The organism is Pedobacter terrae, assembly GCF_900100705.1.
Taxonomy (GTDB): Bacteria; Bacteroidota; Bacteroidia; order Sphingobacteriales; family Sphingobacteriaceae; genus Pedobacter; species Pedobacter terrae.
This window is the reverse complement of sequence record NZ_FNCH01000009.1, coordinates 57,672-115,342: the sequence shown is the minus strand read 5'-3', so window position 1 is coordinate 115,342 and position 57,671 is coordinate 57,672. Positions and strand designations below refer to the sequence as shown.

Below are 57,671 nucleotides of genomic sequence, written 5' to 3'. Positions count from 1 at the left end.
TTCTGATTTTCTCCTTATCAAATTCAGGAAAATCGCCAGGCCAGTCGTTTTCGTTACCCAACCCCCAAATGATAATAGAAGGATGGTTGTAGTGTTGCTCTACCATATTGGTGAGCATCCTTTTAGCCTGTTGTTTATACATATCGCCACCCAGACCACCACGGCACCAGGGAATCTCTTCCCAAACCAAAATGCCCAAACTATCGCAAAGGTTTAACACGATGCGCGATTGCTGATAATGCCCTAAACGGATAAAGTTAATGCCCATATCTTTCATCATCTGCATTTCCTGGCGGATCATCTCTTCGGTCATCGCTGCCGCTACACCTGCATGATCTTCGTGACGATGGGTACCCCGTAACAATAAACGTTTACCATTGAGGTTAAAAGGTCCTTTTTCTACAAATTCGATGTTACGAAAACCGATTTTTTCTTCACCTTTATAATTACCGCTTGAGGCGATTAATTCATATTGCAAGGTGTACTGTAGTGGTTTATCGGTACTCCATAAAACCGGCTTTTTAATTTCGATGTCCCATAATTTTAAATCACCATTCGAAATTTCTATTTTTTTATACGTTTCATTTACGATTTTACCGTTTGGATCAACCAATTTATATTTAATGCCTGCACCTCCAATCTGGTCGGGATGATAAAACCTGGCCTTAACACTTACTTTACCCAATTTACTCTGTGTATCTACTTCGGCTTTGGCAAATAGTTTATCAATTGAAAGCGATGGAACATAAACCAGGTTGAGGTAACGGTAAATTCCACCATAAATATTAAAATCAGATAAATCGGATGGGATCATTTCGAGATCTCTTGAATTATCTGTTCGTACAGAAACCGGAACTTTACCTTTAAACTGTTTTTGATAAATATCTGTTTTTTTAAAAGCAGCCACCGCATCGGTAATGTCGACCTTCCATTCATCATAACCGCCTACATGTGTAGCCACTTTGGTGGTATAAACATAAACTTCTGTTTTTTGCCCTGCACCTTCAAAATGCAAAATTGTTCTGCCCTTTTGATATGGATTGGAGATGTTAAGCTGTGTACGGTACCAGGCCGGTCCCTGATAATAATTCATATCAGGATCAACCGCATCCTCCGCATTTACGCAATGTGGCAGGCTTACGTTTTGCCAAAGGGGTAACGCTTCGGGATTGCCCAGTCCAACAGGACGAACAGCTTCCCAGATGCCACCCAAATCCTGCTTTAAAAACTCCCAGTTATTGTTTAAACGAACCGATTGTTGGGAAAACAATAACTGACTGGTAAAGAGTGTAATGGATAACGTTATATAGATAATTTGCTTTAACATATGGATTAATATATTTTTCTAAGCTGAATGGCATTCAACACCGGTTTACCCTGGATGGCATTAAAATCAATTGAGATACCTTTACTATTTTGTACAGTAATCCGGATGGTTTTCTTTACAGCGGTAGTATAACCAAAATCAGCAGCCAGGTTCAGTTTAGGCAAAAATGCGGTTCCATTAATCAAGACATCGAAAATACGCTGCTCCGCCACCTCTTTTTTATGGTTATTATCTAAATTGTAAGCCAAGGCCTCTTTGGTTTCGCCACCAACCAACTCGGCAAAGTAAAGTGCAAGGTCGTATTCCCCATCAGGCACATCAAATCTAAACTGTTTAATGTCTACCTGCTGCGTTTGATAAATCGGGTCGTTATCAGTACCCAAAATATTTTTGTCGCTGCCGTAGGTAATCCGGTTGTTGGTTCCTTTGTAGGGATCACCACCTATCCAACCCCACGAACCAGCTCGATAAGGTTGAGCGGGCATCCAAAGCTGGTGTTCCTTTTCGTCGATATAAAAGCGTTTGGAACCCAAAAGGATATTGATGTTTTTGAACGGAATTTGATCATCGTTAAATTTAAAAGGCTGCAACTGAAAGTTAATATCAGCCTGATCGGTCTGACTGCCGGAAACCACGCGCAACTGGTTTTTTCCATTCACAAAAGGCACCTGCCAATCGATGATATGATCTACGGCATCTTTTACACCCAAACTTTTACCATTGAGAACAAGTTCTGCAGATTTTAAGTTGGTGGCAATTTGCACAGGTTGTGTACTGGTTAAAGCAGCAGAATCTGCCGTTCCCGTTCTGTCTTTCCAGTGGGCAGAAGTAATTTTAAGGTAAGGTTTGCCCAATAAGTAAGCCTGATAAAGGAAATAAGTATCTTTGGGCTCACGGCCAATGGTTAATAAACCTTTATTGTTGATGTGTGGCATTGTTTCCTCACGCGTTTCGGAGTTGAAATCGGCTAAATTCCAGGCTTCACCGCCTGCTACAAAAGGCCTGCTTAACATGGCATTTAAATAAACCTGATTGAATTTGATGCCGTACTCTACACTTTTATCAAAACGGATGGGTGAAAAAGAACGGATCCTCGGATCGGCATCCGCACCATATTCGGTAACCATGAAAGGCGTATTGGGCAATTCTTTATGGTGACGGTCTAAAAATTTGCCGAAATCTTCCGGAACGCCGGAATACCAGCCAGAATACAAGTTCCAGCCTACAAGCATCGGGATTTTGGTTAAACCCACTTTATTATAGATATCCCAGGCACCGTGGTTAACCAAAAGGGTGTATCGGGATGGATCTAGTTTACGGGTTAAACTATCCAGTTTTTGTGCCAGCTCGCGTACATGATCAAAATATACCTGCTGACGGGGTTTATCGTTCGAAAACTTTAAGCGGAGCAAAATTTCGTTCATATAAGCCCAGATGATGATGCTGGGGTGATTGAAATTTTGTTTAACCATCTCTGTTTGCATATTTAAACAGTTATTGGTAAAAGCATCTGTTTCGGTAATGGTATTCACCACCGGAATTTCAACGGAGGCTAAAATGCCCAAACGATCGCAGGCTTCTAAAATCTGTGGATCCTGAGGATAGTGCGCTACCCGTAAAAAATTACCACCCATGGCTTTTAGTAGTTCAACATCTCTGATCTGCAAGGCATCTGGTGTAGCATTGCCCCTATTTTCATAATCCTGGTGACGGCTTGCACCAATGATTTTCAATGGCTTATCGTTCAGGAAAAATCCTTTATCGGCATCAAATTTAAACCATCGAAAACCCAGTGGATTGGAAACCTGATCGATTACCGATTTAGTTTTAACATCGATAATTTTAGTAACCACACGGTATAAATAAGGATTCTCCGTCGACCATAATTCGGGTTTTGGAATCGATCTGATATCCTGGGTGATTGTTTTGTGCTCGTTTTTATTAATATTTAACGCAGTAGTATGCCTGGTAACCGAATTGCCTTTTGCATCAAAAATGGTACTTTCAACCTGTACTTTACGGGCATTTGCAGAAGCGTTATCGATAGCACTTTTTATCTGTACACTTGCAGATGAAGCCGAAACCTGTGGAGTAGTAATAAACACGCCACCGCTACCATTATCAGTTTGTAAAAAATGAACCGGATGGGTAATCAATAAGCTTACATTTCGGTACAAACCGCCAAAAAAAGTAAAATCGGCGGTTAAAGGCGGAATATCTTCATTGAAACGGTTATTGGCTTTTACTTCGATTACATCGTTTTTATAGTTGAGATAGGCAGAAATGGGTACGATGAAACGGGTATAACTGCCAATATGTTTAGCCGCTGATCTGCCATTAACCAGGACTTCTGCTTCCTGGGCAACACCGTTAAAAACCAAAAATATTTCTTTGCTTTTCAGGCTTTCATCGAGTTTTAATTTACGCTTGTAAATACCCAAACCACGGTAATAACCAGGCGCATCATCCAGTACATCTTTATCGTTCCAGGTGTGCGGGATATTTACCTGCTCTACCTGCCCGCCCTCTTTGCTAAACTGCCACTGATCGTTTAAACTAATGGTTTTCCGACCGGTATCCTGGGCAAAACTGGTTAAGCCTATAGTTGCTGCAATAAATAATAATAAAAGTGATTTCGCTTTTAACATTCGTTTGGTTTTGTCAATTCAGTTCATCTGGTCAGTGTTGCTACCTGTCTTGGCCAAAAAGGCACAAAGACATCAGTTGCCATGGTCTGTGTTACCCCCAGGCCATTTTTTATCGTAAATTTCCTCTACTGGTTGGTGTCACACCGAAACAGCCACAGAATCCGTTCTCCTATCTGCTTTCCTTATTTAACCCCATCCAAGATGCCCTGATAGGCTGCCTTTCGCTTGTACGATGCATCAAAAGGTAATGGCCAATCCGGTCGGTTGTAAAAAGATTGAATCCAGCTATCGGCATCGGTTACATTCCATTGCGTAATGCCATATTGCTGGCTTTTGGGTATAGCGTTATAGGCTTTAACAATGGCTTTATATTTTGCGGCTTGCTGCTCGCCCAATGTTGTGGTATAGGTGATCGACTGCACATTATCAGGATTTAAGGAAATATCAATCTCTGAAATATGAATTTTTAAACCGGTAGCTGCAGCGGTAGTTATAGCGGCACTTAAATTGGCATCGCTCTGCGTAACGCGCGTATGCATCTGGATCCCGATTCCATCAATGGGGATACCCTTATTTTTCAAACCCATAACCAGGTTCAGGATAGCGGTACGTTTGGTCGGGCTAAATTCATGGCCATAATCATTGTAAAACAATAAAGCAGCTGGATCTGCTTCGTGCGCGTACTGAAATGCCCTACCGATATAATCAGCGCCTAATTTTTGTAACCAAATGCTTGGACGCAGCGTACCGTCTTCGTTAATGGCCTCGTTTACCACATCCCAGGAGCTTACTTTACCTTTAAAATGCCCAACAACGGTTTGAATATGCGTTTTAAAGAGGTTCTCCCAGTCGGCAGTGGTACCCTGGAAATTATTTACCCAATCGGGTAATGATTTATACCAGTTCAGCGTATGCCCATGCACTCTTTTCCGGTTGGCTAAAGCGAAGTCGACCAGGTAATCGGCATCGCTCCAGGTATACGTATCCTTTGCCGGATGTACAGATGAAAATTTCATGGCATTTTCTGCCGTAATACTGTTAAATTCTTTGATAACCAGATTTCGGTAGCTGGAATTGCTTTTTAGCAGATTTACATTGATGGCCGCCCCCATTGGAAAAGGCATGCTTTTTAATGTTATTTCTGCTGTAGGCTGTAATGTTCCGGGATCAATACTGGTGCTTTCGTATTTAGCACAAGAGATGAACAACAGCGACGTCGAAATCATGATTTTCGAAGCGAAACTAACTTTCCATAATCTGTTCATGTTATTTGTATTTAGCCTGCATTTGATCGTAAAAGTTTTTCAGCACATAAAAGGCTTTCTTTTTCTTACCTGTTTCGCTAATCAACCCTTTACGGTTCCAAAAATTCTGATAAATAGGATGCTGTCTTCTAGGCGACCTAAAATCGGTTAAGATCCATGGTGTCATGCCGCGTAGCGCACCAATTTTTGTGAGCATGGTAATCTGATTTTTATATAAAGCTTCCTGGTACTCTTCACTCCAACGGGTATTTTCGTCGGCATGGAAACCGCCCAAGGCATCGCCACCAAACTCGGTAATCACCACTGGCTTTTTATATTTGATATCGAAATTATACTTGGTGATTTCGGATGGATTGCCACCCCAGTACCAGCCGGCGTATTCGTTAAAACTAACCAGGTCTATTTTCTCGCCCAATGGATCATTTAAAATGATGTTATTTCCTTCACGGTGTACCTCTAAAGCTGCAGCTACCAAACGGCTATCATCTAGAGAACGGGCAGTTTCTGCCAGATTGCTCATAAAACTCAAACGGGCATCGCTCAGCGGGGTTTCATTGCCTATCGACCATACAATTACACTTGCCCTGTTTTTATCGCGTACAATTAAATCGGTTAACTGTTTTTTCGCATTGGCATAGGTAGAAGGGTTGGTCCAGCTAATGGTCCAGTAAACGGGTACTTCTGCCCAAACCAATAGGCCCATTTCATCGGCAAGGCGGATCATTTCCTCGTTGTGCGGGTAATGCGCCAGGCGGACGTAGTTACAGTTCATATCTTTTGCCCACTGCAACATCATGCGCATATCGCCCTCGCTGCGTAAACGTCCGGCTAAAAGCGGGTTCTCATCATGGAGTGATATGCCCCTTAAAAAAACAGATTTACCATTTAACAGGATGCTATCACCGTCAACACGAATGGTCCTGAAACCAATTTTATCGTCAATGTTTTCTTTATCGGTTTTAATATTTACCGCATATAATTTTGGGGTTTCCGGCGACCACAAACTCAGGTTGTTCCAGGTAAACTCATCTGCAATTTTACCCTCAGCATCTGTTTTGTATTTCTTTTCCAGCTTCAGTTCAGGGATAGAAAGTGTAATTTCCTGTCCGGCAGTAGCATCAGCCAGTTTTACCGAAAAGTTTAACAGGTTGTTGTTGCCTTTAACCAGTTGAAGTTTATAATCACTGATGAAATGCTCAGGGAATTCAGCCAGAAAAACGTCGCGGGTAATGCCGCCGTAATTCCACCAATCAGTATTTACGGTTGGAATTTCATCCTGTTTGCGGATATTATCCACTTTAAGCACGATGGAGTTTTCTCCTGCTTTTAAGTTACCGGTAACATCAAACTGGAAAGGTGTAAAACCACCTTTGTGTATACCTAGTTTTTTACCGTTAAGGTAAACATGGGCTTCGTAGTTTACTGCACCGAAGTACACAAAATACCGCTTCCCTTTTTCGGGTTTTGCATCAAACTTTCTGCGGAGCCAGACATTACCTTCATAAAGTTCTAATTTTTCGGATTGTGAGTTCCAATCGCCAGGAACATTCATTTGCGGTGAATGATCAAAATCATACTCAATCAGTTCTGATTTATCTTTCTGCACTCTATCATCATAAAAACCTCCTGATCCCGATTTCGACTGATCAAATGGATCATGGCGGTAATCATAGTAACCGTTTTCGTAGGGATCTATAATGTAATTCCATTTACCATTAAGGCTCTGGATTTTCCGGCCCTGAATGTTCTGTATAGCCGTAACCTGACCGTAACTGATTGAAGAAAGAAGAGAAAAGCAGATTAAAAATACGCTATAGGTTGTTTTTAGCATAACTTAAATTTTTAATATTAATTAATTGATCGTTCCCAAAATTAACGATTAATTAACGGACGATGTTGCCACCGCCCCCTAAATTTGAGCAAAATTTGGTTTTTATTGATATCCTGGATTTTGTCCCAGGCTAGGTGCCTTATTTAATTCTGTTTGCGAAATTGGATAAAGATAATTTTTTGCTGCAAATACCCTGTTTTCTACCGTAAATGGGGTATAGCTAAAAGTTGTTGGCGTTAACTGTACAATACGCATTCCGGTAACCGGTTTATTAAATGTCGTTTCCCCTTCTTTCCACCTGCGCACATCATAAAAGCGGTGTTCTTCGAAACATAATTCTACCCTACGCTCATTACGGATTCTTTTGCGGAGTTCGTCTTTAGTTGGGGCCACATAACCATTGCCGGCAGCATTCGTGGTCTGTAATGCGGGCATGGCCACCCCTGTTCTGTTGCGGATGATGTTCAAAACCCTTAAAACTTCGGCCTGTCCGGCTGTGCCTTGTACTTCGTTAACGGCTTCGGCATAGTTTAACAATATTTCAGCATACCTGAACAAAACCCATGGACGGCGGATATTGGTGGCTGTGCCTGCCCAAACGGCACTTTCACTTAAATACTTGCGCATATAATAACCTGTTTTAGTGGCATTCACATTTAAGCCTAAACCATCCTTACCGCCAACAAATGTTTCAACGGGCTTACTTTTGAAGGTAGAACCATTGTACATAATGGCAAAATTTAAGCGTGGGTCGCGGTTGGCGTAAGGATTCGTAGCTACATAACCAGAGCTGGCGTCGCTGATAGGCCTGCCTGTAGTTTTCATTTCAAAGGCATCTACCATTTCTTGCGTCGGGTTGGTACGTCCGGTTGCACCATCATAACTTACAGGTGCATTGGTACTTTCGATAGCATTGGTATTTAGCGTTTGGGTAGCAAAGATGACTTCAGTGTTGTAAGCTGCTCCAGATACATTCCACAACCAAATATTAGGATAAGAGGTGTAAATATTGTGCTTACCGGTATCCATCAGTCTTTTAGCCGCATCAAGCGCAGCCTGCCATTTGGTTACATCGTTTGTTGGGTTATATTGCGGACTCGCTGCATAAAGCAACATACGCGATTTAAGGGCCATTGCCGAAGTTTGTGTAGCCCTGCCCCTGTTGGTGGTATTCCATTCTAATGGCGAAAGCGGTAACCGGGATATGGCTGCTTCACAGTCAGCAGCTATTTGTGCCACACATTGATCAAAAGTATTTCTCGGTAAATCTAAATTATCGTTAACAGTTAAGGTTTTGGTTACGATGGCAAAACTGCCATATCGTTTTAAGAGTTCGAATTCGAAAAATGCCCTTAAAAAATAAGCCTGACCCTTTAAACGCTCTATTTGTGCAGCATAAGTCTGGTTTTCTGCAACGTTGGCCGGTAATACCTCATCAATTGGTACAATGGCGCTGCCATCTACTTTTTCGAGAAACATATTGGCTTTTCTGATGCCCACATACATATCTACATATACATCATCAAAGGTTCTTACCGGGCTCCAGGTACCATTATTTAGCGTAGAGATGGATGCATTTAAGTTTGAGTTTACCGCCTCATCTGTACCTGATGCCAAAAGGGCACCATCACCCAAATTATAACGGTCAGAAACAACAGCGTAAACATTGTTTAGAAAGTTCCTGGCGTAATCAGGATTCGCCCACAACTGCGCTTCGGTAATATCATTGGTTCCACTGAAAGACCCATCCTGAAGAAAGTCTGATTTTTTACACCCTGCTACCTGTAAAATAATGAAGGCCAGGATTGGGTAAAATATATTTTTTTTCATTGTCTTATCTTTTAAAATTTCAGGTTTAATCCAAGTGAATAAATTTTCATATAGGGATATGAAGCATTATATCCTGATTCAGGTAATTCCGGATCGATGGGTAAATCGCCAAGTTGATCGAAAGTTAACAGGTTTAATCCACCCACATAAAAACGGAGTTGTGATATTTTTAGCCTCTTGATCAATGCCGGAGCCAGCGAATAACCCAGTTCAATGTTTTTTAACCTGATGTAATCACCTGAACGGATCCAAAAATCGGAGTTTGCGGTATTGTTACCCCTATCGCTCAGCAATAATCTTGGATAAGGTGCATTTGGATTACCTGGTGTCCACCTGTTAACGCTAAACTGACTTAAGTAACCATTGTTGGCGTTACCTGAGTTAACCAGGTTCTGAATGGTTATGGAACGACCGCTAGTACCCTGGAACAGGAAGTTAAGATCGAAATTTTTAACAGCAATTGATGCACCAAAACCAAAGAAAGCTTTTGGCACGAAATTGAAATCTGTTCTCACCCGGTCGAGGTCGTTAATCAAGCCGTCGCCATTCTGATCAACATATTTAATGTCGCCTGGTTTTACCGATCCGGATAACATCTGTTTTGCCGAAGCATCAATTTCTGCCTGCGATTGGAAAATACCATTAGAGATCAACATGGTTGAAATATAACCTGCTGAAGTGGTTGCCGTTGCGGCCGGTGAAATGACGCTTGAAATTGGATGCCCCAGTTGTTTCTGATAGGCTGGCAAACCTGCACCTTCATTTATTGCCAGGATTTTACTTACATTATAAGTGAAATTACCAAATACATTCAAATTTACTGCGCCTATTTTTTTATTGTAGTTTATACCGGCTTCAAAACCTTTGTATTCAGCCTCTCCTTCGTTAACGTAAATTAAACTCTGTCCCAATAAACTTGGCAATAACGAAGATGTGGCTAAATCTTTCCGATCTTCATAAAAATAATCGGCACTGATGGATAAGGCTTGTTTAAATAATCTGGCATCAAAACCGATACTGGTTTTATATACCTTTTCCCAGGTTAAATCTGGATTGGCCAATGCCAATTGCCCGGTGCCACTTACCCCTGAAAATGCCGTACCGAAATTATAACCGGTTGTACTTCTGCTAAAAAAATCGTTAAAAGCAAATCTTCTGGCCGAACCGATAGCATCATTACCCACTAAGCCGTATGATCCCCGGATTTTTAACAGATCGAGAAAACTGCCTGATCCTTTCATGAAGTTCTCATCAGAAATGATCCATCCGGCCGATGCGGCAGGGAAAAATCCATAACGTTTACCCGGTGCAAAATTTTCTGATCCTGAATAGTTAGCGGTTACATCAACAAAATAGCGTTGGATAAAATTGTAGGATAACCGGTTAGACCAACCTTCCCTGCGTACATCAAGATTTCCGAATGAAGATAAATTTGCCCTCGAAACCCTTGTGGAGAACTTAATGTCGTGTTTACCGAAAGTACGGTTATAATCCAAACCAGCCCAAAACTCGCTCTTTTTAACATTGCCTGAAAAGGCATTGCCCTGGTAATTCACCTTACTTGCCGTGCCAAATGGTGAATAAGTTCCATCTGCATTCAGCACTGCGGTTGCATAAGTTTCGGCAAAACCCGAGCGGTAAAGCCCTGCAATATCATAAGCATAAAAAACTTCTCCTGATAACCCTTTTAAAATGCCGTCCATTTTTTGACGTGCACTGATGGTTGCAATCATATTCCGCATTAAATCGGTACTTGCACCCCTTGATTGTAACATGGCCAAAGGATTACTTTGCTGATAGACCGATGTTCCGCCATACGATCCGTTAGGATTTAAAATGGGGAAAGCATTTGCTGGTGTTGAATATACTGCTGTTAAAAAGGCACCTGTACCTGCATTTGGAAAGTTAAGCGTCGTAATTCTACCGCCAATATCTAAAGCCACATCTAAGTTTTTGTTTACATGGAGATCTAAATTGGTGCGGAGGTTATAACGGCTGAAATCTGTATTGGCATCATAGGTTTCGCTATGGCCGCCTTTATAAAAACCACCTTGCTGATAAGCACTTAACACGGTGTAATATTTGATAAATGCATTACCCCCGGTTACCGATGCCACATAACGCTGTGTTGGCGCAACTTTTTTGGTAAAGTCTCTTACAAAGTTATTATTCGGATATTTTATGGGATCTGAACCATCCTGGTAAGCCTGTAAAGCCGCAGGGGCATAAACTGCCGCACCGCCACTGTTAACAGATGCCTCATTATAAAGTGTGGCATAGGAATAAGCATCTAAAGGCGCGGTAATCTGTAAAGGAGCCTGTAAGCCAGCCTGTGCATCGAAACTTACCTTGGTAGATGTTGCGCTGCCACGGCGGGTTTTCACATAAATTACACCATTGCCACCATACATACCGTACCAGGCCAATGTCCCGGCATCTTTTAAAACGCTTACACTCTCAATTTCATTCAAATCCATTGAAGTAAAATCCCTTTCAATACCATCAACCAATACTAAAGGTTCCTGATTGCTGTTGTAAGATGAACGCCCCCTTACCAAAAAGCTCGACGCATCGTAGCCTGGTTGCTGAGAGCCACTAGGATATACCGCTAAACCGGCCAATCGCCCTGTAAAAACATTCGTTAATGAAGAGGACGGAATCTGAGGGAGATCTTCAGCCCGGATTGTGCTAATGGTTGACGTAACTTCTCTTCTTTTCCTTACCCCAAACGGGATATAAACATTATCGTCATCGCCCCCATCAACCAGCGATTTGGTTAATATGATATCTCCTCTACTTACTTCAGCTGCCGGCTTTAACATGGTTCCAAAGCCAACAAATTTAAAAATTAATACATCACTGCTTGTTGCATCTATCGAAAACGTTCCATCGGTACCGGTTGAAACGGCTTTATTGCTTTTGTCTTCCTGAATGGTAACCGTTACCCCCGGTAATGGTTTTTTATCCTGATCGACCACCCTACCTGCGATGGTTAATTTTTCATCAGGTTTTTGCCCATATACATCTGACATGCCTGCCATGATGAATAAAAGACAAATAATATATTTTGATTTTATAAATTTCATTTTGAAAAATCTTTTAGCGTTATACGTTTCAATCAACTATTCCCAGCCTGGATTTTGTGTTAAAGCACCTTTACTTTTATAAATCTCTGCTCTTGGGATTGGGTAAAGATTTTGTGCTTCTGTCCAGCTTTTTTGAAAGGTTGGACCAAGTACAATCGGTTTGTAGGTAAAAGTTCCATTGGTATTTTTTACTACATCCATACCTTTCATGGGCACTGCTATGGTTTGTGCACCAATTTTCCAACGCATGATATCATACCAGCGATGATCTTCGAAAGACAACTCTATGGCGCGTTCGTGTCTGATAGCAATACGCATCTCATCTTGAGTCATATTATCTTTAAGTCCATAACCATATGTACCTGCACCTTGGGTAATCCCGGCGCGTTTACGAAGGGCAACGAGCTGTGCATAAACGCTCGCATCAGGACCAACAGCTTCGTTTTGGGCTTCGGCATAGTTTAACAGAATTTCGCCGTAACGGAAGTATAGATAGTTTAATAAAGTTGTACCTCCACCCACAGTGCGGTAAACCTCCAGCCAGTATTTTTTGCAGTAATAACGTGTTGCGGTATAGGTAATAGTGGTGCTGTAATCCTTTCCAAACAACATTTTCCCAGAAGCATCAGTAGTGGTCCACATTTCGATTTTCCGGCCTTGCCAGGCTAAATCGTTGTAAATAATATTGTTGTAAAAACGCGGTTCGCGACCTTGATAAGGCTTTTGCGGATCGTAACCAGATGTAGGGTCGGTAATGGCCTTGCCATTGGCCATTTCATACATATCTACGTGATTTTGCGTGGGGTTCATTTGTCCCTGTGCACCACCAGAACCGGGCGACATCGAAAAATCCTGCATCATTTCACCTGCTAAAGGTGTTGGTCCCTTTATCCTCATCATGATATATTCTGGGGAGTTTGGAAGATTTAACAGGTCGCCATAAGTGGCCTGCAGGGAGTAAGTTTGTTTGGCCAAACCATCAGCACCTTTCATTACTTCGGCGGCAGCATTGGCAGCATCCTGCCATTTGGTTTTATCGTTGTTTGGGTTATTTAACGGACTTGCAGCGTACAATAAAACGCGTGCTTTTAGTGCAAGTGCCGCGCCAAGGGTCGGCCGGCCATAGTTAGAAGCACCATAATCGGTATCGGTACCGAGTTTGGTAAGGGCTACGTCTATATCTTTCAAGATAAAATCTGTTACCTGGGCGAATGAGCTTCTGGGGATACTGTTCATATCATCGGTAACCGCATACACTTTATCAATAATGGGCACACCACCAAATCTTTTGGTCAATTCGAAATAAGACAAGGCACGTAGGAAACGCATTTCTCCCTCTACCCGCCTGGCATCGAAAATTGGAACTGAAGCATTTGGAGATGGCGGTACTTCACCAATTCTGGCCAGCATTTTATTTTGTATGGCAATACCGGCGTACATGAGTTTCCATACGCCATAAATATCGTTTAACGATGGTCCGTTCGAATGATCATGATATAAACCCCTGTTTAATGAAGTTACAGAACCTTCAGAATTTCCGGAAACGGCCTCATCAGCGGCTTGTGCTGTACAGCCGCGGTGATCGTTAAAACGTACATATTTGGTAATAACGTAATTGTAAGCATTATCTGCAAACCTGGCGGCCAATGCCGGATCTGCAAAAATATCATCCTCACTAATGGCAACCCCTGGTGTACGTTCTAAATAATCTTTCTTACAAGAAACTGAGAAAAGCGTTAATAAAAGAATGGCTGTAAATATTTTATAATTTTTCATTTCTATATATTAGTTTTTTAGCGGCGATGAAGCTACCATGAGCATATTCATTATTGTTTGCGAACGGTCTGCCCATGATGGTTTCATTGTCTTTAGAATTGAACGTTTAAACCAAAATTGTACACCTTTGAAGTTGGATAAATAGACTGCAGCGGAAACGCAGTATTAATGGTATTTACATTTTCCGGATCGGTATAAAATTTATACTTGGTCCAGGTGTAAAGATTCTGCCCCTGTACAAAAACCCGCACGTTGCTCAATTTTAATGCAGTAGCCCACTCTTTGGGTAAGTTCCATGCAAATTCTACGTTTCTGATTTTTAAATAAGCTGAATTCTGTAAAGTAAAATCATTTAGTGCATAGTTTAAAGATGCTGTTCCCCTGGCATGTATTACTGGCCAGGTTGCAGTTGCCGCAGTTGCCGGTGTCCATGAATCGAGCATAAATGGATACATCTGCTGTCCGTTGTTTTGTTCGTTCAGAATAACATTCGAACTAACATTGGCAACGCCCTGGAATAATACAGAAAGCGAAAATCCTTTATATAAAATACGTGGACTAAAGCTGTACACATATTCTGGTGTATTGGTGTGGCCAATTGCTTGCTGATCTAAGCTGGTAATAATGCCATTGCCGTCTAAATCTTTAAATTTTAAATCTCCAGGAATCGGCGAATAACCTTGTAATTTTGGAGAAGCAGCAATATCAGCTGCAGATTGGAAGAAGCCATCGGTTACATATCCGAAAAACTGTCCAACACTGGTTCCTTTTCGGACCAACGATGGCGGTAAACCATCTGGTTCATCATTTTCTACAATTCTGTTTTTAGCATAACTTACCTGGGCATTAAGGCCAAGGGTTACACTTCCAATCTGTTTCTGGTAATCGAGTTCAACTTCGTAACCTTTATTGTAAACTATCCCCTTATTAAAATTCGGATAAGTGTGGCCATAAAGCGCAGAACCGCTCAAAGACGGCGTTAAAATATCCTTTCTGGTTTCATCAAAAAGATCAAATGTTACTTTAAGGTTATCTTTAAATAAACGCGCTTCAAAACCCATGTTACGTTTGGTACCGGTTTCCCAGGTTACGATCGGGTTTCCAAGGTCATTTCCGGTAGCGCCAAAAAACTGAGGATCCCTGATCAGAATGGTTGGATAATTGGTAATTGAATTTGGGTTACCAAATGGGGCAACCTGACCGCCTGCCGAGTTCGCCGTATAAGTAGAATAACTGGTTAAAAATAAGAAACGGCTATCCGAAATCCGGTCATTACCCACTAAACCATAACTACCCCTGATTTTGAAATAAGACAGGATATCGTTCTTTTTCCAGAAAGATTCGTTAGTTAACGTCCATCCTGCAGAAATCGCCGGGAAAAAACCATAACGTAAACCCGCTGCGAAGTTTTCTGATCCATTATATGACGCATTAAATTCAGCGAAATAGCGTTCGTCATAATTATAGGCCACACGGCTGGCAATACCCTGTGAAGCTCTTGGAGGAGCAGTAAAGGCTGTAGTACCAGTTGATTTGATTAACTGCCTTGTTCCCAATAACAGTCCGCTTACATTATGTTTGCCAAAATCACGGTTATAATCAAATCCGGCCTGTAAGTTCATATTTGTACTGCCTTCCGTAACGCCACCATCCTGTACAGCACCCAATGGCTCATCGCGGTTACGGGTATCGGTTGATAAAGTAGCCTCGCCAGTTACTGGATTGTACACGTAAGCTGCCCAGTTAGCGTTTCTTCTTTCGATGTTGTTATAATAAGAATCGTAACCAAAAACCGTTTTAAAGCCCAGTCCTTTTGTAATAAAGCCTAATTTGTAATTTAAGTTGAAAGTGCTCTCTATGGTATTGTTATCATCATTACGTGTACCGAAACGGGTTAAAACAGCATACGGATTCCAGATATTGGTACCCACGTTTGGGTTGGCTGTTATTCTGCCATCGGGTAAAGTAACCGGATAAGCATAAGCCGGAACCTGCAAAATACGCGAAATCATTCCTTCAATGGTGTCATAAGAGAAAGCAGACGAAGATCTTAAACCTGCTGGCTGATAACGGTTGGCAAAACGGCCGCCCAATTTAATACCAACCGTAAAATCCTTATTCAAGGTTAAATCTACGTTCGAACGGAAGTTGTATCTGTTGTAGTTGGGAACGGTATTGATTCCATAAGGAGAATCGAATTTTTTGAAAATACCATCCTGAAAGGCATAACCTGCAGAAACAAAATATTTGGCTACTTTGGTGCCTCCGTTAATATTGATGTTATGCTGCGTTTGTGAATAATATTTTTTGGTTAAAAAATCAAACCATTGTACATCGGGATAACCGATCGGATCAGATTTATCTCTGAATTTCTGGATTTCTGCATCAGAGAAAAATGGAGATTTACCATCGTTTACATAAGATTGATTGAGCAAAGTGGCACTTTCTAATGCTGGTAGCCCTACTGCCAGACCGGTATAGGTTTGCAAAGCATAATTACCGGTATAGGTAACCTTTGGTGCACCGATTTTACCTTGCTTTGTTGTAATTACGATAATACCATTTGCTCCCCTGATTCCGTATATTGCTGTTGAAGCGGCATCTTTTAATACGGTAATGGTTTCGATCTCACTGGCATCTACATCAGAAAAACTCGGACGTTCAACCCCATCTACCACTACAATTGCAGCGTTATTGGCACCATAAGTGGCTACTCCACGCACCTTTAGTTGTGCACCATCTGCGCCTGGCTGGCCGCTTGTTTGCACTGCCAATAAACCCGGCAAACGCCCTATCAAACTATTGGTTGGATTGGGCGTCGGCGATTTCATGATCTCCTCAGAATTAATCTGCGCAATGGCCCCGGTTAAGGTAGATTTTTTCTGTGCGCCATAACCAACCACTACCACTTCATCCAAGCCCTGAGAATTATCTTCGAGTACTACGGTTAATGTATTTTTATTGTTTACCGCTACCTCTTTATTGACATAACCAACGTAAGTAAAAGTTAAGGTTGCATTTTCCGGAGCCTTAATGGAGAACTTACCATCGTTATCGGTAACCGCACCGATCGGTGTTCCTTTTACCCTAACACTTACCCCCGGTAAAGTAACACCTTTGTTATCTTTTACCGTACCGGTTAACGTGGTTTGTGCGTATGCGTTAAAGGAGCAGCTGATTAACAAAAGAAAAGTGAATATATAAAGCATTTTTAAGCGTTGAATTTTTTCAAATCCAATAGCAGTCAAAGTGCTTTTCAAATTGTAAAGTCTATCCATAATTGTAATAAATATGAGTTGTTTGTGAAAATTCAATGCGTAGATGGTCCCCCTTTAAATAGACCTGTATGGTACAAATCCAGTTAAGTTAGTCCAAAAAACCGCCTGTAAGTTGTTAGATGAGCGATCGAGAAAATGTTTGAGCTCGATAGTTAAGCACCTTAAGCTTGATACGATTCAGCGTTTAAAGTGTAATCCTGTCGGGAAGAAATGAATTTAGTTTTTGTAACGATCCCTGTTACTCCGGTAAAAGCCCTATTAAAACCGAAGTGAGTAAGTAATGATTTCATCATATTTATTTATTTGGTTAGTTGGTATTGGTATAACGAATGTAGAAAAGCTTAAAGCAATAAAACGTTTTAAACAGACCAAAAACACACAAAATACGCTGCTATCACATTTCAAACGTTTGAAATAATTAAGTTTTTTTTCTTAACTATGTATTGAGATTGGAAAAGATGATGAACAATACCCCCGTAACCCTGAAATTTCTGGCTGAAAAGTTAAAGATGTCAGTTTCTACCGTATCAAAAGCCCTTAATAATTACCCTACCATAAATGCATATACTAAGCAGCGCGTTCAGGAAATGGCCCGCGAGCTGCATTTTACGCCCAATAAATCGGCTATTAATTTAAAGGAAAAAAGATCGCGCATTATTGGCGTGATCCTACCTAACCTCTTAGACCACTTTTTTACCAGAAGTATTTATGGCGTGGAGCAGTTTGCCACACAAAATGGCTACAATGTGATCATCAGTCAATCGCATGATGACCTGGAAAAGGAAATCCAATCGGCAAATATGTTGCTAAGGAGCCGTGTTGACGGTTTAATTGTTGCCATTTCGAAACAAACACAGGATTTTGCTCACCTTGATCAGTTTGAGCAGATGGGTACTCCTGTAGTTTATTACACACGAAACCCGAGTTTTAATTTAAGCTGCCATAAGGTACTGGGCAATACTTTTCAGGGTTGCTACGAAGCCACTAAGTTTCTGATCGGCAGAGGACATAAAAAAATTGCTTACCTGGGTGGCCCTAAAATGACCAATTTTACGCACGACCGTTTCAATGGGTATATTAATGCCTTAAAAGATAATGGAGTACCTTTTTCAGCAAAATTTGTCGCTTACACTGATTTTGATAAGGAAAATACGATTGCTGCAATCAAGAATTTATTCGCTGATTCAGACCACATGCCTACTGCGCTGGTGGCTTTTAAAGAGCCTATCCTTTTTGATGCGATCAAATACCTGAAATCGACAAATCATCCCAACTTTAATAAAATTGAAAGTATAGGATTTGGAAACAATGCTTTTATCAGTTACCTCGATTCGCCCCCTATTGCATCTATTGAAGAAAATCCCGAATCGGTGGGTGAAAATGCCATCAAACTTCTGCTTCAGTTAATCAATAAAGAAATCGATATGGAAAACTATCAGAAAGTGATGGTTGATTGCAAGTTGGTGGTGCATGGGTAAGCGTTTGGTGACAGGCGTTTGGCGTTTTGTACACAATGTTGTATCCACGCGATCGTCATGCTGATCCGATAGCTATCGGATCAGGGTGACGGCCACTCACAAAAAAAACGGACGAAAGGAAACACTAATTCAAGGACATCGCCCTGGTGTTCAATTGGTTTCTATGTTTCTCATGATACACAAAGGCTGCTACAATTAATAATCCAGCAATTCCCTCAAAAGCGACCACAACCTGTGTACCGAAAAGATGCGCCAAATATCCCATTAACAAACTTCCAATCGGTAATACCCCCTGGTAAGCCATAATATAATAGCTCATGGTCCTGCCCCTCATCAAATCATCGGCATGGGTCTGCAAATAAGTGTTAATAGATGAGTTTTGTGCCATTAAACCTAAAGCAGCTAAACTGGTACAAACTAACGCCAGAATGAGTGATGGTGATATGGCCAGCGCCACAACCGAAATGGCCAATAAAATACCAGACATCATGACGATTTTTTGTAAATTCTGACTTCCTTTTAAGGTAGCCATATAAATCGCCCCGAAAAAAGCTCCAAATCCTGCAGCACTTTCAAACCAGCCAAATGTAGTGGCATTTCCATTAAAAATATCCTTTGCAAAAACAGGCAATAAAGTGGTAAAAGGAATAACCAATAAACTCGATGCCGCCATCATTAATACCATAGAAGCCAAATCTGGCGATGATTTGAGATAATCATACCCTTTTTTCAGATCAACCCAGATATTTTCTGCCGATTTTTGATGCGCCGTGATTTTAAGTTTCATCATCACCATACAACCTAACACCGCAATAAAACTTACAAAATTTATAATAAAACAAATATCTTCACCCAGGGTACTTAAAATTACACCTGCCAGCGCCGGACCAATTAACCTAGCCGCATTAAACATTGAAGAGTTGAGTGCGATGGCATTCGGTAAATCTTCCTTATCATCAATTAAATTTACCATTAAAGATTGGCGGGCAGTAACATCAAAAGCGTTTACCAAACCCTGAACCAGCGAAAGTGCTGCGATCCAGAACATATCGTACACTTTAAACCAGATCATTAATGCCAGCGCACCAGCCTGCAGCATCAGAATTACCTGGGTAATTACCAATACTTTATATTTATTATGCCTGTCTACATAACTACCCGCGTAGGGCGCAAGCACCAGCGAAGGGATTAAACTTAAAAAGGTAATCAGTCCCAATAAAAAAGCTGACCCTGTTAAACGGTAAACCAACCAGCTAATGGCAACACGCTGCATCCATGTACCAATTAATGAAATCGCCTGACCTGTAAAAAATAGTCTGTAATTATAATGTCTTAATGAACGAAAAATACTCATGATTAAAATAGTAAAGTAACTTTACAAAGTTATAAAAAATTAAAACACCATTAAAGCCAAAAAAGCAACCTTTTATCATTCTAAAATCAAAAATCACATATTATAAAAATATCTGTTCCGTTAAGTATATAAATAAAACATTATATTTGTAAAGTTTATTTACCAATAAGATGCCTACTCAAACACAAGAGATTGCCGCAAAGTTAAGAAGCACGGTTACCCGCTTAACGAGAGCTTTACGCAAGCAGCATGTAAGTTCAGAATTTAGTAACGCTGAATTATTGACCATGTCGCTATTGGAACAGCACGGCAAAATGCTATCTACAGAGCTGGCCGACATGGAACGGGTATCTAAACAAGCAATTTCGCAGATCATTAACCGCCTTTTCGATGCCAAATGTGTAGAGCGCTTCCCAAGTGAGGAAGATAAGAGAAAGATTTTTATCGGCTTAACCAAACTTGGTGAAAAACATATTATCGCCACTCGAAAGATAAAAGAAGAATGGCTGGCACAAACCATGGAAAAAATCTTTTCTGCTGAAGAAATCAATTTGATTCAGGCTTTTCTGCCCCTGCTTTCGCGTTTGGTTGAACACAATGGTACCAGAGTATAGTTTTCTTTTTTCCTTCGCTAAATAAGCCGTATCTTGCCACCTCAAAATGGCACTATATTTCACCTCAATCAATTCGGGCAGTAATGGCAATTGTTACTATATAGGTAATGATGATGATGCGGTATTGGTTGACATAGGCTTAACCTGTAAAGAGGTTGAAATCCGCATGAACCGTTTAGGTTTACCTTTAAGCAGGGTAAAAGCCATCTTTATCTCGCACGAGCATAGCGATCATATTAAAGGATTAGCCGTTTTTGCTAAAAAATATAAACTTCCTGTGTACATCAGTGCGCCAACCTTAAAAAGCAGCAAGCTTCTTTTGGATACCCAAAATACCTTCACCCTAAGTCATCAACAGCAGGTTCAGATTGGCAGCTTAAAGATTGCTGCTTTTTCTAAATTCCACGATGCAGCTGATCCTTATAGTTTTACCATTGAATGCAACGAGGTAAGAGTTGGGGTCTTTACCGATATAGGCTCAGTATGCGATCGTTTGATTACACATTTTAAAAATTGTCATGCGGCTTTTTTGGAGGCTAATTACGATGCACAGATGCTAGAGAATGGTAAATACCCTTATTTTCTGAAGAGGAGGATTACCAGTGGCCATGGCCACCTGAGCAACACACAGGCGTTGGAGCTTTTCATTAACCATAAAGCACCATACATGAGTCATCTGTTATTAAGCCATTTATCAAAAGACAATAACGACGCTACCCTTGTTGAAAATCTTTTTAAAAATGTGGCTGGTGATACTTTTATTAAAGTAGCATCCAGACATGAAGAAACGGAGCTTTATTATGTCAGCAATAATCAAAATATACCTGAAACTTATTGCTTCGACCCTAACCTATACCAACCAGCACAACTTAACCTGTTTTAACATCTAAAAGTCAAAAACGGCTGGCCTTTTTCCATCAATCTGGTTACACTATGGCTTATTTTTTAATATAGCTCCCGATTGAACCACAAAGGTTAAACAGATGGCAGAATAATTTATTTTTTCCAAAAACTATTTACCTGAACAAGCGTTATATATTTACTTCATAAATAGTTTGTTTGGTTTATTTGGGGCTTATGGATTTAAGCCCCTTTCTTTTATTTAAATCCCTTGATACTTCGTATATAATATCTGAAATCGATTAAGTAATCCTATTTTATTGTGATTGAGGGATATTTACATAAACGGGGTTAATAAATAAAAAAAGGTAAAATGGCTATTCACCACATTACCTTTTAATTTATTTAAAGAAGCGAAAGATTAATACATCTTCCCGCTTACATTGTCCATTTTACATCCCTTCTACAGGTTTTTAATAATCGCTTCGTCAGTAGGCTTCGTTTTTGAACGGAAACGGTGTACCAGTTGTCCTTTTTCGTTGATTAAGAATTTCTCAAAATTCCATTTAATATCACCTTGCTCTTCGGTATTGGTTTGCGAAGTTAAATACTTAAATAAAGGACTGATATCATCACCTTTAACACTGCTTTTCTCTGCAAGCAAAAATGAAACATTGTACTTTCCGGTACAAAACTCTTTAATTTCTGCATTGGTAGAAAATTCCTGTCCGCCAAAGTTACCTGCCGGAAAACCGATTAATACTACCTTTTTACCATATTGTTTCTGAAGTTTCTCTAAATCTTCGTACTGCGGTGTAAAACCACATTTAGATGCTGTATTAACAATCAAGATTTTTTTGCCTTTAAATTTGGAAAGCTTAATTTCCTTACCGTCAATGGTTTTAAAGCTGAAATCGTAAACATTTTTTGGAGGCGATACCAATAAGTTTAATAGGATTAGAATTGTGCTGATCATCGTTTTTTTTTATTTTATATACGAATATAGGTACAAATTGGTTGTCTTGATGTAATGTGGCTGTAAATTATGTGATATCCATAATTAAAGTACAAGTTATTGCCATTGAGGCAGCTATTTATCATAAATCATTATTTCTTTTTGATCAGGAAAGGAAAGGTAGTAGTTCTTCGCAGTTGTAGCCCTGCTATCGCTTATAGTCCAGCGCTGTGGGCTATTCCGCTCATCCGGTTTAGTTAACAGCGCCCTGTTCTTTTTTGTTCGTTCAGCACCGCACAACGCCATTAAAACTTAAATAGTAACACTAAACATGCCACCTAAACCCGACTGAAGCGGAAAACCCGCAGACCGAGGAACGAGGTTGAGGATTTGTAGCAAAGGCGGGACAAAGTCTTACCTATTAACCACTGAAGTTGCTTTCCAAAAAAGCAAAAAGATTAAAACCCCATTAAAATCGGCCTGTAAACCAACATATTTATCACTTACTTAATAAAAAAAAATGTATTAAATTCACCTCAGGTTTGGATTTATGCTTTAATTATAGCTTTATTTGCACAAAAACGTATTTCATGGCCAAAAATTTATTGATCGTCGAGTCACCCGCAAAAGCTAAAACTATAGAAGGCTATTTAGGCAAAGATTTCCTGGTGAAATCTAGCTATGGCCACATCCGTGATTTAGTTAAGGGAGATATGGCGATTGATATCAAGAATGATTTTGCCCAAACCTACGAGGTACCCGCCGACAAGAAAAATGTTGTCGCCGAATTAAAAAAACTAGCTAAAGAGGCCGAAATGGTATGGCTAGCATCCGATGAGGACCGCGAGGGAGAAGCCATCTCGTGGCACTTATTCGAAACTTTGGGCCTGAAAGTGGAGAAAACAAAACGCATCGTTTTTCATGAAATTACCAAACCAGCTATTTTAAAAGCAATTGATAGTCCACGTGGAATTGATTATAACCTCGTAAATGCCCAACAGGCACGCCGTGTATTAGACCGTTTGGTGGGTTTCGAACTTTCTCCGGTGTTATGGAAAAAAGTGAAGCCGTCACTTTCTGCCGGCCGTGTACAATCGGTGGCTGTACGTTTAATTGTAGACAGAGAGCGCGAAGTTTTAAACTTTAATGCCAGTGCTGCCTATAAAATCACGGCTCAGTTCTCTACCGGTAAGGGAAAAGAAATGGTTAAGGCAGAATTGCCACAACGTTTCGAAAATGAGGCTGATGCTGAAAAATTTCTTCAGGACTGTGCAAATGCTAAATTCGACATTACCAGTTTAGAAACCAGGCCTGCCAAACGTAATCCTGCCGCTCCGTTTACCACCTCTACCCTACAGCAGGAGGCTTCCAGAAAATTAGGTTTTTCGGTGGCGAGAACCATGCAGGTTGCGCAGAGACTCTACGAAGCCGGTAAGATTACCTACATGAGGACAGACTCTGTAAATTTATCAGAAACGGCTGTAAATGCTGCTGCTGCCGAAATTAAATCGGCTTATGGCGAAAAATATCACCTGCCAAGGGTTTATAAAACCAAATCTGCAGGCGCACAAGAGGCTCACGAAGCCATCCGTCCTACTTATTTCGACAGACATACGGTAGATGGTGATATTTCGGAGAGGCGTTTGTACGAGTTGATCTGGAAACGTTCTATTGCTTCACAAATGAGCGAGGCGTTATTCGAAAAAACCACCGCACAGATTACCGCATCGACCAGAAAAGAACATTTAGTTGCTGAAGGTGAAGTATTAAAATTCGATGGTTTTTTAAAGGTTTACCTGGAATCTACCGACGATGATGAAAATGAAGAAAAAGAAGGTGGTGCCATTTTACCCCCTTTAGCGAAAGGACAGGAACTATTTTTAAAAGAAATGCAGGCTACGGAGCGTTATTCACGCCCGCCAGCCAGATATACAGAAGCCAGTTTGGTTAAAAAACTGGAAGAATTGGGCATTGGACGTCCATCTACCTATGCGCCTACTATTTCGACGGTACAAAACCGTGGTTATGTGGTAAAAGAAGATAGAGATGGTAAACAGCGTAAGTTTACTTCCATTGTTTTAGCAAATGGACAGGTAAAAAAAGAAATCAAATCTGAAATTACCGGTGCTGAGAAATCAAAACTCTTCCCAACTGATATTGGCGAGGTAGTAAACGACTTTTTGGTAGAACATTTTAAAGGCATCGTGGACTTTAACTTCACCGCAAAAGTGGAGAAAGAATTTGATGAGATTGCGCAGGGTTTGCAGGAATGGACCAAAATGTTGCATTCGTTTTATAACCCATTTCATACTGAAGTAGAAACAACACTGGAAAATGCAGAGCGCGCCACTGGCGAGCGCTTGTTAGGTGTTGATCCGGCAACAGGTAAAAATGTATATACCAAAGTTGGGAAATTTGGTCCTCTGGTGCAGATCGGAGAATTGGATGAAGAGGAAAAACCGCGGTATGCCAGCTTAATGCGTACACAATCTGTTGCCACGATAACTTTAGATGAGGCGCTTGAACTGTTTAAACTTCCTTTCCAGCTTCCTGATTTTGAAGGCAAAGAAGTAATGGTTGGCGTTGGTCGTTTTGGCCCATATGTTAAATGGGGCGAAAGTTTTATTTCCCTTCCTAAAAACGAGGAGCCGTTATCGGTAACTTATGAGCGGGCAGTTGAAATTATCAGGGAGAAAATGGATGCGGATGCGCCTATTGCTTTTTACGAAGGTTTAGGGGTAACAAAGGGGAAAGGCCGTTTTGGTCCGTTTATTAAATGGAACGATCTCTTTATCAATATTCCTGCAAAAGGATACGATTTCGACAATTTAACACGAGAGGATATTAATACCTTAATTGGCAAAAAAGTAGAAAAAGAGGCTAACCGATACATCAAAACCTGGGACGCCGAAAAAATTTCAATTGAAAATGGCCGTTGGGGACCGTTTATCCGTTTTGGCAAACTGATGCTTAAATTACGCAATAACGAGGCGACCAAGCAAAAATATACACCAGAAGAACTGGCCGATATTGAACTGGAAACCGTCAAAAAAATGATTGTGGAACAAGTGCCAAATGCTTTCGAAACCAAGAAAAAAGCACCGGCAAAGAAAAAAGCGGCACCAGCAAAAAAGGTTGTAGCGAAAAAGAAGTAAAATTAAATTCGTCATGCTGAACTCGTTTCAGCATCTTTTAACATAAGCTACTGATGTAAATGCGATAGCTATCGGATCAGTGTGACGCAAACAATGGTTATGAAAGCAGATTTACCAGAAAATACAGTTGAAGATATCGCCATGGCCGTTGTATTAATGGGCGAAACACCTGAAGTAAAAAGCTGGACGGTTTATCTTGTTAATCTCAAAAGCGAGTCCATAACCAATGTGCTGATCAGTTCTAAAGGTTATGGTGAGAAAGACGGAAAACAGGTAAAAACTTCTGTATTGAGACACTTTGTTGGCGATATGGAAGCAAATTCTTTTGCTGGAGTAGAAGCCATTGACCCTGAAGTGTTTGGCTTAACGAATGAATACTGGTTAAGCTATTACATTGGCAGTACCATTTACGACAAAAAATTTATTTTCCTGCCCGAAAGCATTATTGATTCTAATCTGATTAAAGTTCCATTGGTAAACAAACCTGGAGTGATGATAAAGTAGTTGAGAGTTTGGATTCGTGAGTTTGGAGTCCCTATCAATATTTTTAAAATAAAGTTGCCATTTCGGAGCTATTATCCACTTTATGGTATGGGGATGAAATTGGATACATCGATGTTTCAACCAAAACTGAAAGCTCACCACTACAAACGTTAAATAAAAAGGAATTTAACCATCTAAGTGGTTCTGCGCCCAGAACTGAAAACTCCAAACTGAAAACTGCAAACTAGCCTAAGGCATTTAAACTATCTAAGAGGTTCTGCGCCCAAAACTAAAAACTCCAAACTGAAAACTGCAAACTAGCCTAAGGCATTTAAACTATCTAAGAGGTTCTGCGCCCAAAACTAAAAACTCCGAACTGCAAACTATCTTAAGGCATTTTAACTATCTAAGAGGTTCTGCGCCCAGAACTGAAAACTCCAAACTGAAAACTGCAAACTATTCTAAAGTACCTTAACCGCTTGCCTACCAAGCAGCTTCCACCCTTCTTTTTCTTTACTCCAGATTAAAAGAATATATAAATTTACACTTCCTCTTACGCCCTTATCATTGGTTTGTGCCATTAACTTATGCCTTACCAGTGCTGTATTTCCCTGAATAATTGTTTTTGGATCGCCCAGCGTAATATCATCTAGAAAATCAGATTCACCGGAAAGCAGCGAATGCATAAATTCTTGTTTAGTTTGCACCTTCCCGCTGGAGTGACCATAACTTAAATTATTGAGTAACAATTTATCTAAACCTAAGCTATCCGGATGAATCATCAAGCCAATAAGTTTATCTACCGCTTCGTTAACTTCTTTTTCTGCATTTGCTTTTTGCGCATAACAAAAAGTTGTAGAAATTACTAAACACGAAAAGATTAAGAGTTTTCTGATCATACTGGTTATTTAAGGTTGATGCTGTAAACTTATCCAAAAGCCTTTACATGAGCAACATATTCGTTATAATTTTCCACATTATTCCGTTTAACGTTGAATTTAGTTAATTTTCTCCTGAAATATGGTTTTTACGGTCAAAGTGGATTAATTGCGGCATAGCAATTGCTCCAACCGCAGGATTATATTCTCATATATCTTAACGAATTTCATTTATGGAACAACCATCTACCTATCAATCGTCCTCAAAAAAGAAATTTATTTTTATCGGTCTGCTCGCTATATCGATAGCGGCAATTGTATTTATCTATTTTAATAGAAAAAAGAAAAGTTTCGAAGAAAATCAGGCTTACGCGAAGTATATCGAAGCTTACACTTCAGGTACTATTTCTAAAAAAAGTTTTATCCGGGTCCATCTGGCCAATGCCGCAACAGGCATGCAGGATCTGGGTAAGGCAGACACACGCGAGCTTTTCGACTTCTCTCCTTCCATCTCGGGAAAAACCTACTGGATAGACCCCCAAACGGTTGAGTTTAGACCTGATGAAAACCTTAAACCTGGTAAAAACTACGAGGCTACCTTTAAACTTTCGGAAGTTTCGGCTACAGAAAAAGGTCTGGAAGATTTCGATTTTGAATTTAAAGTAATTACCCCGGGGCTCATGCTCTCTCAAAACGGATTGGTTTCACAGAATAATACTTCTTTGGATTATATGAAACTTACGGGTGAAATAGCCACTGCCGATGTAGAAGAAACCAGTAAAATAGAAAAAACGCTTTCACTGGATTTTGATCAGAAATTAAAAATTAAATGGCAGCACGACCCTGCTAAAAATAGTTCGAAATTCACCATCGATAGTATCAAAAAGACGGGCAGCGATCAAAATCTGAAAATAGAATGGGACGGTGATGCCATTGACGCAGATCAAAAGGGTGAAGTAGAAGTTCGTGTTCCCTCAGTTAATAAATTCGAAATTCTGGATATGAAAGCCATTCAGGGTGAAGAGGACTATGCCTTGGTGCAGTTTTCTGAACCGATTGGTGTTGGCCAGGATTTAACTGGCATGATTACCCTGGGCAACCTAAGCGACGTTAGGTACACCATTGATGCCAGTCAGGTTAGAGTATATGCGCCCGAAGAATTAAAAGGCAATTATGCCTTAAGTGTTAATGCCGGGGTCGAAAATATCAACGGCAAAACATTAACAAGCGGTAAAGTAGCCAATCTTGTTTTCGAAGATAAAATACCTGCGGTTACCATCGCCGGCGCAGGTACCATTTTACCGAATTCAGGAAAATTGGTTTTACCATTTGAAGCGATTAATTTAAAGGCCGTTGATGTGACGGTGATCAAGATTTACGAAAATAATATCCCTCAGTTTTTTCAAACCAATAGTTATAAAGATGGTAACGAATTGCGCCGGGTAGCGAAACCTATTCTACAAAAAACGGTACGGTTAGATGAAGATAAGGCACTTAACCTTCATAAAAAGAACCGCTTTACACTCGATCTTGATAAAATGATCCGTACAGAGCCCGGAGCCATGTACAGGGTCACCATTGCTTTCAGACAGGAGTATAATGCTTACAACTGCAAAACCGGAGAAGAAAAAACCGACGGTAGCGACGAAGATGCAGAATATGGCGATTACGAAGGCTATGGTGAAAAAATTGATGAGGATGATGATTTCTGGCAGCGCTACAACAATTATTATCCGCGAAATTACAAATGGAATGATAAAGATAATCCATGTACACCTTCCTTTTATACCAATGAGCGCTGGGCCAGCAGAAACTTAATTGCTTCTAATATAGGTTTGGTAGCCAAACGCGGTAATGACAACAGCATGTTAATTGTGGCAACCGATTTATTAACTGCTAAACCATTGAGTGGTGTAAACCTGGAATTAATGGATTACCAAAAACAGATCATCTTCACCACTAAAACTGATGGTGATGGCTTTGCCAGATTTGACCTGAAACGCCAGCCATTTTTATTGATTGCTAAAAACGGATCGGAACGTGGTTACCTTAAATTAGACGATGGCAGCTCACTGCCTTTAAGCAGGTTTGATGTGGGCGGCGATGTTGTACAAAGCGGCTTAAAAGGCTTTATTTATGGAGAACGTGGCGTTTGGCGTCCGGGTGATAGTTTATTTGTTTCCTTTGTTCTGGAAGACAAACTTAAAAAACTTCCGGCCAACTATCCGGTAACCATGGAGTTCTATAATCCAAAAGGTCAGCTTTACAAAAGACTCATTAATGGCAAGCCTTTAAATGGATTCTACACCTTTAAAACCGCCACAGAAAGTACTGCGCCTACCGGTAACTGGATGGCCAAAGTAAAGGCTGGTGGTGCCACATTTACCAAAACTTTAAAAATTGAAACCGTCATGCCAAACCGATTGAAAATCGATTTCAACATTGGCAATAGAACATATTTAAGTGCAGGAACTTCTGCCGCTACCCTATCTGCTAAATGGCTATTTGGGGCAGTTGCACAAAACTTAAAAGCAAAGGTTGATGTAAACTTAAATACCACAGAAACCAAGTTTAAAGGCTTTGAAGGTTTCAGTTTTGATAATCCTACGGTTAACTTCCAATCGCAGGTTAAAACCATTTTTGAAGGTACTTTAAACCAAAATGGCACCGCACAGATCAATACCAACCTTAATGAGAACAATACTGCTCCTGGTGTATTAAGGGCTAACTTTACAACCAAAGTTTTTGAACCTGGAGGTAATTTCAGTATCGATAATTTCAGTATTCCTTATCATGTTTACAATAGCTATTTAGGCATCCGTACCGAAAAAGGCGACCGCTTAAGCGGCATGCTGGTTACCGGGAAAGAACATAAAGTTGAAATTGTTAATGTAAATACCGATGGAAAACTATTGGGCGGCACCAAAACCGTTACCGTAGAGTTATATAAAACCCAATGGCGCTGGTGGTGGGAACAGGATGACCAGTATACGTATGCCAATTTTACTCAAAACCAATACAACAAATTAGTTGAAACGCATCAGGTAAACTTGTTTAACGGAAAAGGAAGCTGGAATTTGCGCGTTGACGAACCAGAGTGGGGCCGTTATTTAATTCTGGTACGCGATGTAAACGGCGGACATGTTACCGGAAAATCGGTTTATATCGATTGGCCAGGCTGGGCACAGCGCGAACAAGGCAGTAATCCAACAGAAGCGTCGATGTTATCTTTCACCGCTAATAAAGAAAAATTTACCGTTGGGGAAGATATTACCTTAACCATACCAACAGGTAAAAACGGAAGAGCACTCATCTCCATTGAAAATGGAAGCCGCGTATTAAAAACCTTCTGGGTAGATACTAAAGCCGGCCAAACGCAATATAAATTCAAGGCTGAGAAAGAGATGGCGCCTAATGTTTTTGCCAACATTACTTTATTACAACCGCATGCACAAACAGTTAACGATTTGCCAATTAGAATGTACGGTGCTATTCCGCTTTCCATTGAAGATCCGCAAACCATATTAAAACCGACCATTAAAATGGCCGATAAAATTAAACCGGAAACTGAAAATACCATCACCGTGGGCGAACAGAACGGCAAGTCGATGACCTACACCATTGCGCTGGTTGACGAAGGTTTGCTTGACTTAACGCGGTTTAAGACACCAGATCCACATGCTGCATTTTATGCCCGTGAAGGTTTAGGCGTGAAAACCTGGGATTTATTCGACTATGTACTGGGCGCATGGGGTGGAAATTTAGAACGTATTTTAAGTATTGGCGGTGATGGAAGCATCAACAAAAACTTAAATCCCGCAAAAGCCAACCGTTTTAAAGCAGTAGTTAAATTTATGGGACCATTTACTATTGGTAAAGGCGAAAGTAAAACGCATAAATTTAAATTACCACAATATATTGGTGCTGTAAGGGCTATGGTAGTTGCCGGACAAGATGCTGCATATGGTTTTGCTGAGAAATCGGTTCAGGTTAAAAAACCATTAATGGTTTTGGCTACCCTGCCAAGGGTTATTGGTCCTGGCGAAAGTTTCACCTTACCGGTAACTGTATTTGCTACGGAGAACAACCTTAAGAATGTATCAGTACAATTGCAGGCAAGCAATTTAATTGTTCAGGGCACTAATAAGCAACAGCTTTACTACAAGCAAACAGGCGAACAGATGGCCTATTTTGAGGTTAAAGCACCAAATACCGTAGGTATTGCGAAAGTGAAAGTGATTGCACAAAGCGGAGCTGAAAAAACAGTTTACGATGTAGAAATGGATATCAGAAATCCAAACCCATATGTAACCAATGTAGTTTCCGCAACCGTTCAGCCACACACCAAATGGGCTGTAAACTATTTACCGATCGGAATGTCGGGTACCAATTCTGGTTCGCTGGAGGTATCGTCTATCCCGGCGATTAACCTTAGCAAAAGATTGAGTTACCTAATTCAATATCCACATGGCTGTATAGAGCAGACTACTTCTGGCATATTCCCTCAATTATTTTTAGATCGCTTAAGCCCTTTAAACGAACAACAGAAAGCCAAAACAGAGAAAAATATCAAAGCTGGGATAAACAGGCTGAAAGGTTTCCAAACTACTGATGGTGGTTTATCTTACTGGCCTGGAGAAGGCACATCTGATGAATGGGGAAGTAATTATGCTGGTCATTTCTTAATTGAGGCACAGAATGCCGGATATACTTTACCTGTTGGTCTTTTAGATGAACTATTACGCTTTCAAAAATCAAAAGCTACAAACTGGGCGCCTAATAGCAATAATTTTTATGGCGGCGATTTATCGCAGGCATACCGTTTATACATGCTCGCGCTAGCTAAAAAACCAGAAATGGCTGCCATGAACCGGCTGAAAGCCTTCCAATATTTATCTGTAGCAGCGAAATGGCGTTTGGCAGCAGCTTATAAACTGGCGGGACAAAATGATGTTGCACAAAATATGATCAGAGGTTTAGATACATCTATCCAGGCCTATAAACAATTAGGTGGAACTTACGGCTCTGATGTACGTGACGAAGCTATGATTTTAGAGACTTTAACCCTACTCGGTCAGAAAGCAAAAGCCGCAGGTTTATTGCAGCCTTTAGCTGCTAAGCTGGGCGAAAACACCTGGTATAGTACACAAACAACGGCTTATAGTTTACTGGCTATTGCTAAATTCTGTGGATCAAACCAATCAGCTAATAAGCTGCAATATCAATATATATTGGATGGAAAGTCTGCACCTGTAAATTTAAATCAATATATGAATAGTACACCTGTAGCCTTTAAAGGAAATACCGCTTCGGTTACCAACAATGGAAACAATGTACTTTTTGTTCGTTTGGTTTTAGAAGGGCAACCAGTTGCTGGTCAGAATGACTTTTTACCTAACCGTCCTGATGTTTTAGACATGAACGTGACCTACAAACGTTTAAATGGAAAAGTTTTAGATCCTACTACCTTAAAACAAGGAACAGATTTCTATGCAGAGGTGACGGTAAAAAATCCTGGCCGAATGGGCTACTATGAACAGATGGCATTAACGCAGATTTTCCCTTCAGGATGGGAAATTATCAATACCCGGGTGAATGATAATCAAAGTATTTTGGCTTCATCTCCTTTCACCTATCAAGACATCAGGGATGATCGTGTTTTCACTTATTTCAATGTAAGAGAAGGCGAAAGTTTGGTGTACAAGGTACTCCTTAATGCTTCTTACCTGGGCAAATACTATTTATCGGCCGTTCAATGTGAAGCGATGTATAATAATGATATTTCGGCAACCGAGCCTGGCAAATGGGTACAGGTGGTGAAGTAGTTTTTTGCAAATGGTTCGTGGAGACACGAACCATGGCCTTTATTTAAGCCTCGGTTCGTGTCTCCACGAACCGAAATTTAAGCTACTTATTGCATACATTTTCCATAAATAGAATTTAAATATCAATGGATAAATTATTTGAAAATAGAAGAAAGAATTACATTGAAATTGGAAAAATTTATTTTTGGACTGCAACTATCAACAAATGGCAAAAACTATTGGAGAAAGATATCTTTAAACAAATTATATTAAGTTCATTTGAACATCTGAGCAAATTGAATAAACTTGATATTTTCGCATTTGTTATTATGCCAAATCATATACATGTAATTTTGAGAACTAACGAACTAAATGGAAAAGAAACCGTTCAAGGATCATTCTTAAAATATACAGCACATGAATTTAAAAAGCATTTAAATCAAAATGAATTGAATAATTATTTTTCCGACTCAACAAATAAGAATTATGAATTTTGGCAAAGAGATCCTTTAGCGATACATTTGTATACTCCCGAAGTTGCTTATCAAAAACTAGATTATCTACACAATAATCCTTGTACAGAACACTGGCAATTGGTAACAGCACCTGAAGAATATTTATATTCCTCGGCGTCTTTTTACGAAAAGAACGAACTAAAGTTTAATTTTTTGAAAGATTTAAGATTAGAATTTTAAAAACGGTTGGTGGACACACGAACCACGGTATAGAATTGTTTTGTGGAGACACGAACAATGGCGAACAAATACTAACAAGAGCTCGGTCCGTGTCCCACGGGACCGAATTTATATTATCAATTAAATGAACAAAATACCAAAAGCTTTCCTCATTTCCGATCTGATCTGTCTATTACTGCTATTGGTTTTTCTTTTTTCGCTGCCATCAAAACTTTTCAAAACACCTACCTCGTATGTGATCGAGGCCAGCAATGGTAATTTATTAAGTGCGGCAATTGCAAGCGACGGCCAGTGGCGTTTCCCTGTAGCAGATAGTGTTCCCGTAAAATTTAAGGATTGCATTATTGCTTTTGAAGATAAACGGTTTTATAACCACTTTGGCGTAGATATATTGGCCATGAGCCGGGCCATGCGACAAAACTGGCGCGCTAAAAGTGTGGTAAGCGGTGGCAGTACATTAACCATGCAGGTGATCCGTTTGTCCCGAAAACAAGACCGAACGGTTTGGCAAAAATTACTGGAAGTGATTTTAGCTTTCCGCCTGGAAATAAAGTATTCAAAGGAAGAAATTATTGGCCTGTATGCCGCTAACGCACCATTTGGAAGTAATGTGGTAGGTTTGGAGGCTGCGAGCTGGCGTTATTATGGCCGCGATGCTAAAACGCTTTCCTGGGGTGAAATGGCCACGTTAGCTGTTCTGCCCAATAGCCCGTCATTGGTTCACCCCGGTAAAAACTCAACCAGGCTGATAAAAAAAAGGAATGATCTTTTGGATAAACTGGCTCAGCTAAAATACATCGATCAGGCAACCGCTAACTTATCGAAGCTAGAGCCTGTTCCGGGCAAGCCTATGCCCCTGCCCCAAAATGCCCCACACCTATTAAACCGTTTTAAAGTAGAACGCGCAAATCTTGAAATTCCTTCTACCCGGATTACTTCTACGTTGGATGAAAATATACAACTAAAAGTTAATGCCATCTTAAAACGATACAATAACCGCTATCGGGCAAACGATATCAATAATATTTCGGCTTTAGTACTTGATGCCAGAACCGGACAGGTGGTGAGTTATGTAGGTAATATCTATCAGCCAGAAAATACCGAATTGCAAAGTCATGTAGATATGATTAAAGCTCCGCGAAGCCCTGGTAGTACCTTAAAACCTTTACTTTATGCCAGTATGATGAACGATGGCTTCATATTGCCACATACCATAATTCCAGATATCCCTACGCAAATAGCTGGCTACTCGCCACAAAATTATGATCTGGGTTATGATGGCGCCATTGCTGCTGATAAAGCATTAAGCCGCTCTTTAAATATTCCTGCAGTGAAAATGTTGCAGCAATATAAGTATGAACGTTTTTATGATAAATTAAAAAAACTGGGCATAGGAACATTAAACCAGCCGGCAGATCATTATGGTTTGTCGTTAATTTTGGGAGGCAGTGAGGTTACTATGTGGGATTTGGCCAATACTTATATGGGCATGGTGCGTACACTGAATCATTTCAATACCTATAAGGGACTTTATAATCCTGAAGATTATAAACAGGCCACTTACTTTATTCATAAAACTAAAGACGAAAAAGACTATCAGCGTAACTCATTTTTAGATCATGGCGCTATATGGGCAACTTTTAATGCCATGGAAGAGGTAATGCGCCCCGGAGATGAAGGTTTATGGGAACAATTTTCTTCTTCACAACGGGTAGCCTGGAAAACGGGAACCAGTTTCGGTTTCCGGGATGCCTGGGCCGTAGGCTTAACACCAAACTATGTGGTATGTGTTTGGGTGGGTAATGCCGATGGTGAAGGAAGGCCTGGATTGGTGGGAATAGAAGCGGCTGCACCAGTGCTCTTTGATATTTTTAGATTATTACCCAATGGGAAATGGTTCGAAACACCTGTAACCAAACTTAAAAAACTGAATATATGTAAACAAAGTGGTTACAAAGCCGGAGATTATTGTACAGATGTGATCCAGGAACTTGTTCCGGTTGCCGGAGAAAAAACAGCTATTTGTCCTTTTCATAAATTGGTTCATTTAGACAAAACAGGTACTTTAAGGGTTACCGACCAATGTGAAAGTACATCAGAAATGCAGCACAAAAGCTGGTTTATTTTACCACCAGCTATGGAATATTATTACAAAATAAAAAATAGCGACTATAAATCGCTCCCTCCTTTTAAAGCTGGCTGTGACCTTTCAGGCGGAAACAGTGTCATGGAAGTTATTTATCCTAAAAATAATGCAATAGTTTATATTCCCTTAGAACTGGATGGATCAAGAGGTAAAATCGTAATTAATGCAGCACACAGAAATCCAGGTGCTAAAATATACTGGCACATTGATAATGAATATGTAAGCACCACCACTAATTTTCATCAATTGGCCATTAGTCCGCCGCCCGGTAAACATACCTTAACCTTAGTTGATGAGAATGGCGAACGGTTGGTGCAAACTTTTACTATTTTAGATAAAGAAAAGAAGTAAAGGAAATTTTGCTTGCATATATACTGATCTAAATAAGTACTTTAAAAAGAAGAAACTTGCTGTTTAGTCAGGCTGCACTACGATAAATAGTTTCTTTCACAAGTCTTGCACTTCATATAATAGATCTAATGCATTAGTGATTTAGGGTTGAGTGTTTATTAGGAAATGAACGTTAAGTAATTATTGGCGGCCTGCAGTCCTGCTATCGCTTATAGTCCCGCTCCCGACGGAATGTCGGGATCCTGGCTATTCCGCTTTACCGCCTGCCCGTTGCAGGCGGGGGCTTAGCAACAAAGGTTTCTGCACCTTACAACCCCATAAATGAAATACTGTTTTAGCCACTTAGCCCTGGTTGCAGCGGTACCCTGCAGCGACGAGGCACGAGGAAGCGAGGCGTACAAGCGGGAAACGGGAACAAACTTGGTATTCAGTACAAGTTTTACGCTACTAATAATAGATCTAATGCATTAATGATTTAGGGTTGAGTTCTTTATTAGGAAATGAACGTTAAGTATATTATTAGCGGCTTGCAGCCCCGCTATCGCTTATAGTCCTCTCCCGACGGAATGTCGGGATCCTGGCTATTCCGCTTTATCGCCTGCCCGTTGCAGGCGGGGGTTGAGCAACAAAGGTTTCTGCACCTTGCAACCCCACAAATGAAATACTGTTTTAGCTACTTAGCCCTGGTTGAAGCGGTACCCTGCAGCAACGAGGTACGAGGAAGCGAAGCGTACAAGCGGAAAACGGGAACAAACTTAGTGTTCAGTGCAGGTTTTGCGCTCCGAATGCATAAATCGTCTCCGAAATAACCAAAACAGGTCCGAAAAACCGTAAAACAGCAGATGAGTTACCTTAAAAATGACTAAATCCGCTTTACTATACTTCCGTTCTTGTAACCACCAACTGCCGTGAAATTGTTCCATACACCATCAAATACTGCGCAATCATATAGGTTGCCATAATTAAAGCCCCACTTTGTGGAATCGGCTGTGCAAACTTATTAATGGCCAAAATACTATCAGACAATAAGAACAACAATGCCCCGTATAAAATGAGTTTAAAACTGAAAATATTTACTTTCCCATACCGGTTAAAGGCCATAATAGCCATAACGGTAATGATAATGGCATACATTAAAACTGGGAACTGCATTGGTCCCAATTTAGGCTGCAGATAAAAGAACAATCCTGAACAAAAAATAGCAAAAGCGCCAACAACCCATAAAAAATAGGGCGTTTTGTGATTGGGATTCGATTTATGATCAAGCGTAAATGCCCTGATATAAAAAATATGGCAAGCTACAAATGCGATTAGGCCATAGACAAAAAAACTCGGGTTATCTTCTTGAAACATTAGTAGAATATCCCCTATCCAAGCAAAAATTAATCCTGTAAAAATTCGCTTATGAAAGCGCCCCTTTAAATTTGTGCTTAGATAAAGCCACACTAAAAGTACAATAGCGATTAATGGCTTCGCAAAAGTGCGTAGCTGAATATTATTGGCATATTCTGCATATAACTGAACTACAAACAAGAGGAAAAATATAAAAGAAAATAACTTGGTCTTCATCAGCGCTGGGATTTGCCATCTGCAAATTTAAAAGCCAAATTACGGATATTAACAGCATAGCTGCAAAAATTACGTTGTATCCGATCGATATTCTGGAAATAAGTACCGATAAGTTGCAAAATAGATCGATTAATCATCAAACTGTGGTATAGCTCCAGCTCTCGCGGCCTCAATGTAAAGCAGAACCTGATTTACACAAGCGGTTAAATGTTCTTTAACCTCATTTTCCCAAAATCGCATTACAGTATAACCTTTAGCATTTAGCTGCTGGTTAACATATTTGTCGCGCTGTATATTGCGCTCAATCTTCGGAATCCAAAAACCCGAGTTTGTCTTTATAGCCAATTTCTTTTCAGCCCATTTGTAACCGTGCCAAAAATCCCCGTCGACAAATATGGCAAGCCTGTATTTATTGATTACCAGATCTGGTTTGCCGGGAAAATTTTTAGGGTGGAGCCTGAACCTAACATTTTTAGCCCAAAGTGCTTTACGTAGTTTTAACTCTGGCAAGCTATTTTTCGCCTTAATTTTAGACATGTTCTTACTTCGCTGTGTAGTGGTATAAAAACCAGCACTTTCTTCAAAGCGGGGAACTTTAATATCTTCTTCTTCGCGATATGGTTTGGGCTCCATAATAAGGAAACCTTAACTATGGAGGATTGTTTAAAAATTGTTATTACACTGCTGGATAAATGGGTACAACCTAAGCACCTCCTCGTTTAAAGGAGGTGGGCTTTGGCCGAAGCGTTAATACAAAAAGTATAATTTGAAGTTAAATTGTCGAAATTGTGCTTATTCAGTTGGCAGAAACTAATTCTGCCAACTTCGTAAGCATAGATATCCTTATTATCTGGTTCGAAGATTAACAATCATTTTAATATCTCCCAACAGATTATACAGATAGGTGTATTTCCGTGATGAATCGTCTAATTTTCTTGATGAATATTTTTAAAGATTTGATTATCCTTATTGCTAAAATCAGACGCTTAAAGTGCCTATTTATAGATCACACTGTTTTTTTTTTAAACTGAAACTGTTTTCATCTAGTGGAATAAAATCCATAGTTTTGATTTTTATCATTACACCTATGCCTTTAAAACGAAATACACTAATTGTTATACTCGCTTTACTAATTGCCGCTTTTACTTATCTAAGTTTTTTTATTGCACAACATCCCATATTTGATTTTGACATTAAAACTTCGTTACTTATTCAGCAATACCACACAGAATGGTTGGATAAATTAATGTTGGCCATCAGCTTTTTTGGCGAATTACCCTATTCATTACTTTCAGTCGTAATAGTAGCCATCATATTTTATCAGCAAAAATATAAACGTGAAGGAATATTTATTTCGACGGTTTTATTATCAGGATTAATTATTCTGGGGATAAAAAACGTAATCAACCGCCCACGTCCTACGGCATTTTACGTACGACTGGTAGAAGTAAACCGTTTTCAAAGTTATCCAAGCGGGCATGTACTTTCTTACACACTCTTTTTTGGATTTTTAATTATTTTGATGAACACATTGAAAGATGTACCCAAACTCACTAGAAATATAGTCACCTATATTTCCGCATTTTTAATGATTACCATTGCCCCATCCAGAATTTACCTGGGTGCACATTGGTTTACAGATACCGTTGGCGGTTTCCTGTTGGGCTTGATCTGCCTTTTCCCACTGTGCTACTTTTATTTTAAAAAGAAAACAAATTAAATCTCTTTTCATATTTTTCCTTGCTTAAAGTCGATTTAAAAGCTAAACATTAGCGTTGTATACTTTTAGCGCTATCGTTGACTAAATTGCTCAGGAAAATAAAATTTCAGTTATTTTTTTATTGAATATATTTTGACCTATTGATAAAAAAAATCTGATAATTTTGCCGCTATGATGAACGATAAACCTAAAGCATTCCTTTTTGATGTTAACGGTACCATGATTAATGATATGGCTTTTCACAACCGTGCCTGGCATGATATACTTACGCAAGATTTAGGTGCCAGCATCAGCTTTGATGCCGTTAAAAAACAGATGTACGGTAAAAACCAGGATTTGTTGGAACGTGTTTTTGGTGTTGGCCATTTCTCGCAGGAGCAAGTTGATCAGATTTCTATCGAGAAAGAACATCGGTATCAGGCGGCATATAAAAAGCACCTGGCATTAATAGCTGGATTAGGTGATTTTTTGGACAAAGCAAAACAATCAGGTATTCAGATGGCCATTGGCTCGGCAGCTATTCCCTTCAACATTAACTTTGTGCTTGATAATTTAAATCTCCGTTCTTATTTTAAAGCTATAGTAAGTGCTGAAGACGTGGTAAATAGTAAACCGGATCCGGAGACCTTTACTAAAGGGGCTGAAATTTTAGGCGTTCCGGCCAACCAGTGTATTGTTTTTGAAGATGCACCAAAGGGCGTTGAAGCTGCAGAAAACGCAGGTATGAAATGTGTTGTATTAACGACCATGCACACCCGCGAAGAATTTTCTGCATATCATAACATTATCGCTTTTATAGAAGATTATACAAATCCTATTTTACAGGAACTTTTCTAAAAATAAATACGGCCTGCTTATTACAGGCCGTATTCATTTTATCATAATCAATAAGGAGCAATTGCCAGAACGACTATTTCGTAAATTTGTATATCGAGCTGGTTTTATAAACCTGCCCTGGTTTTAAAACCGTTGATGGAAAAGCAGGCTGATTAGGTGAATCCGGAAAGTGCTGTGTTTCCATTGCAATTGCTGTTCTAAAATCATCTTTAGCACCAGTTTTGAAGGTATTTTTACTTTGCATAAAATTTCCGCTGTAAAACTGTAAACCAGGCTCCTGGGTATAAATATCCATGATGACGCCCGATTGATCTCCTTTTACGGTAGCCGCATGGAACATGCCCATCGCTTTGGTTTTATTGAGCACATAATTGTGATCATAACCTTTACCGAAAGTTAACTGTTCGTTTTTATCGTTGATCCGTGCGCCAATAGTTGTTGCGGTTGTAAAATCGAAGGGGGTGCCCTTAACTTTTTCTATTTTTCCTGTCGGGATTAATGTAGAATCTACCGGTGTATATTCATCTGCATAAATCTGTACTTCATGGTTCAAAATCTCACCGCTTCCGTCGCCATTCAGGTTAAAAAACGCATGATTGGTTAAATTTACAACAGTAGTTTTATCGGTTGTAGCTTCATAATCCATTTTCAGTTCATTATCATCTGTCAACGTGTAAGTAACTTTAACATTTAAATTACCAGGAAAATTTTCATCGCCATCTTTTGACAGGTAATTCAAGACCAAAGTATGTGAATTGGGCTGATTGGCATCCCAAACTACATACTGATAACCTTTTTTGCCGCCATGAAGCGTATTCTGTCCGTTATTGGTGAAAAGCGAATAGGTTTTGCCTTCAAGTGTAAATTTTCCTTTGGCAATACGGTTACCATAACGGCCAATGGTTGCGCCAAAATAAGGTTCTGTAGATTTTTCATAATCGCCAACGCTTTTAAAACCCACCACTACATCTACCATTTTACCTTGTTTATCTGGTACCAGCAAGCTAACCAGGCGGCCGCCATAATTGGTAAAAATGGCTTCGGAACCACTTTTGTTCTTTAAAGTGTATAAAGCAGTCTGTTTACCATCAATCACTTTTTTGAAAGAATCTGCATTTAGTTTTACAACTGCTACAGCGTTGCTGTTTAAAGTATCTTTTGAGGATGATTTTTTGGTTCCAGATTGGCAGGATGAAAATCCTACTGCAACCAGGACGCCCAGTCTTAATAATAATTGTGGTTTCATAAAGAATATTTGGTATAGATTTAGTTATAAATATATTTCTTAATTACAAATAAAACGATTTAGATTAATTAAAAAAGCATATCTAAAAAATTATTCATTCAAGGGAAGTGTAACGATACGATTTGTAGAATGTCAATTGCAAAATGTGGAAGTACCAATGAAATGATCTCTATTTTTAGTAAATGAGTATTTTATTCATAAACATTATCCAATCCCCTACTAAAGCAGAACTTCTAATCCATTTTTATTATGCCTCTTGCAACAATTTAAATACAAGATATTCAACTGCAAACAAATGCTATTAATATATTGGCAAATACCGATTAAAATCCGCTAAAACTGATTATTATTGCAACAATCAAAACCCAAGTATGAATCACATCATTTCATCCGATCGTTACGAAAAAATGCCCTATCGCCGTTGTGGAAACAGTGGCCTAAAATTACCTGCCATATCATTAGGCTTATGGCATAATTTTGGGCATGTAAACGTTTTTGAAAACAGCAAAAACCTTATATATACGGCTTTCAATAACGGAATTACCCATTTCGATTTAGCCAATAATTATGGTCCGCCTCCGGGATCGGCTGAAGAAGTTTTCGGTAAAATCCTTCATGAAGATTTTAAGGGCTATCGTGATGAAATGATTATTTCGAGCAAAGCCGGATATACCATGTGGGATGGTCCTTATGGCGATTGGGGTTCTAAAAAATACCTGGTTTCTAGTTTGGACCAAAGTTTAAAACGCATGAAACTGGATTATGTAGATATTTTCTATCACCATCGTCCAGATCCTGAAACACCATTGGAAGAAACAATGGGTGCCTTAAGTCTATTGGTTCAGCAGGGAAAAGCTTTGTATGTAGGAATTTCAAATTATCAGCCTGAAGAAGCTGAAAAAGCGATTAAGATTTTAAAAAACAATGGCACTCCATGTTTAATCCACCAACCTAAGTATTCGATGTTTGAACGTTGGGTAGAAAATGGTTTGCTTGATGTTTTAGTACATCATGGCGTAGGTTGTATTCCATTTTCGCCATTGGCACAAGGTTTACTTACTGATAAATACCTACATGGCATTCCTTCGGATTCGAGAGTAGCTACAAGCGGCATTTTTTTGAAAGAAAGTAACATTACGCCAGAGAAATTAGCAGTGATTGCTAAATTAAATGATGTCGCCCAATCACGTGGACAAAAATTGGCGCATATGGCTTTATCATGGATATTGAAAGATAATAGAATTACTACTGTACTGATAGGTGCCAGTAAACCAGAGCAAATTACAGATTCTATTAAAGCATTAGATAATATTAAATTTAGCGATGCTGAAATTAAATTGATTGACGAGATCTTAGGCTAAGACGCTTAACGATCGTCTTCTCGCCTTGAGCATTGCAGAATGAGGCGGTATCATAAGTATAAAATTGTCTACCGGGTGACGACCACACCAATAGATTCTGTTAGTGGTTAGCTCTTCGAAAAATCTCCGTTAAATGTTTTAAGGCGTTTCGATGCTTCGTCAAGCTCAGTATCGGCTAGCTTCAACCTGGCGATTCGAAATGAATTGATACTGATATGATAACGCCTCTACCAAGTATAGAATTGCATACTTTAATAGAATAGCAATTGACATATATTTTCATCACTTGTTCTAAAACCAAATCAGATTATAAGGGTTTAAGAAATGAATCTATTACATTTCTTAATTTATGGCAAGAGCCAATAATTCTATTTACAGTGCTTTAGCAGCAAATTTATTAATCGCAGTAACCAAATTTATTGCCGGGGCGGTTACCAATAGCTCTTCAATGATTGCAGAAGGCATTCACTCTACCGTTGATACAAGTAACCAGCTTTTATTGCTTTATGGCCTAAAAAGAAGTGTAAAACCACCAGATAAATCCCGTCCGTTTGGTTATGGTAAGGAGCTGTATTTCTGGTCGTTCATTGTATCCATCATGATTTTTGGTTTAGGTGGTGTTGTGTCAATCTCTCAAGGTATTGCACACATCCGTCGCCCCGAAATCTTAGGAAATCCAACATGGAACTATGTGGTATTGGGTTTATCCTTCGTTTTTGAAGGTGCTTCATTACTCGTAGCCATGAAAGAATTTAATAAAACACGCAAAGGTTTACCCTGGTGGAAAGCGATCATCAAAAGTAAAGATCCATCAGGCTTTTTAGTATTGTTTGAAGATGGTGCTGCAGTTGTAGGATTATTAATTGTTTTTATTTTCATGGTATTCAGCCATCATTTAAACTTACCGTTTCTGGATGGCTTAGCCTCTGTTTTGGTAGGCACGCTTTTAATTTTTGTGTCGTTTATATTGGCACGAGAGAGCCGCAGTTTATTAATGGGTGAAGGTTTAACTCCCGAAACACAGCAAAAACTTAAAGACCTGGTAGAGAATGATCCGGATGTGATTAAGGTAACCAGTATTTTATCTCAATATCAATCGCCCAAAGAGGTATTATTGGTACTTATTCTTACTTTTAAAGCAGAATTAAATACGACAGATTTAACCAATGCTATTGACAGACTACGAGATAAAATTAAGGCAAAATATGATGTTATTAAATTTGTAATCATCCAGCCACAATCTGCTGATGTAGAAGAAAATGATTTTAGTCAGGACATTAATCTGGGCTAGAATTTAATGAAAAGTGCTAATATGCGGAAAGAGATAGCCTCTTTTTACGATAAGCAATTAAGATCATCAAAATTAAAGTCTAAATATTATCGTCCTTCCTTTTTTCGGAAGGACGATGACAATATTCATTAATCAATCATTAGGGTTTATTATCTCTTACAGACTTTATTTCTAAATTACCTGCAATACGATTTTTCCTCTCGTATGCCCTTGTTCACTTTCTATTTGTGCCTGTTTTGCACTGGTAAAAGGCAAAACTTTTTCAATAATGGGTTTAACTTTTCCTGAATCGATCAAAGTCGCAATTTCTGCTAATTGGGCAGGAATTGACTGTGCCATAAAACCGATCAGGTGAACTTTTTTAGCTTTCGCTTCAGCCACAAACTCAGGCATTAAAGTAGTAACTACCCGTCCGCCTTCTTTTAATATATTTAATGATTTAAGCTGCGTTTCTTTTCCAATAGTATCCAAAACAAGATCTACATCTTTTAATATAGCTTCAAAATCTTCCATTTTATAATCTATAATTTCATCGGCACCTAAACGCTTCAAAAAATCAGCATTGCTGTCTGATGCCGTACCAATTACATAAGCGCCTTTCCATTTCGCAAATTGTACCGCATAAGTTCCTACCCCACCTGCCGCTGCATGGATCAATACTTTTTGTCCGGCTTTTAGCAAACCGTGATCGAATAATCCTTGCCATGCAGTTAAACCTGCCAGTGGCACAGCAGCTGCTTCTGTGTGTCCTATACTAGTGGGTTTGATGCTGATGATATTGGCTTTTACGACGATGTACTCAGCATAAGCACCATTTTTGGTAGGATCAGGTCTGCCATATACCTCATCACCTTTTTTAAAGGCACTTACTTTTTCACCTACTTCCTCAATGGTACCAGAAACATCCCAGCCCATGGTGAGTGGCAATTTAGCCGGGAATTTACCAGTATGGTGTCCTTCCCTAATTTTCCAGTCAACTGGGTTTACACTGGTTGCATGCACTTTAATTAATACTTCATCTGACGCTGGTTGGGGCATTGGGATATCATCAATTGATAAAACCTCCGGACCGCCAAACTCATGGATTCTAACTGCTTTCATATAGGATATTATTATTATTTGATGTACACTGTTTTAATATTCACAAACTCATGGATACCAAACATACTTAGCTCACGACCATAACCGGATTGATTGATGCCGCCAAACGGAAGAGCAGCATCTGATTTTACACCTTCGTTTACAAAACAAGAACCCGCATTGAGTTTATTTCGGGCAATATCTTCTGCTAGTGCTGCATTTTCAGTAAAAACGGCGGCCCCCAATCCAAAATTGGTATCGTTAGCGATATGGATAGCATCATCAGTATCTTTTGCAGTAATGATAGCAGCTACCGGTCCAAATATTTCCTCATCATATGCCAGTATTCCTTTTTTTACGTGGTTTAAAATCGTGGGCTGGTAATAAGCATGCTTGCCATCTATAGCTGGAATTTCTCCTCCCAGAATACATTTAGCACCCTGTTCTATACTTTTTAAAACCTGTTGATGTAACTCATCCCGAAGTTCTGCCCTAGCCATCGGACCAAGTTCTGTATCAGGCTTTGATGGATCGCCCGTTTTTTTACTTTCCATTTCGGCTTTAAAAAGTTGGGTAAATTTTTCTTCTACTGATTCGATTACAATAAAGCGTTTGGCTGCAATGCAACTTTGTCCGTTATTAATTAACCTGGCTTCTGCACATACTTTCGCTGCTTTTTCTAAATCTGCATCTTCCAAAATAATATATGGATCGCTACCTCCGAGTTCCAGTACTGTTTTCTTAATCAATTTACCAGCCTGTTCGGCCACTTTTTGACCAGCTTCGGTACTCCCGGTTAATGTTACTGCTTTGATTTGTGGATTTTCGATTACTTTCGGAATAGCTTTACTGCTGCAGATTAAAGTTTTAAAAATATGTTGCGGAAATCCGGCATCTTCGATTACCTTTTCTATTTCGAGCGCACAACCTGTAACACCTGATGAATGCTTTAACACACCTCCGTTACCAGCCATTAAGGCAGGAGCAAGAAAGCGAAATACTTGCCAAAAAGGAAAATTCCACGGCATAATGGCGAGCACCAAACCAATTGGTTGAAAACTCACGTAACTTTTGGATGCACTTGTATTGATGATTTGATCTGCTAAAAATTCTGCTCCATTTTTAGCATAATATTCGCAAACAGAAGCGCATTTAAGAATTTCGGCCACACCAGCTTTTAGTGGTTTGCCCATTTCTAAAGCCATCAACTCGGCCAATTGATCTTGGCGCTCATTTAAGATCTTTGATACTTGCAACAGTAACCGGGAACGGGTTTGAAAATCGGTTTCTTTATAATTCAACCACGCCTGGTGCACCTGATCAATTTTCTGATCGATCGCATTTTCAGTATCTTCCTTGTATTTTTTTATGATTGACCCGTTTACAGGGTTTATAGATGAAATGCTCATTTGATTATAACAAACGAGCATTTTAAATTGTGTTTTTTATTTGAATATTATTAGGCTATGAAGCAAGCGGCATACTGAAATGAAAAGTAGAACCTACCCCATAATCGCTGTCTGCCCAAATTTTACCTTTATGCAAATTTATAATCTCGGCACTGAGGTATAAACCTATTCCAAAACCTGAAATGGTTTTAGTTTGCAAGCTTTCTACCCGATAAAAACGGTCAAAAAGTTTTCCCAGGTCATGCGGTTCTATACCAATGCCCTGATCGTTTACTGAAACATGTACTTCATTGTCTTTAATTACAGATTGCACCAAAATTTTGCTATCCAGATCTGAATATTTTACAGCATTGCTGATCAGATTTGAAACGACAGAACCAATTTTATCTTTATCAGCATAAATCGATTTAACAGTATTTGAATCAAAACTGATCTGATTGGTTGGATAAATCAATCTTAAATCTTCTACCACATCCAGAATTACTTTATCAACATCAAAATGCGACAGGTTCAATTGGATTTCTCCTGATTCTAAACGAGATACATTTAAAAAGGAACTGATTAATGTACTCATTTTTCTGATCTGCTTTTGTACTTTAGCCAGTGTGTTTACTACAAAAAGATCTGTTAAATCCTTGCTTTGCATTAATTGTATATAAGCACTAATGGAAGTTAAAGGCGTTTTCAGTTCATGGCTCACCATACTGATAAAATCATTTTTTTGCTGCTCTTCTTTTATGCTGATTAAAATCTGTTCCTGATCCAGTGCTTCACGTTGTAATTCAGTTTCTTTAATGGCATCTTTAGCTTTTACCATATCGGTAACATCGCTTGCGGTATGCAGAATACAGTAAGGTATCCCTGATTCATCCTTAATTGGACGGTATTCGTAAGTATAATAAGCCGTCTGTAACTTACCATCCCTCATCGTTTCAGCTGGAACGGCGTCTCCCTTATCTGTAACACCTGTTAGCAATACATTTTTTAATATGTCGATAAAGGGCTGCCCTTTTAATTCAGGCACTGCGTCTTCGAGGGGTTTGCCGATAATAGATCGGTCTTTACCCCAAAAATCAATCATGGCATCATTGGCCATTTCGATTACAATATGTTCTGAAGTGTATATGGCTGTAGCATCTTTTGATAAGAAAAGAACTTCTAAAAGCTGATCATTACTTAAAACCTTTGAATAACTTTCCATATATACGGTAGAAATTAAAACTCGACTATACTGATATGCTGAATAAATCAAATTAACTATGTATCATACAAGTTAAACTTCATAAATGTTTGGCTAATCCGTTAATTTAATGATTTTGCTTACTCCAAATTATATTCGTTTGGTAGACACAACTAAAAATACTGCGAAGGCTACCTTTGTGCTACACACTTCAGGATGGAGCTATAAAAGATCTAAAATTGGGTGCTTCTGCACTTTATACTGGCAAGCGTAATGGAGAGTAGAACAATGCTGAAAATGCCATAATTTTTAAGGCTGATTCTGTTCAGTACCTTTACCAAATTAAACCTTTCAGCAGGATACGACTGGCGAAAATTCCCGCTCCTGGCAAATGTTTCAGATATTACCAATAAGCTGAACTACTTTGCGCACGAAAAATATCGCGTAAGTCTCATTGCGCCAAGCCAATTTGTGGCCGCATTTGTTTTATAGATTATCACTAGCGCTTATACAACTAAACGTAATCATCCAGAAACGTATTCAATCAAGTAAGCTTAGCTAATGACAATAAAATTTCAGCTGTAATGTGATCCAACCAATAGGTTGACCCCTTAAAAATCACATAATGATTAATATCGTACCTGATTTAGATAATTTAAAGTAATAATGATATTCACCACGACGCTCTATTTTTTCAATCTCACATACTTTTCCAGACTTACCATATTCATCAGATAAAAAATCACCAATTTTAATTTTGTCTAATTGGTTTATATCAAGAGCGGCTCTTTTAATCAATGTAGCTTTTTTTTCCATAATGATCGCGTTTTAAGATATTTACGTATTCTAAAACGCATTGGTTTTACCAGACTACAAATTACTTACAAACAGACGCTTAAACAGATATAAAAGAAAGTTTAGTTAACATTAAAAATAAAATAATAATACTAAAATGTAATGGAAAGTATTTTATTAAAAGCGCATTGTTACTGTATCAAGCGCTAAATTTGCATCATTAGGTGAGATTATGAAATAAATATACCAAAGTGAAGAACTCACTAAAAGAAATTAATTGGTATTGTATTCAACTTAAGGATCTATTAAAAATAGTAACATTTTCTTCCAGCTCATAGTTAATTAATGAACAGAGACAATTAGTTTGCTTCGATTGAATTTCCCAGCATATTCTGAAAGCATTAGATAAAAAAAATGCCTCCGGTTTATCGAAGGCATTTTTTTTAGGCTGCGTCGTAAATGACAACCTTTTCAAAGTAAGTTCTAAATTCATCTAAAAAAGCTTTATGCAATGGATGAACCTGATAAACATCATGTGCGGGCAAATCATCAAATAATAAAAGCAGACTAAAGGTGTAAGTGGTATCTACAACAGCACGCTCAATTGGTGCAGGCTTACCGATATGAAAGGTTTTAACAACTTCAATATTTTCTAATGTTAGTAAGCTATTGCGAAAAGCAACTTTCTGCTCCTCGGTGGTATCGGCTTTTAGCCAGAATAAAACGTGGTGTGCTATCATTTTTATTTTTTTGCCAAATATAAGGAAAGCATTAAAGAAGCTGGAAACTTATCCAAAAACACTTTTAGCTTTATCTACAGCTTTCATTAAATCTATCCCTTTACCCAGTACTCCTTTAAACAGATCGCCTTCAACTTTTAGCCGATCGATGGCATTAAAAATGTTAAAATCTTTCATTTTTAAACCTGGTTTAACCTCATCCCAATGTAATGGCATTGAGACTGTAGCACCAATTTTCGGACGCAAAGAATAAGGTCCGGCTATAGTTGCCCCTGGCCTGTTCTGTAAAAAATCGAGATACATTTTTCCTTTTCGGGCACTGATCATCCGCTCAAGAGAAGTATATCCTGGTATTTGATTATGCACCAGATTAACCACTATTTTAGCAAACATCTGGCTTTGCTCGTAACTATATTTAGCATTTAACGGAATATAAATATGTATTCCGGTTGAACCGGATGTTTTACAATAACTGGGAACATCGATGGCATCTAAAACCTTTTTAGTTTCCAGTGCAGTTTCCACTACCTGATCGAAAGATTGTTTATCAGGGTCTAAATCAATTACGCAATAATCGGGATGATCGGGGCTTTGTACCCGGCTAAACCAGGGATTCATTTCGATACAGCCTAAACTGGCCATCCATAGCAAAGCAGCTTCGTCTGTTCCAACAAGATATTCCTTTTTTTCACCTTCTCCATTTTCGTAAGGAAAAGTTTTGGCCCAGTCCGGCGCTTTTCCTTTTACATCTTTTTGGTAGAAACTAGCGCCATGTATGCCACCGGGAAAACGGTTAAGCGATTGCGGACGATCTTTAAGGTAAGGCAAAATATATTCAGCAACCTGATAATAGTAGTTAAACATATCTCTTTTAGTTACCTTATCTTCGGGCCAGTATATTTTGCTCAGGTTGGTAAATTTAAGCTCATGGCCTTTAATTTTCCGTACCTGCGTTTCGTCTTTCGGATTTAACAACGTTTTGGGCAATTTGCCTTCTGGTGCTTTAATTGCTTTTGCATGTGGGTTTTGCTTTTCAGTATCCTCAACCACTTCTTGTGTTGATACTTCTACCTCTCTTACCACTTCTTTAGCTTTTTTATCTTCGCGCATGCCCTTAAAAGATGGATGACGAAACACACCATCATCAGTTACCTCAGTAAAAGAAACTTCACATACCAATTCTGGTTTTAACCAGGTGGCTTTTGCATTTGGTGGATTAGGCCTGAAGCGTGAAGGTTTATTTACATCGGGTATGCTTTCGAAAGGACTCTTATCTACAATAATCGGCTTAAACTGCTCCATCATTGTTTTTTGGAGCTTATCTGAAAATCCTGTACCTACCTTGCCTACATACTGTAACTTTCCTTTTTCATAAACGCCAAGAAGTAAAGAACTGAAAGCTTTCGCTGTATCGGCATTTTTGGTGAAGCCTGCAATAACAACCTCCTGGCGCTTATGCACCTTAATTTTAAGCCACTCCTTGGATCTATAGTTTGCACTATAGGTGCTATCTACTTTTTTTGCAATAATCCCCTCCAGGCCCATTCTTTCGGCTGCATCAAAAAAATCGACACCACTGGCTTTAAAAACTTTACCTAAACGCACCCGATCATCAGTTGTGGGCAAAATCTCATTTAGTATGGCCTGGCGCTGGTTTAGCGGCAGCTCCATCAGGTTCTTGCCTTCGTACCAAAGAATATCGAACACATAAAAAATAAGTTCGCCATCTGCTTCGCTTCTCCAATTCTGGAGTGAACCAAAATTAGAGATGCCTTTTTCATTTAATACCAAAATCTCGCCATCAAACACCGCATTTATCTTCCAATCCGAAAGCAGATCGTATATGGGATAAAATTTTTCGTTAAAAGATTTATTATTTCTTGATAATAAATCAACCTTTCCCTTATTCAGAAATGCCAGGGCACGGTAACCGTCCCATTTTACCTCATACTGCCAATCAGGATCATCAAAAGGTTCGTTAACAAGTGTAGCCAGCATTGGTTTTATGCCCTTGGGAATAGCCGATTTTGGTGCTTTTTTGAGTATACTTTTTATATCTACCGTTACTTCATCGCCTACTGGCTTGATTTCCTTTTTTGTTTTTTGCTTCGGACTTTTTTTTTCAGGTTTTAAATCCTGCTCCTTCCCCGCTTTCCAAACCTTATCGGATGTTTCTTCCATCTTTTCGATTGTTTTACCAGAAAGTACAGATTTATCTTCTTTGGTAATATCTTTTATTGAAGCATGATCATCTTTATGTTTAATTAACAGCCAGCCGTTTTCGCCCATTCCATTTGTTTTAACGAGGGCAAATTCGCCTTGAAGTTTTTCTCCATGGAGTTTAATTTTTAAAGACCCATCTTTTAACTGGCTTAATAAATGTTTCTCCTGCGCCTTCTTGCCTTTAATGGTCTCTATTGGTTCATAGGTACCTTCATCCCAAACAATAACGGTTCCACCACCGTACTCTCCCTGTGGTATAATGCCTTCAAAATCTTTATAATCGTATGGATGGTCTTCTACCATCATGGCCAGGCGTTTAATTTTGGGATCGGTTGATGGACCTTTTGGCACAGCCCAGCTCTTTAAAACACCTTCCATTTCGAGTCTGAAATCGTAGTGTAACCTCGAAGCATCATGTTTTTGAATTACAAAATGTAATTTATTCTTATCGCTGCTTTTGCCCGACTTCGGTTCGGCAGTTTTCGAGAAATCGCGTTTAGAAACATACTTTTTCAGACTCATAAATTAATATTTTATTTTTTTAAATAATCTTCCACTGCGCTGGCAGATGTGCCAACCGTGTCTACTGCGGCTTTCAGTTTTTCTTTGCTCACACCAAATTTGGCAGACCAATAATCCAGCTCATAACCTTCATTAATGTTGATCCTCGTACGATCAGCACTACCTGTTTTTTGTTTATCATCCATAACTTTTTTGATTAGATAGTGATAAAACAGCCCCATAACAAAAAAGGTTTTAACATCTGTTTTTACAAACAGACATTAAAACCTAAAAAATAAACATTAAAAATTTAATCTATTAGCGCAGTAACCATTTCTGGTTCTCTCTCTTCTGCAAAGGAATATCTATTATTGGCTGCATTATAAATAACCCTTAACCACACCATGAAATAAGGAAAACTAATGATCGCTAAAAACAACGGATGTGATTTGGCAAAGACCGGAAATAATAATAAAGGGAAATTGCATGTAATCACCAACAGAATAGGTAATACTATCTTCTTCATCAATTCATTCTTTTCTTTCACATACCATACACCTACCCCAATAATCGAAATGATAAAAGTACAATCTTCGGCCCCTGTGCTAAATAATATTGGAAAAATCATTACCGATGAGAGCATCATTAACTGGAAACTTCTTTTTTTGAAACGCGATATGTTTATAAAAGGCAAAATAAACAATACGGCGCCCAGGCTCAAGAATAGAAAATTCGGTATTCTTTTTGCATTTAAAATTTCCCTAAAGAAACCCATAATGGAAATATCGATACCCCCTCCCAATACGTTAACCATGTTTTTATTGATCAATGAGTTTTTCCAGTCTACATAACTGTGAATGACATAATGAGGAGAAGCGATAAGCATAGGCAGCAAGAATATTACCGCCAACCAAAAAACTAACCATAATATAAACGACTGCTTATTTTTAGAAAATAAGAAAAAGACCAGTCCAACGACGCCATATAATTTAATAAAGGTCCCCAATACAATACAAAGCGCAGACCATATTCCCTTATCTTTATGTAATAGTGTATAACTTAATACCATCAATGCGCCAGCGCCGGCATTAAACTGCTGGTTAAGCATAGATTCTATTAAACAGGGAATGGCAATATAACCTACAGCTATTTTTTGATCTTCCGTTAAGGGTAAGGTTTGTACGGCCTTAAAAAGCAGTAAACAATTGAACAAATTCCATAACAACAATCCTATCCAGTTATGAAAAATTGCAAATGGGGCGATTAATACGCTAAAAATCGGGCCATAATGATTGGCATCATCATGGTAAGCCGGATAATTTGCATAAAGTGAACGCTCATGGCGTAAATTTCTAAATGTATTTTCAAAAATCAGGTAATTATTATAACGGTTTGTGATCCAGGAATCGATGACAAAAACCAGGGTAATCAATACCCAGAGAAATAATACAAACCGATTATCCTGATAAAATTTTCGGTGCGGAGATAGATGTTGATCGGTTGTTATAAAATAACTTAGCATTTGTAAAAAATATATTACAATACAATTATAAAAATGTAATTTGATAAAACCTAATGTTTTAAATGAAATATTACGCTGCTGAGTGATAATGCGAAGTGAAAAAATCTATACAACTTCAATGCTGCATTTAATACAATCTGGGAGGACTAACTCCCCGAATATCCAAAATATAGTTTAATTGAAAGATCCAATTATTATTTTTTCTGAGAATTTACTGACAAATTCCAAAAACCAAAACGAGCATATGCTGTTTTATATATATAATTACTAACCAAAATTTATAAAATGGAATATCAACTAACTTCGATGAATTCGAGAAAAGAATTTGTCGATATTGCTGACGAGCAAGACCGCAACTATTGGGCCGCCAGATTGGGCATAAGCACTGAAAAACTTAAATCGGCAGTAAAAGCATTACACAGCATGGAGTTCTCCAAACTGAAGGAACATTTCATGATGGAAAAAGTTAAATCTGGAAGTACTTATCAACGCTTTGTAAACCAATAACAGAGAAATGAATTTTAAGAATGAAAGCAAACATGCGGTAACGGTTAATCAACCTATTACTGACTACAGCCATTTAATTGACCTGGCACCTGTTAAAAGTGTTTTGGATCAGAAAGTGAAGGGAAACGATTTAAGCCATCCAAAAGCAGGTTTCAGAACCTTAACCACCTTCTTTAACAAGAATGGTCTGTCTAACCTGCTATAGGTTATTTAATAAAAGACTGGTATAAACTATTTATTGCCGCGCGACTGAAATCGGGTAATCCATCGGTATAGGTTGCATTGATTCCATTGGCGATAATCACGAAACCAAACTTTTCTTTCGGATTGAAGAACATGGTACTGTGTAAACCGTAGGCTGAACCAGTATGCCCCTTCAACTTAACTCCTTGTATAAGTTGATCTGCAGTTCTAATGGCTAAACCATAGCCTTCATCAGCTGTTAAGGCCATTTGCATTTTTTCTGCACTTTTTTTTCTCATTATTTTCACACCATTTGAGGTGCCATAATTCATATGCATGATCATGTATTTAGCTAAATCATGAGCAGAAATTTTCATTCCGCCTGTAGGCGAAAAAACCGGCGTAGAATATCCCATCACGTAGTTGGCAATTTCTGTCCGTCTTGGTGCATAAGCGCTTGAAGCAAGTGTATAAGTTTTGGTATCATCATGATATTCGTACAGATTCACAAAGCGTGTACTATCTAAAGAATCGACACAGTAACCTCCATAGAGCCCCAAAGGTTTTAGGATATGGTTTTTGATATAGTTATCGAAACGTTCGCCAGATTTTTGCTCAATAATGGCACCAATAAGGTTAAAATTAAGATTACAGTAATCAAATTTGCTTCCCGGAGCGTAATCATTATAACATTTGGCCCAATTCGGGTTTTTATCAGGGTTAAGCACATCAAAATTTAAATAGCCCTGCGAATCATTTAAACCGGACGTATGGGATAAAGCCATTTTTAAAGTAATTTTCTGATCGGGAAATTTTGGATTCCTGATTTTAAAACCTACTAGATCTCCAAATTCATCATCGAGTGAAATTGTACCCGCCTCTACCAGCTGCATGATAGCTGTTGCTGAAAAAGATTTAGATATTGAGGCAATCCTAAAAATATCACTATTCGTTAAAGGCAATTTTTTATCTAAATCTTTTAAACCAAATGAGTGGTTATAAATGATCTGGCCATCTTTCACTATGGCTACTGAAGCACCAACAGCACTATATTTATCCATTACAGATTTAAAATCTGCTTCAGCTTTTTCATTTTGTGCTTTTGATGATGTAATCAGACCAACGATTAGGAAAAATGTATAAAAGTATTTAAATTTCATAGGTTTGTATGATATGGATAAATATATTTAATATGAGGTTATATTGTAAACCCTCAGTTTATGGATGTACTGATTTTAAATGTTCTAAAGATGTTTCGATACTTGGTGAAGTTCAGCATAGGCTAAGCATCGTGCGACAACTTAGAGGTGAAATTACGACTGATGCAACCTTTGCTAAAATTTACTTATCATCGTTTACTTCCAGCCAGTGTCCATCCGGATCTTTAAAATAAATCTGTTTTACGCCATCAACCCTGAGCGTAATCCCTTTTTCTCTTCCGGCCCAATCTTCGAAGCTTATATTTTTGGCGTTTAGTTTCTTTACAAAATCATCAACTGATGGAACGCTGAAACACAAGTGTCCGTTTTTATCAAAAGTTTCATTGCCTTTTGCACCTTGTATGAGATGCAGCTGTCCGGCCGGACCTAGAGTAAACCAGGTGTGGCGATTATCTTTAAAAGGTTCTGGAATTATCTTAAGGTTGAATACACCTTCGTAAAAAGCAGTTGCTTTGCCCAGATCGGATACATAAACAGCGATATGATTTAAAATAGCAGGTGTATTTTCTGTTTTATTTTGCGCCATGGTTTTAGGAGAGTTAATAGAAAATAGGATAGCAGCGGTTAGGATGATTTGTTTCATTTTTAAATATCACACTTAAATGCGAATAATGATAATTAAAATGCTTCCGTCATGGCTTATTTACAAATGCAATGGTTTATCTGTTCCAGCTGGTAACAGCTGACACCACGAGTAAAATTCGATGTTTTATATGTAAGTTGAAAACGATTCTTTGCTGCGCCATCAATAGCAGATCCTGTATATTATTGATAATAAGCAAAATATATTTATTAAATTTGCCAATCTGTCGTCAGCGCTCCGATGTATTCGAGAATTCTAAAATCTACCATTGACAGATGCCAATAAATGGTCGTCATCTCGCCCTGTAGTGCAGGCATTACGCTACCGATGAAAAATCGGTGAGCTTCAGTCGAAAGGCCGATACCATTCATGCAATTCCGCTGTCATTGATATTATTTTTATACCATAAATTATCCCTGCATAATTACAAGCTTTTAATAAAAAAGGTCTTAGCGAGACGCTAAGACCAGTAAAAAGAATGACACCATTTATACTTAATTTGCTAAACTTTCAAATTCTTCTTCAGTTAATTCAATCTCTGCAGCTTTTAAGTTTTCTTTTAAGTGTTCTACAGATTTTGTTCCAGGGATTAAAAGGATATTTGATGATCTTTTTAATAACCATGCTAAAGCAATCTGGGCAGTTGTAGCTTTATGTTTTTCGGCAATCGCTTGAATCTTATCCGCTAGTTTATGCGGACCGGAAGCTAAAGGGAACCACGGAATAAAGGCCAAACCTTGTTCTGCTGTAAAATCTAAAACACTCTCCCATTGTCTATTCCCAAGGTTGTATAAATTTTGAACAGAAACTACCGGAAGGATGTCCTGCACTTGTTTAATCTGGTCGATAGTGACTTCCGATAAACCTACATTTTTTATTTTACCTTCTTTTACGGCTTCTGCCACAGGTGCCAGGGTTTTGGCAACATCAACATTAGGATCAATGCGGTGCAGTTGCCATAAATCAATTGAATCTACTTTTAAACGCTGCAAACTTCCTTCAATATCTTGTTTAATTTTATCAGGTGCACCATTAGGTACCCAATTGTTAGGGCCTGGTCGGTCAAAACCGCCCTTAGTTGCAATAAAAAGATCTTTTTGAAAGGGTGATAAAGCATCTGCAATAAGCGATTCATTAAACTTTGGTCCGTAAGCCTCTGCAGTATCAATAAAATTAACGCCATTTGCAACTGCTTCGCGCAAAACGGTAATTGCATTTTCGCGGTCTTCTACTTCACCAAAAACACCGTTACCAGTTAACTGCATTGCGCCATAACCTAAACGGTTAACTTCTAATTCGCCAAATTTAAATGTTGTTTTTCCCATTTTATTTCAGATATGATGATAAATTCTAAGATTAATATAACCACATGCTGATGGCATTGTTTGCCAAACGAATTTTATGATAAATAAATGAGGAACTGCTTATCGGGTTAGATTTTTAGTGGTTTCAGATGGTAACATCCGACACCACGGATATTTGTCAGATGGTAACATCCGACACCATTTTTCCAGTAAATCGATGTCCTAGCGGGACGCTAAGGCTAGAATTGGGTTGGAATGACGATTTCTTGAGCGATATGATCTCTCTAATTTATATATCATTATATTGATTTTATACCATAAATTATTCCTGAGCAAGACAATAAAATAAAAAAAGGCTGCTCCGGATTTGGAACAGCCTTACAGACTATAAGGATTATTTAACTTTACTATGCTTCACGTTTTTTTATGCTTATTGCTGCCTATTTCCAGCCGCCACCAAGCGCCTGGTAAATATCTACAACAGCATTTAACTGCTGTTTTTTGGTGTCGATCAATTCTAATTTCGATTGTAAAGCATCACGTTGTGTCATCAATACCTCAAAATAATCTGCTCGCGCAGCTTTGAACAAATCGTTTGAAATGTCA

40 protein-coding genes (2 of these 40 cut by a window edge) are annotated in these 57,671 nt (G+C 39.0%); 14 read left to right on the top strand and 26 right to left on the bottom strand.

What is annotated here, in order from left to right; genetic code table 11:
* The 8 genes from BLR60_RS12980 to BLR60_RS12945 form a co-directional block, all read right to left on the bottom strand.
* Nucleotides 1-1,327 carry the 5' portion of a glycoside hydrolase family 2 TIM barrel-domain containing protein gene (locus BLR60_RS12980; RefSeq protein WP_090500473.1) on the bottom strand. 1,139 nt of this gene lie to the left of the window's left edge, so the window shows 1,327 of its 2,466 coding nt (coding positions 1-1,327); the start codon lies at nt 1,325-1,327; its stop codon lies off the left edge, out of view.
* Nucleotides 1,328-1,332: 5 nt separating this feature from the next.
* The gene (locus BLR60_RS12975) at nt 1,333-3,975 is read right to left on the bottom strand and encodes a glycoside hydrolase family 2 TIM barrel-domain containing protein (RefSeq protein ID WP_090500470.1); all 2,643 of its coding nucleotides are present in this window, start codon (nt 3,973-3,975) and stop codon (nt 1,333-1,335) included.
* A gap of 182 nt (nt 3,976-4,157) precedes the next feature.
* A complete protein-coding gene (locus tag BLR60_RS12970) occupies nt 4,158-5,240 on the bottom strand; it encodes an endo-1,4-beta-xylanase (RefSeq protein WP_090500468.1) in 1,083 nt (360 codons plus the stop codon).
* Between the two features lies 1 nt (nt 5,241).
* Complete coding sequence (locus BLR60_RS12965) at nt 5,242-7,071, bottom strand: glycoside hydrolase family 2 protein (protein ID WP_090500466.1); 1,830 nt, start codon at nt 7,069-7,071, stop codon at nt 5,242-5,244.
* 102 nt (nt 7,072-7,173) lie between these two features.
* Complete coding sequence (locus BLR60_RS12960; protein ID WP_090500464.1) at nt 7,174-8,901, bottom strand: RagB/SusD family nutrient uptake outer membrane protein; 1,728 nt, start codon at nt 8,899-8,901, stop codon at nt 7,174-7,176.
* 11 nt (nt 8,902-8,912) lie between these two features.
* Nucleotides 8,913-11,987, bottom strand: a complete 3,075-nt coding sequence (locus BLR60_RS12955; protein WP_090500462.1) for a SusC/RagA family TonB-linked outer membrane protein — start codon at nt 11,985-11,987, stop codon at nt 8,913-8,915.
* A 36-nt stretch (nt 11,988-12,023) separates the two neighbouring features.
* Nucleotides 12,024-13,763 (bottom strand): RagB/SusD family nutrient uptake outer membrane protein, encoded by a 1,740-nt coding sequence (locus tag BLR60_RS12950; RefSeq protein ID WP_090500461.1) that lies wholly within the window; start codon nt 13,761-13,763, stop codon nt 12,024-12,026.
* 92 nt (nt 13,764-13,855) lie between these two features.
* Complete coding sequence (locus tag BLR60_RS12945) at nt 13,856-16,972, bottom strand: SusC/RagA family TonB-linked outer membrane protein (protein WP_167354730.1); 3,117 nt, start codon at nt 16,970-16,972, stop codon at nt 13,856-13,858.
* Nucleotides 16,973-17,499: 527 nt separating this feature from the next.
* Here BLR60_RS12945 and BLR60_RS12940 point away from each other — a divergent pair.
* The gene (locus BLR60_RS12940) at nt 17,500-18,519 is read left to right on the top strand and encodes a LacI family DNA-binding transcriptional regulator (RefSeq protein WP_090500457.1); all 1,020 of its coding nucleotides are present in this window, start codon (nt 17,500-17,502) and stop codon (nt 18,517-18,519) included.
* A gap of 124 nt (nt 18,520-18,643) precedes the next feature.
* Here BLR60_RS12940 and BLR60_RS12935 read toward each other — a convergent pair whose 3' ends face one another.
* Nucleotides 18,644-19,873, bottom strand: coding sequence for an MFS transporter (locus tag BLR60_RS12935; protein ID WP_090500455.1), 1,230 nt, complete (start codon nt 19,871-19,873; stop codon nt 18,644-18,646).
* A gap of 170 nt (nt 19,874-20,043) precedes the next feature.
* Between BLR60_RS12935 and BLR60_RS12930 the strand changes: the two genes are divergently transcribed.
* Both BLR60_RS12930 and BLR60_RS12925 read left to right on the top strand, forming a co-directional pair.
* On the top strand, nt 20,044-20,487 hold the full coding sequence (locus BLR60_RS12930) for a MarR family winged helix-turn-helix transcriptional regulator (RefSeq protein ID WP_090500454.1): 444 nt from the start codon (nt 20,044-20,046) through the stop codon (nt 20,485-20,487).
* Nucleotides 20,488-20,533: 46 nt separating this feature from the next.
* Nucleotides 20,534-21,370 (top strand): MBL fold metallo-hydrolase, encoded by an 837-nt coding sequence (locus BLR60_RS12925; protein WP_090500453.1) that lies wholly within the window; start codon nt 20,534-20,536, stop codon nt 21,368-21,370.
* A gap of 420 nt (nt 21,371-21,790) precedes the next feature.
* Here BLR60_RS12925 and BLR60_RS12920 read toward each other — a convergent pair whose 3' ends face one another.
* Entirely contained in the window at nt 21,791-22,303 is a 513-nt protein-coding gene (locus BLR60_RS12920; RefSeq protein ID WP_090500452.1) for a glutathione peroxidase, read from the bottom strand.
* Nucleotides 22,304-22,872: 569 nt separating this feature from the next.
* On the opposite strand from BLR60_RS12920, the gene topA reads away from it, so the two are divergent.
* Together topA and BLR60_RS12910 are read left to right on the top strand one after the other, a co-directional pair.
* Entirely contained in the window at nt 22,873-25,437 is a 2,565-nt protein-coding gene (topA, locus tag BLR60_RS12915; protein WP_090500450.1) for a type I DNA topoisomerase, read from the top strand.
* Between the two features lie 99 nt (nt 25,438-25,536).
* The gene (locus tag BLR60_RS12910; protein WP_090500707.1) at nt 25,537-25,941 is read left to right on the top strand and encodes a hypothetical protein; all 405 of its coding nucleotides are present in this window, start codon (nt 25,537-25,539) and stop codon (nt 25,939-25,941) included.
* A 440-nt stretch (nt 25,942-26,381) separates the two neighbouring features.
* On the opposite strand, the gene BLR60_RS12905 is transcribed toward BLR60_RS12910, so the two are convergent.
* Nucleotides 26,382-26,819 (bottom strand): nuclear transport factor 2 family protein, encoded by a 438-nt coding sequence (locus BLR60_RS12905; RefSeq protein WP_090500448.1) that lies wholly within the window; start codon nt 26,817-26,819, stop codon nt 26,382-26,384.
* 212 nt (nt 26,820-27,031) lie between these two features.
* Here BLR60_RS12905 and BLR60_RS12900 point away from each other — a divergent pair, with 212 nt between their 5' ends.
* The 3 genes from BLR60_RS12900 to pbpC all read left to right on the top strand — a co-directional run bounded on the left by BLR60_RS12900 (nt 27,032) and on the right by pbpC (nt 35,794).
* Nucleotides 27,032-32,623 carry an alpha-2-macroglobulin family protein gene (locus tag BLR60_RS12900; RefSeq protein ID WP_090500446.1) on the top strand — a complete coding sequence of 1,864 codons (5,592 nt, stop codon included), beginning with the start codon at nt 27,032-27,034 and terminating at the stop codon, nt 32,621-32,623.
* 125 nt (nt 32,624-32,748) lie between these two features.
* Nucleotides 32,749-33,297 (top strand): transposase, encoded by a 549-nt coding sequence (locus BLR60_RS12895; protein WP_208600633.1) that lies wholly within the window; start codon nt 32,749-32,751, stop codon nt 33,295-33,297.
* Between the two features lie 124 nt (nt 33,298-33,421).
* Nucleotides 33,422-35,794: a penicillin-binding protein 1C gene (gene pbpC, locus BLR60_RS12890; RefSeq protein ID WP_090500445.1), complete on the top strand. Its 2,373-nt coding sequence runs from the start codon at nt 33,422-33,424 to the stop codon at nt 35,792-35,794.
* 876 nt (nt 35,795-36,670) lie between these two features.
* Here the strand turns inward: pbpC and BLR60_RS12885 are convergent.
* Both BLR60_RS12885 and BLR60_RS12880 read right to left on the bottom strand, forming a co-directional pair.
* Nucleotides 36,671-37,363 carry a lysoplasmalogenase gene (locus BLR60_RS12885; RefSeq protein ID WP_090500443.1) on the bottom strand — a complete coding sequence of 231 codons (693 nt, stop codon included), beginning with the start codon at nt 37,361-37,363 and terminating at the stop codon, nt 36,671-36,673.
* 129 nt (nt 37,364-37,492) lie between these two features.
* Entirely contained in the window at nt 37,493-37,996 is a 504-nt protein-coding gene (locus BLR60_RS12880) for a very short patch repair endonuclease (RefSeq protein ID WP_090500441.1), read from the bottom strand.
* Nucleotides 37,997-38,450: 454 nt separating this feature from the next.
* Between BLR60_RS12880 and BLR60_RS12875 the strand changes: the two genes are divergently transcribed.
* Nucleotides 38,451-39,083: a phosphatase PAP2 family protein gene (locus BLR60_RS12875; protein WP_090500439.1), complete on the top strand. Its 633-nt coding sequence runs from the start codon at nt 38,451-38,453 to the stop codon at nt 39,081-39,083.
* Between the two features lie 174 nt (nt 39,084-39,257).
* Nucleotides 39,258-39,920: an HAD family hydrolase gene (locus BLR60_RS12870; RefSeq protein ID WP_090500703.1), complete on the top strand. Its 663-nt coding sequence runs from the start codon at nt 39,258-39,260 to the stop codon at nt 39,918-39,920.
* Nucleotides 39,921-39,993: 73 nt separating this feature from the next.
* On the opposite strand, the gene BLR60_RS12865 is transcribed toward BLR60_RS12870, so the two are convergent.
* Nucleotides 39,994-41,166 carry an aldose epimerase family protein gene (locus tag BLR60_RS12865; protein WP_090500437.1) on the bottom strand — a complete coding sequence of 391 codons (1,173 nt, stop codon included), beginning with the start codon at nt 41,164-41,166 and terminating at the stop codon, nt 39,994-39,996.
* A gap of 371 nt (nt 41,167-41,537) precedes the next feature.
* On the opposite strand from BLR60_RS12865, the gene mgrA reads away from it, so the two are divergent.
* Both mgrA and BLR60_RS12855 read left to right on the top strand, forming a co-directional pair.
* On the top strand, nt 41,538-42,527 hold the full coding sequence (mgrA, locus tag BLR60_RS12860) for an L-glyceraldehyde 3-phosphate reductase (RefSeq protein WP_090500435.1): 990 nt from the start codon (nt 41,538-41,540) through the stop codon (nt 42,525-42,527).
* Between the two features lie 349 nt (nt 42,528-42,876).
* Complete coding sequence (locus BLR60_RS12855) at nt 42,877-43,818, top strand: cation diffusion facilitator family transporter (protein WP_090500434.1); 942 nt, start codon at nt 42,877-42,879, stop codon at nt 43,816-43,818.
* 171 nt (nt 43,819-43,989) lie between these two features.
* Here BLR60_RS12855 and BLR60_RS12850 read toward each other — a convergent pair whose 3' ends face one another.
* The 8 genes from BLR60_RS12850 to BLR60_RS12815 form a co-directional block, all read right to left on the bottom strand.
* Nucleotides 43,990-44,919, bottom strand: a complete 930-nt coding sequence (locus tag BLR60_RS12850) for an NADP-dependent oxidoreductase (RefSeq protein WP_090500431.1) — start codon at nt 44,917-44,919, stop codon at nt 43,990-43,992.
* Nucleotides 44,920-44,933: 14 nt separating this feature from the next.
* Nucleotides 44,934-46,307, bottom strand: a complete 1,374-nt coding sequence (locus tag BLR60_RS12845) for an NAD-dependent succinate-semialdehyde dehydrogenase (RefSeq protein ID WP_090500429.1) — start codon at nt 46,305-46,307, stop codon at nt 44,934-44,936.
* Nucleotides 46,308-46,362: 55 nt separating this feature from the next.
* Nucleotides 46,363-47,508 carry a PAS domain-containing sensor histidine kinase gene (locus BLR60_RS12840; protein ID WP_090500428.1) on the bottom strand — a complete coding sequence of 382 codons (1,146 nt, stop codon included), beginning with the start codon at nt 47,506-47,508 and terminating at the stop codon, nt 46,363-46,365.
* Nucleotides 47,509-48,105: 597 nt separating this feature from the next.
* Nucleotides 48,106-48,303: a hypothetical protein gene (locus BLR60_RS12835; RefSeq protein WP_090500426.1), complete on the bottom strand. Its 198-nt coding sequence runs from the start codon at nt 48,301-48,303 to the stop codon at nt 48,106-48,108.
* A gap of 422 nt (nt 48,304-48,725) precedes the next feature.
* A complete protein-coding gene (locus tag BLR60_RS12830) occupies nt 48,726-49,022 on the bottom strand; it encodes a Dabb family protein (protein ID WP_090500424.1) in 297 nt (98 codons plus the stop codon).
* A gap of 48 nt (nt 49,023-49,070) precedes the next feature.
* Nucleotides 49,071-51,767: a DNA ligase D gene (gene ligD, locus BLR60_RS12825; protein ID WP_090500422.1), complete on the bottom strand. Its 2,697-nt coding sequence runs from the start codon at nt 51,765-51,767 to the stop codon at nt 49,071-49,073.
* 11 nt (nt 51,768-51,778) lie between these two features.
* On the bottom strand, nt 51,779-51,952 hold the full coding sequence (locus BLR60_RS12820) for a DUF3606 domain-containing protein (RefSeq protein ID WP_090500701.1): 174 nt from the start codon (nt 51,950-51,952) through the stop codon (nt 51,779-51,781).
* A 104-nt stretch (nt 51,953-52,056) separates the two neighbouring features.
* Nucleotides 52,057-53,268, bottom strand: coding sequence for a glycosyltransferase family 87 protein (locus tag BLR60_RS12815; RefSeq protein WP_090500420.1), 1,212 nt, complete (start codon nt 53,266-53,268; stop codon nt 52,057-52,059).
* A gap of 285 nt (nt 53,269-53,553) precedes the next feature.
* Between BLR60_RS12815 and BLR60_RS12810 the strand changes: the two genes are divergently transcribed.
* Together BLR60_RS12810 and BLR60_RS12805 are read left to right on the top strand one after the other, a co-directional pair.
* Nucleotides 53,554-53,775, top strand: coding sequence for a DUF3606 domain-containing protein (locus BLR60_RS12810; protein ID WP_090500418.1), 222 nt, complete (start codon nt 53,554-53,556; stop codon nt 53,773-53,775).
* Between the two features lie 7 nt (nt 53,776-53,782).
* Nucleotides 53,783-53,980 (top strand): hypothetical protein, encoded by a 198-nt coding sequence (locus tag BLR60_RS12805; protein WP_090500416.1) that lies wholly within the window; start codon nt 53,783-53,785, stop codon nt 53,978-53,980.
* A 1-nt stretch (nt 53,981) separates the two neighbouring features.
* Here BLR60_RS12805 and BLR60_RS12800 read toward each other — a convergent pair whose 3' ends face one another.
* The 4 genes from BLR60_RS12800 to BLR60_RS12785 all read right to left on the bottom strand — a co-directional run.
* Nucleotides 53,982-55,118, bottom strand: a complete 1,137-nt coding sequence (locus BLR60_RS12800; RefSeq protein ID WP_090500414.1) for a serine hydrolase domain-containing protein — start codon at nt 55,116-55,118, stop codon at nt 53,982-53,984.
* Nucleotides 55,119-55,299: 181 nt separating this feature from the next.
* Nucleotides 55,300-55,761: a VOC family protein gene (locus tag BLR60_RS12795; RefSeq protein ID WP_244155655.1), complete on the bottom strand. Its 462-nt coding sequence runs from the start codon at nt 55,759-55,761 to the stop codon at nt 55,300-55,302.
* Between the two features lie 494 nt (nt 55,762-56,255).
* Complete coding sequence (locus BLR60_RS12790; RefSeq protein ID WP_090500412.1) at nt 56,256-57,086, bottom strand: aldo/keto reductase; 831 nt, start codon at nt 57,084-57,086, stop codon at nt 56,256-56,258.
* 419 nt (nt 57,087-57,505) lie between these two features.
* Nucleotides 57,506-57,671: the 3' end of a TolC family protein gene (locus BLR60_RS12785; RefSeq protein ID WP_090500410.1), read on the bottom strand. The gene runs 1,268 nt beyond the window's last position; 166 of the gene's 1,434 nt are visible here — the last part of the coding sequence; its start codon lies beyond the right edge, outside the window; the stop codon is at nt 57,506-57,508.

Coding starts and splice junctions, on each gene's coding strand:
- BLR60_RS12905 (WP_090500448.1), bottom strand. CDS start 26,819: ATGATCAGAAAACTCTTAATCTTTTCGTGTTTAGTAATTTCTACAACT.
- BLR60_RS12815 (WP_090500420.1), bottom strand. CDS start 53,268: ATGCTAAGTTATTTTATAACAACCGATCAACATCTATCTCCGCACCGA.
- BLR60_RS12870 (WP_090500703.1), top strand. CDS start 39,258: ATGAACGATAAACCTAAAGCATTCCTTTTTGATGTTAACGGTACCATG.
- BLR60_RS12790 (WP_090500412.1), bottom strand. CDS start 57,086: ATGGGAAAAACAACATTTAAATTTGGCGAATTAGAAGTTAACCGTTTA.
- BLR60_RS12855 (WP_090500434.1), top strand. CDS start 42,877: ATGGCAAGAGCCAATAATTCTATTTACAGTGCTTTAGCAGCAAATTTA.
- BLR60_RS12885 (WP_090500443.1), bottom strand. CDS start 37,363: ATGAAGACCAAGTTATTTTCTTTTATATTTTTCCTCTTGTTTGTAGTT.
- mgrA (WP_090500435.1), top strand. CDS start 41,538: ATGAATCACATCATTTCATCCGATCGTTACGAAAAAATGCCCTATCGC.
- BLR60_RS12820 (WP_090500701.1), bottom strand. CDS start 51,952: ATGGATGATAAACAAAAAACAGGTAGTGCTGATCGTACGAGGATCAAC.
- pbpC (WP_090500445.1), top strand. CDS start 33,422: ATGAACAAAATACCAAAAGCTTTCCTCATTTCCGATCTGATCTGTCTA.
- BLR60_RS12975 (WP_090500470.1), bottom strand. CDS start 3,975: ATGTTAAAAGCGAAATCACTTTTATTATTATTTATTGCAGCAACTATA.
- BLR60_RS12965 (WP_090500466.1), bottom strand. CDS start 7,071: ATGCTAAAAACAACCTATAGCGTATTTTTAATCTGCTTTTCTCTTCTT.
- BLR60_RS12920 (WP_090500452.1), bottom strand. CDS start 22,303: ATGATCAGCACAATTCTAATCCTATTAAACTTATTGGTATCGCCTCCA.
- BLR60_RS12835 (WP_090500426.1), bottom strand. CDS start 48,303: ATGGAAAAAAAAGCTACATTGATTAAAAGAGCCGCTCTTGATATAAAC.
- BLR60_RS12845 (WP_090500429.1), bottom strand. CDS start 46,307: ATGAGCATTTCATCTATAAACCCTGTAAACGGGTCAATCATAAAAAAA.
- BLR60_RS12955 (WP_090500462.1), bottom strand. CDS start 11,987: ATGAAATTTATAAAATCAAAATATATTATTTGTCTTTTATTCATCATG.
- BLR60_RS12925 (WP_090500453.1), top strand. CDS start 20,534: ATGGCACTATATTTCACCTCAATCAATTCGGGCAGTAATGGCAATTGT.
- BLR60_RS12900 (WP_090500446.1), top strand. CDS start 27,032: ATGGAACAACCATCTACCTATCAATCGTCCTCAAAAAAGAAATTTATT.
- BLR60_RS12865 (WP_090500437.1), bottom strand. CDS start 41,166: ATGAAACCACAATTATTATTAAGACTGGGCGTCCTGGTTGCAGTAGGA.
- BLR60_RS12880 (WP_090500441.1), bottom strand. CDS start 37,996: ATGGAGCCCAAACCATATCGCGAAGAAGAAGATATTAAAGTTCCCCGC.
- BLR60_RS12945 (WP_167354730.1), bottom strand. CDS start 16,972: ATGCTTTATATATTCACTTTTCTTTTGTTAATCAGCTGCTCCTTTAAC.
- BLR60_RS12805 (WP_090500416.1), top strand. CDS start 53,783: ATGAATTTTAAGAATGAAAGCAAACATGCGGTAACGGTTAATCAACCT.
- BLR60_RS12810 (WP_090500418.1), top strand. CDS start 53,554: ATGGAATATCAACTAACTTCGATGAATTCGAGAAAAGAATTTGTCGAT.
- BLR60_RS12795 (WP_244155655.1), bottom strand. CDS start 55,761: ATGAAACAAATCATCCTAACCGCTGCTATCCTATTTTCTATTAACTCT.
- BLR60_RS12950 (WP_090500461.1), bottom strand. CDS start 13,763: ATGAAAAATTATAAAATATTTACAGCCATTCTTTTATTAACGCTTTTC.
- BLR60_RS12840 (WP_090500428.1), bottom strand. CDS start 47,508: ATGGAAAGTTATTCAAAGGTTTTAAGTAATGATCAGCTTTTAGAAGTT.
- BLR60_RS12895 (WP_208600633.1), top strand. CDS start 32,749: ATGGATAAATTATTTGAAAATAGAAGAAAGAATTACATTGAAATTGGA.
- BLR60_RS12875 (WP_090500439.1), top strand. CDS start 38,451: ATGCCTTTAAAACGAAATACACTAATTGTTATACTCGCTTTACTAATT.
- BLR60_RS12850 (WP_090500431.1), bottom strand. CDS start 44,919: ATGAAAGCAGTTAGAATCCATGAGTTTGGCGGTCCGGAGGTTTTATCA.
- topA (WP_090500450.1), top strand. CDS start 22,873: ATGGCCAAAAATTTATTGATCGTCGAGTCACCCGCAAAAGCTAAAACT.
- BLR60_RS12960 (WP_090500464.1), bottom strand. CDS start 8,901: ATGAAAAAAAATATATTTTACCCAATCCTGGCCTTCATTATTTTACAG.
- BLR60_RS12970 (WP_090500468.1), bottom strand. CDS start 5,240: ATGAACAGATTATGGAAAGTTAGTTTCGCTTCGAAAATCATGATTTCG.
- BLR60_RS12910 (WP_090500707.1), top strand. CDS start 25,537: ATGAAAGCAGATTTACCAGAAAATACAGTTGAAGATATCGCCATGGCC.
- BLR60_RS12800 (WP_090500414.1), bottom strand. CDS start 55,118: ATGAAATTTAAATACTTTTATACATTTTTCCTAATCGTTGGTCTGATT.
- ligD (WP_090500422.1), bottom strand. CDS start 51,767: ATGAGTCTGAAAAAGTATGTTTCTAAACGCGATTTCTCGAAAACTGCC.
- BLR60_RS12830 (WP_090500424.1), bottom strand. CDS start 49,022: ATGATAGCACACCACGTTTTATTCTGGCTAAAAGCCGATACCACCGAG.
- BLR60_RS12935 (WP_090500455.1), bottom strand. CDS start 19,873: ATGAGTATTTTTCGTTCATTAAGACATTATAATTACAGACTATTTTTT.
- BLR60_RS12930 (WP_090500454.1), top strand. CDS start 20,044: ATGCCTACTCAAACACAAGAGATTGCCGCAAAGTTAAGAAGCACGGTT.
- BLR60_RS12940 (WP_090500457.1), top strand. CDS start 17,500: ATGATGAACAATACCCCCGTAACCCTGAAATTTCTGGCTGAAAAGTTA.